The organism is Caenimonas koreensis DSM 17982 (assembly GCF_009646335.1).
GTDB lineage: Bacteria > Pseudomonadota > Gammaproteobacteria > Burkholderiales > Burkholderiaceae_C > Ramlibacter > Ramlibacter koreensis.
This window is the reverse complement of sequence record NZ_WJBU01000013.1, coordinates 114,382-157,595: the sequence shown is the minus strand read 5'-3', so window position 1 is coordinate 157,595 and position 43,214 is coordinate 114,382. Positions and strand designations below refer to the sequence as shown.

The window sequence follows — 43,214 nt, the reverse complement described above, 5'->3', positions numbered from 1 at the left end:
CGAGGCTGCATTCGACGCTGGGGTACGTGAGCCCAATGCAGCATGAGAGAAACTGGTTGGCGGCCCAGGAAAAGAAGTCCGCTTAACAAGCTCGGTTAAGGGATTCGTCAAACAGGGGCAAGGTCAGGCTATGGGGCGGCCCGACGAATTGGATTCGGGTACTGTTGTGAATTCCCGCTACGCTAGTCGTGCTTGCGTCACGCCTTGCGTGCGCCGTGTTTGGTACTACAACCCGTTGCAGCCGTTAGGGCTTGAAGCTTGGTCATTCGAGCTGGACACCGACAGTCGAGTAGTTGAATCAGCTCACTGGGTGTCACCGTAGCGCGAGTTCGCGATTTCTGGACGCTCCATCCCGCCGAGGCAAAACCCAATGTGTGCGGGGACCGGTAGGCCCTAGTCAAACAACCCCGGCTCTCCACCCAGTTGCGCACGCTCAATCTCCAGCATCTTCAACTTGGTGGCAACGCCACCCGCGGCTGAAAATCCCGTCCCACTGTTGCCTGCGCCCAGGATTCGATGGCACGGCACCACGGGTGCAAACGGGTTGTGGCCCAGCGCCTGGCCTACCGCGCGCGCCAGCCCCTTGTCGCCAAGTTGCAAAGCGATGTCGCCATAGGTCAACGTGCGTCCCGGCGCGATGCCGCGGGAAATCTCATACACGCGGCGATTGAATTCGGGCACAGCCGACATATCGAGCGGCAAGTCGCGCAGGTCATCCGCCTCGCCTTCCAGCAGTGCTGCGATGCGCCGCATCGCATCGGCCACCCATGCGGGCGGCGTGGCTTCATGCAAGTGCGCAAACCGGCCAGCCATGCGCGCGCGGCCCTGCGCCTGCGTAGCGCCCGGCAACTGCACGCCCACGATCGCGTCGCCGCGCCAGGCGATGCCGCATTCGCCAATCGGCGTCGAGAAAAATGCGTAGCCCTCGCCCGCAGCCATGCTCAGGCAGCAGCTTCGACCTTGCGCATTACGTAGCCCACTCGCGGGAAGTGCACGTGCACGAGGCCCGCGCGCGGGTCTTCGCGGCGCAGCGTGAAGTGCGTGCGCGTGGCCGCCATCAGCGTGCCTTGCGTTGCCTCTGGCCCGAAGGTTTCTGCGGCCACAGTCACTTCGCTGCCCAGCGCAATGCCATGGTCGTCCTGGAAGGCGCTGTCGATCAGCAGGTTCTGCCCCGCTGGCATCGGCTCGGCTCCATGTGCAATCGTGATGGCGTCTGCTGCGCTGAACTTCTCCATCGCACCATGGCCGATGGCGGCCATGCGGTCCATCCATTCGCTCACGGCGGGCGTTGCAGCAAGGATGTCCGCCATCACCGGCGTCTGCACGCGTGTGTACCAGAGGCTGTGATACGCCGCAAAGTCAGCGATGCACGGCTCGGCCCCGAACAAGAAGTCATGCTCCTCCACCATGTGCGCAATGCGCCGCAGGTACGAGCGATAGGCGGAAGTGGCATCGGCAGGCCGCAGGCGCGTCATGCCACCCGTCATGGCCTTGCGGTCTTCTGCAAAGGCCTTGGCTGCTTCTGGCGGCGCTTTTGCGAACACCTGCGCTGCGCCCTTGGGTTGCAGGTTGTAGGCCATCGCGGCCCAGAAGAGCGTCGTGTCGGCCCACTGCGCGAAGATGCGCGAGACGCCCTTCAAGTGCGGTGGATACAGCGTGGGTTCAGCCCGCACATGTTCGAGCATGTCGCAGATGAGCGCGCTGTCGCAATAGATGTCCGCGCCGACCTGCATGAACGGTGTCTTGCGGTAGCCGCCCGTGAGCGCGATCACATCGGGCTTGGGCATGATCGCCGGGATCACCACTGACTTCCACGCGAGCTGCTTGTAGCCCAGCACCGCACGGATTTTTTCGGAGAAAGGCGAGCTGGGGTAGTGGTGAAGGATGAGGGTGGTCATGGCATGGCCCGTTCAATGATGGTGTCGAAGTCTGTTGCTGCGCCGAGTGTGCCGAATGCATGGCCCCAGTTGCCTGCGATGCGCGAGTCGCAAAACGCAGCGAACAGGGGCGCAGGCGCGCTCTGGAAAAGTAGCGCCGCTTGAACTGCCAGTGCCACGTCTTGCGCGAGCCGCCGCGCGTGCATTTCGCTCGCCATTTCTTCGACGCGCATCGGCAGCGAGGCGATCATGCGGTCCAGCGCGGCATGCGCGCCCTTTGCCGGTGCGAGCTCTGCGGCCAGTGCCGCTGCGACGTCGGCCTTGCGCAAGGCGCGCATCAAGTCCAGCGACATGATGTTGCCTGCGCCTTCCCAGATGGAGTTGAGCGGCATCTCGCGATAGATGCGGGCCATGATGCCTTCGCCGCCCTCCTCGACATAGCCATTGCCGCCAAGGCACTCCATCGCCTCCTGCGCGAAGTGCGAGCCGCGCTTGCAGATCCAGAATTTGGAAATGGGCGTGAGCACCCGCGCCATCACGCGTTCGTGTTCGTCACTGCTGCGGTCGAACGCGCGTGCAAGGCGAATCGACAGCGCCGTCGCTGCTTCCGATTCAAGCGCCAGATCGGCCAGCACATTGCGCATGAGCGGCTGCTCGATCAGCCGCTTGCCGAAAGCCAGACGCTGCGAACAATGATTCAGCGCGATCGACAGCGCCTGCCGCATCAGGCCACTGGTGCCGAGCGCGCAGTCCAGCCGCGTCATCGTGCCCATCTCCAGAATCTGCGGAACGCCTCTGCCCTCGTCGCCGACGAGCCACGCCTGCGCCGAATGAAATTCAACTTCTGAACTTGCATTGGCCTTGTTGCCCAGCTTGTCTTTCAGGCGCTGGATGTGGATGGCGTTGAGCGAGCCGTCTTCCAGCACGCGTGGCAGGAAGAAGCACGTGAGTCCGGCGGGTGCCTGCGCGAGGACCAGGAATGCATCGCACATCGGCGCCGAGAAGAACCACTTGTGGCCCGTGATGCGATAGCGCTTGCCCCACGCGTCTTCGCCATCGGGTACGGCCACGGTCGTGTTCGCGCGCACGTCTGAGCCGCCCTGCTTTTCGGTCATGCCCATGCCCATCGTCACACCGGCCTTGTCGCGCCAGTGCTTGAGTTGGGGGTCATAAGCGCGGCTGGTGAGCCTGGGCCCCCAGTCGTTGTAGATAGCCGCGTTGCCTCGAAGCGCCGGCGTCACCGCGTACGTCATCGAGATCGGGCAAAGGATGGACGGCTCAAGCTCCGTGAACAGCATGAACCCCGCCGCCCGCAGCACATGCGCATTCGCTCCCTCCCCCTCTGGGGGAGGGCTGGGGTGGGGGCTCTTCTCCCCTTCCCTTGCCCAAGGCGTGCCATGCAGGCCCGCCTCCACCGCCGCCCGCATCAACACGTGATAGCTCGGATGAAACTCCACCTCGTCAACGCGCCGGCCGAACCGGTCGTGCGTGTGCAGCTGCGGCGTGTGCACATTGGCCAGCCGCGCGTGGGTCTGCATCTGTGCGCTGCCCAGCGTCGCGCCAAGCGATGACAGCTCAGCGACATCCAGCGCAGGCGCGTTGAATTTCAGTGCGTCGCGCAGGCCCCGGTTGCCGTCGAACAGGTTGTAGCCAGCCAGCGGCTGCGGCTGGTTGACGACCTCATGGGTGGGCGTCACATCGCCTCGCGGGGTTCAGATCAGCTTGACCAGCTGCTTGCCAAAGTTGCGACCCTTGAGCAAACCAAGGAAGGCCTCAGGCGCCGCTTCGATGCCCTGGGCCACCGACTCACGCGGGCGCAGCTTGCCTGTGCCGACGAGCATGCCGAGTTCCGTGAGCGCTTCGGGCCAGACTTCCATGTGCTCGCTGACGATGAAGCCTTCGAGCGTCATGCGGTTGGTCAGCAGCAGTTGCGGGAACGACATGGGCACGGGCTTGCCGTCGTAGCCGGCGATCATTCCGCACAGCGCAATGCGGCCGAACGCGTTCATGCGCGTCATCACGGCGTCCATTACCACGCCGCCCACGTTCTCGAAGTAGCCGCTGATGCCATCGAGGCAAGCGGCTTTCAACGCCTTCGACAGCGCGCCGACATCGCGATGCGCCTTGTAGTCGATGCAGGCGTCAAAGCCGAGATCGTCAGTCACGTACTTGCACTTGTCTTCACCGCCCGCAATGCCGACCACGCGCAGGTCACGAGCCTTGGCGAGTGCGCCGAAAGCGCTGCCCACCGCGCCCGAGGCAGCGCTCACCACCACTGTCTGCCCTGCCTTCGGCTGGATGATCTTCACCAGGCCATACCAGGCCGTGACGCCGGGCATGCCCACGGCGCCCAGGTAGTGCGACAGCGGCACGTGCGTCGTATCGACCTTGCGCAGCGCGCCGACTTGATCGGCATTGACAACGCTGTATTCCTGCCAGCCGCCAAAGCCGACGACCTTGTCGCCCACCTTGTATTTGTCGGACTTGCTCTCGACCACTTCACCGACCGTTCCGCCTTGCATCACCTGGCCCAGCGGCTGCGGTGCGGCGTAGCTCTTGGAGTCATTCATGCGGCCGCGCATGTACGGGTCCAGGCTCATGAAGTGGTGGCGCACCAGCACCTGGCCGTCTTGCAGCGCCGGGGTTTCAGCAGTAACCAGCTTGAAGTTGGATGCGGAAGCTTCGCCTGCGGGGCGGTTGTCGAGATGGATTTGTTTGTTCGTGGGCATGGTCGTCTCTCTTTTCGAAAAAAAATCAGTCGGTTGAAATGACGTTGAGTGGGTTGGCGCTCGACGGGCCCGTGGGCAGCCGCCTGACGTACTTGAAAGTGCCGGTGGCGTGCGCGCACGTGCGCCCTTCGCTGTCAAAAATCGTGGCTTCAGTGAAAGCCATCGTCGCTGTGCGATGAATGAGCCGGCCCTTGCTGGACAGCTTGCCGCGCGACGGTTGCATGAAGGTGGTCTTCATCTCGATCGTGACAACGCCCATGTCTTTTTGCACGCTGCGCGCGGCCACGGCCATCGTCACGTCCATCAGCGTCATCAGCGCGCCGCCGTGCGTGACATGGAACGAATTCAGGTGCTCCGGCTTGGCCGTGTAGTCGATCTGCGACTCGCCGCCTTCGAACTTCATGAGTTCGAAACCGAGGTGGTGAACGAAGGGGATCTCAACGCCGAATTGCATAGTTGGAGTCATGCACCCGTAATCACGCTCACGCCGCCATCCACCGCTATCCACTGCCCCGTGATGTGCTTGCCGGCGTCACTGGCGAACAGCAGCGTCACACCCTTGAGGTCTTCGTCATCGCCCAGACGATTCAGCGGCGCGTGCTTGGCCATCGCTTCGGCACCCAAGGTTTCAAGGACGCCTGCGGTCAGTTTGCTCGGGAAGAAGCCAGGGCAGATCGCGTTGACGGTGATGTTGTGGGCGCCCCATTCGCAGGCGAGCGTTTCGGTCAGGCTCAGCACAGCGCCTTTGGACGTGTTGTACGCCACCATCTGCAGCTCGGGCGGATTGCCCCCCAGGCCCGCAATGGAAGCGATATTGATGATGCGGCCGCTGCGGCGCGCAATCATGCTCTTCTTGCCGATGCGCCTGGCCAGCAGGAAGTAGCCCCGCACGTTGAGGTTCATCACCTTGTCCCAGGCCTCTGTGGGGTAGTCCTCGGCAGGCGCGGCCCATGAGGCGCCGGCGTTGTTCACGAGGATGTCGATGTCGCCCATGCGCGAAAGTGTTTCGTCAACGAGGCGATCAATGTCGGCCTCCTTCGAGCAATCGGCAGCGATCCAGCGGGCATCGATATTGGCGGCCTGCAGGTCGGCAACGGCCTCTTCCAGGTCAGCGGCCTTGCGGGACGACAGCATGATCCTGGCGCCCGCCTCCCCGAGGGCGTGCGCCATCTGCAGGCCCAGGCCACGCGAGCCGCCGGTGACAAGGGCCGTCTTGCCCGTGAGGTCGAAGAGCTGCGAAACGGTGCGCGTCATGTACTGTCCCCTCTTGTTTTCAGAGATGCGGCAGATTGTGCGTCAACGCCGCGCGTCGAGCTTGGACCGCACCCAGATCAGCACCACCCCTGCAACAGCAAGCACTGCGCCCACCGCCACCAGCGTCCAGGCTGTGGAAGGGCTGGCCGACATCGACGCGATGCCGACGATGATTGCAAACAGCCCCGCGTAGATCAGGATCCACGTCCACTTCTCGATGAGTTCGATGGTCTTGTCGCTGGTCATCAGAACGCCTCTTCCGGCATGTCTGCGCAAGTCGCATCGCGCGATGAAACCACGTTCAGCCACGCGCCAATTTTCGGCAGCTCGTAGCGATAGAAAAACCGTGTTGCAGCCAGGCGGCCCACATGCGCAGGCGGCTGCGCCGCACCAGCGGGAATCGACAGCGCAACATCGAGCCACATCCACGCGATCACCATATGGCCGAACGCCTGCATGTACGGCACGGCGTTGGCCAGTGCCTCGCGCGCGTCGCCAGTCGCCCAGGCCGCTTTCGTCGCCGCGCCAACTTGCTGCAGCGCGCCGCCAAGGGCGTTGGCGTATTCGGCGAACTCGGGGCGCTGGATGGCACGCTCGATCGTGCCGTTGATGCGCAAGGCCAGCATGCGCAGCCCCTCACCGCCCGCCATCACCACTTTGCGGCCCAGCAAGTCAGCGGCCTGTATGCCGTGCGTGCCTTCGTGAATCATGTTCAGGCGCTGGTCGCGCCAGTACTGCTCCACCGGAAAGTCGCGCGTGTACCCGTAGCCGCCATGAATCTGGATGGCGAGCGAATTCGCCTCCAGGCACCACTCGCTCGGCCAGCTCTTGGCAATGGGCGTGAGCACTTCGAGCAGCATGCGTGCTTCATTCGCGGCACCGGGCTCGCCGGTGTGTTGCTCATCGACCAGGCGCGCGCAGTACAGCTCCAGCGCCAACGCGCCTTCGCAATACGACTTCTGCGTGAGCAGCATGCGCTTGATGTCGGCATGTTCAATGATGCGCACTTGCGGCTGTGACGCGTCTTTACCCGATGGGCCCACCAGCCTGCCTTGCGGCCGATTTTTGGCGTAGTCGAGCGAAGCGTGATAGCCCGCCATGCCCAGCATCGTCGCGGCCATGCCAACGCCGATGCGCGCCTCGTTCATCATGTGGAACATGCACGACAGGCCTTCGTGCGGCCGGCCAACCAGGTAGCCAATCGCCCCCGCCTGCCCTTGCACAGGAAACTTGCCTTCGCCGAAATTCAGCAGCGTATTGGTCGTGCCGCGCCAGCCGAGCTTGTGGTTCAGGCCGGCAAGCGCCACGTCGTTGCGCACACCGGTGAGCTGGCCCTGGGTGTCCACCAGCTGCTTGGGCACGATGAAGAGCGAGATGCCCCGCGTGCCCGGGATCAGCTTGCCATCGGGCCCCGGAATCTTGGCGAGCACCAGGTGGATGATGTTCTCGGTGAGCTCATGCTCGCCCGCCGAAATCCACATCTTGTTGCCCTTGAGGCGATAGCGCGCACCGAGCGGATCGCTCGCAAAGTCGCCGCCATCCGGCACGGCGCGAGTGACGATATCGGAGAGCGATGAGCCCGCCTGCGGCTCCGACAGGCACATGGTGCCCGACCAGCGCCCGGAAAATTCATTGAGCGCAAAGACGCTTTTTTGCAGCTCGGTGCCGTGCACCATCAGCAAGTTCGCGTTGCCCACGGTGAGCATGCCCGAGCCCATGCTCACGGATGCCATCGCAAAAAAGGTGTGCGCCGCGGACTCGACTGTGTACGGCAGCTGCATGCCGCCGATTTCATAGTCTTGCGCGGCGCTGAGCATGCCCGATGCGGCGAAGGCGTCGTACGCTTCTTTGGAGGCCTTGGGCAGGATGACCTTCTCGCCGTCAAAGCGCGGCTCTTCGATGTCGAGTGTGCGGTTGAATGGCGCGTATTTCTCGCGGGCGATGCGCTCGCACGTGTCGAAGACGGCGTCGAATGTTTCGCGCGAATGATCGGCGAAGCGGCTGCGAGACGTCAGCTCGCCGGCGCGCAGCCAGTCGTACAGAAGAAAGTCGAGCGTGTGGCGAAGACCCATGGCGTGCAGGCGGGCGAGGCGTTGGCTGAAAGAAGGCCAGCATACGCCAGCGCGCCGCGCGCTGCGGTCATGTTCGCGACGGTTTTAGCGTCGGTGGTCGTTGGCCGGATCCATCTTTCGCAGCAGGTCTTCCCGCATCATGACGAAAGTGCGAATCGCTGGATTGGTTGCTTCCACAGCTGGGCGCAGGTGGCTCCTGAATATCGTGCCCGCAAATCTTTGCGAAGCATTGGAGTTGCCTTCAGGAAACTGGCACAAGCCATAGTGAAGAATGCTCAGCGAATTCACCTTGACGAGCTCATCGTCGAGCCGCGAGATGGCATGAATCACCTCGCGCAGTCGCTGCTCGAGCGCGTGCTGGCCCGCGCGGGTTTGGGCGAGGCCATTGCGAAAATCCGTCAGGCATGGCGTCAACAGCCTTTCCAGCGCCGAAGGTGGCGCACAGTCGACGATGCTGCGATAGACGGGCATGGGCTGCTGCAGGGGCTGGCGCAGCTGTGGCTGCGGATCCACACGAGGCGGTGGCGCGCCCGCAAAATCTGGCACAGCAACGACTGCCTGCCGTGCGGCCGGGTGCGGGAAATTCACCTCAAGTGGCGCAGCCCCAGGCGGCGGCTGCGGTGCATCGATGTAGCCCGGTGGCTCAACAGCCGGTTCCATCTCTGCCACATACGCTGGCGCTGGCAGCTCGTCTGGCGACGCAACGGCGGTGACTGTGATGCCATAGCTCTCCAGCAAGGTTCGCCCCAAGGCCGAAATGCCTGCCGGATGGGGATAGACGACGTGGATATGCTTGATATCAGGCTGCGCTGCGATCGCCTGTTTGATCGCCCCTTCAACGCCTATGGCATGAAACGCATCGTGCTCGGGCTGGGTGCGCACCCAATCGGTGACAGCCGTGCAAAGCGCGAAAGCAGCGGTGGGCGAAAGGCGACCTTGGGCATACTGAGGTCGCTGTTGAGGAACGGGCCGGCCTGCCCACTTTCGAAGTGCTTGCATTCAACAAACTCCCTTTAAGTTCTTGAAGTGCCAGCGCACGCGTGGCACGCGCGCCTGACCAGACTTCGTAACTTTAATCGCTGAAGAGTTCCGAATGAGCTGCGGCAGCGGCATCAGCCGCCGCCTGGATACGCTTACAAAACTTCGAACACGCCCGCCGCGCCCATGCCGCCACCAATGCACATGGTGACCAGCACCTTCTTGGCGCCACGGCGCTTGCCTTCGATCAACGCGTGGCCGGTCAGGCGTTGGCCTGACACGCCGTACGGGTGGCCGACTGCAATCGCGCCACCGTTCACGTTCAGCCGGTCAGCCGGGATGCCCAGCTTGTCGCGGCAGTAGATCACCTGCACAGCGAAGGCTTCGTTCAGCTCCCACAGGTCGATGTCATTCACGGTCAGGCCGAGCTTCTTGAGCACCTTCGGCACGGCGTACACCGGGCCAATGCCCATTTCGTCAGGCTCGCAACCGGCCACCGCAAAGCCGAGGAAGCGGCCGATGGGCTTGAGGTTGTGCTTGCTGGCGTATGCCTCGCTCGTGACGACACAAGCGCCGGCACCGTCGGAGAACTGGCTCGCATTGCCCGCAGAAATCACGCCACTCGGCAGCGCCGGCTTGATGCCGCTGATGCCTTCCTTCGTGGTGCCTTCGCGCGTGCCTTCGTCCTTGCTGCAGGTCACTTCCTTCGTGCGCAGGCCCATCACCGGGTCCGCCACACCGGCCTTGACGGTGATCGGCGCGATCTCGGCGTCGAACAGGCCTGCCGCTTGCGCTGCACAGGCCTTTTGCTGGCTCGCCGCACCGTATTCGTCCATGGCATCGCGGCCAATGTTGTAGCGCTTGGCGACTTGCTCGGCTGTCTGCAGCATCGACCAGTAAATCTCGGGCTTGATCTTGTCGAGATCCAGGTCGCGCAGCATGTGCGTGTTCATTTCCTGCTGGACGCAAGAGATACTTTCGACGCCGCCGGCGACATACACATCCGCTTCACCCGCGATCACGCGTTGCGATGCCATGGCAATCGTCTGCAGGCCCGACGAGCAGAAGCGATTGACAGTCATGCCCGACGTGGTGATCGGCAGGCCGGCCATGAGCGCGATCTGGCGTGCGATGTTCGCGCCGGTGGCGCCTTCCGGATTGGCGCAACCCATGATCACGTCTTCGACGTGCGATGGGTCGATGCCCGCGCGCTGCACAGCGTGCTTGACGGCATGGCCGCCCAGCGTGGCGCCGTGCGTCATGTTGAAAGCGCCCTTCCAGCTTTTGGCCAGGGGTGTGCGGGCGGTGGAGACGATGACTGCGTTGCTCATGTTCTTTGTCCTTCGGGTGATCAGTTGAACGTCTTGCCGTCAGCAGCCAGGCGTGCCAGCAGCGGCGCCGGCTCCCAGAACTTCGCGTCGTCGCGCGGGTTCTGCTGGAAGCGCTTCATGGCCTGCACGACATTGAACAGGCCGACTTGGTCGGCGTACAGCATGGGGCCGCCGCGGTGCATCGGGAAGCCGTAGCCGGTGATGTAAACCATATCGATGTCGCTGGCCTTGGAGGCAATGCCCTCCTCAAGGATGTGCGCGGCTTCGTTCACGAGCGCGAACACCAGGCGCTGCACGATCTCTTCATCAGAAATCTTGCGCGGCGTGATGCCGAGTTCCTTGCGGTGATCCTCGATCATCTTCACGACCAGGTCCGAAGGAATCGCATCGCGCTTGCCTTCCTTGTAGTCGTACCAGCCAGCGCCGGTCTTCTGGCCGAAACGGCCGAGCTCGCACAGCTTGTCAGCCGTGCGGCTGTACAGCAGGTTCGGCCGCTCTTCGGCACGGCGCTTGCGAATCGCCCAGCCGATGTCGTTACCAGCCAGGTCACCCATGCGGAACGGGCCCATCGCAAAGCCGAACTTCTCGACAGCGCGATCGACCTGCGCAGGCGTTGCACCTTCGTCGAGCAGGAAACCAGCCTGGCGGCTGTACTGCTCGATCATGCGGTTGCCGATAAAGCCGTCGCACACGCCAGAAACAACGGCGGTCTTCTTGATCTTCTTGCCGACGGTCATCACCGTGGCCATCACGTCCTTGCCGGTCTTGGCGCCGCGCACCACTTCCAGCAGCTTCATCACGTTGGCCGGGCTGAAGAAGTGCAGGCCCACCACGTCTTGCGGACGCTTGGTGAACGATGCGATCTTGTTCACGTCGAGCGTCGATGTGTTCGAAGCGAGGATGGCGCCGGGCTTCATCACTTCGTCGAGCTTCTCGAACACCTTCTGCTTGACGCCCATTTCCTCGAACACGGCCTCGATGGCCAGGTCGGCGTCTTTGAGGTCGTTGTAGTCGAGCGTCGTGCTGAGCAACGCCATGCGCTGCTCGTACTTGTCCTGCTTGAGCTTGCCGCGCTTGACTTGCGATTCGTAGTTTTTGCGGATGATGCCCAGGCCCTTGTCGAGCGCCTCCTGCTTCATCTCCAGAACCTTCACCGGGATGCCGGCGTTCAGGAAGTTCATCGAGATGCCGCCGCCCATCGTGCCCGCGCCGATCACGGCCACAGACTTGATGTCGCGCTGCGGCGTGTCTTCCGGCACATCCGGGATCTTCGATGCGGCGCGCTCGGCCACGAACAAGTGGCGCAGCGCGCGCGACTCGGGCGTGAGCATGAGGTTGGTGAAGATCTCGCGCTCGGCCGTCATGCCTTCGTCGAACTTCATCTTGGTCGCGTTTTCGACCTGGTCCACGCACTTCACGGGCGCGGGGAAATTCTTCGCCATGCCCTTGACCATGTTGCGCGCGAACTGGAAGTACGCGTCGCCTTGCGGGTGCTTGCACGGCAGGTTGCGCACGAGCGGCAACGGGCGCGCATCCGCCACGGAGCGTGCATAGGCGAGTGCTTCTTCGGCGAGCGATTCGGCCGACGACGCCATCTTGTCGAACAGCTTCTGGCCGGGTTGCTGTGCAAGCAATTCGCTCTTCACCGGCTCGCCGCTGACGATCATGTTCAGCGCGGTTTCAACGCCAAGCACGCGCGGCAAGCGCATGGTGCCGCCAGCGCCGGGGATCAGGCCCAGCTTGACTTCGGGCAGCGCGATGCTGGTGCCCGGCGCGCAGATGCGATAGCTGCAGCCCAGGGCAAGTTCAAGGCCGCCACCCATCGCGACGGAATGCATCGCGGCGATGGTGGGCTTGGGCGAGGCTTCGAGCGCGAGGATCACGGAGAGCAGATTGGGCTCGGCAACAGCCTTGGACGTGCCAAATTCCTTGATGTCTGCGCCGCCGGAAAACGCGCGGCCTGCGCCGGTGATGATGATGGACTTGACGGAGTCGTCGGCAATCGCCTTGGCGAGCCCGTCGGTGATGCCCACACGGGTTGAATAACCCAGGCCGTTGACAGGCGGGTTGTTCATCGTGATCACTGCCACGTCGCCGTGAACCTTGTATTCAGCGGTCATGCTGTTGTCCTTGAAAAGAGAGAGGGGAAACTGCGGGGAAAGTACTGGAAGAGGAGCCGAAAAAGAACGGTCGTGCGATTTTTGGATTGTAGGGAAGTTATGTTGCGCCAGGCGGCCCCCTGTCGCAACAGGGACAAGCCGCCCACGCACCTAAACCTCCAGCCACTCCTTGCGGATATACGCATCCGCACGCAGCGTATCGGGCGTGCCTTCAAACACGATGGAGCCATGGCCCATCACAAGGGCGCGGTCCGAGATCGACATTGCGATCGTCAGCTTTTGCTCGATGAGCAGCACCGAGATGCCCTTCTCCTTGAGCTTCTTGAGGTACTCGCCCACCAGCTCGACGATCTTGGGCGCGAGCCCTTCTGTCGGCTCGTCGATGATGATGAGTTCAGGGTCGCCCATCAGCGTGCGGCACAGCGTGAGCATCTGCTGCTCGCCGCCTGACAGAACGCCCGCTTCCGTGTGCTGCCGCTCCTTCAGGCGCGGGAACATCTCGTACATGTCGTCGAACGACCAGCGGCCGCCGCCCTTGGCGCTCTTCTGGCCGAGCATCAGGTTCTGGTGCACGGTGAGTTTGGGGAAGATGTCGCGGTTCTCAGGTACGTAACCCAGGCCCAGGTGGGCGATCTCGTAGGGCTTCATGCCCAGCGTGTGCTTGCCCTTCCAGTCCACGACGCCGGTGCAATCGACCATGCCCATGATGGCCTTGGCCGTGGTCGAGCGGCCCGAGCCATTGCGCCCGAGGAGCGCCACGATCTCGCCCTGCCCCACATTGAAATGCACGCCATGCAGGACGTGGCTCTTGCCGTAAAAGGCGTGGAGGTTTTCAATCTTCAACATCTCAATGCCCCCCGCCTGCAGCTTGCGCTTCGGCCACGTGCGAGCCCAGGTAAGCCTCTTGCACGCGCTGGTTCGCTCGCACCGCTTCAGGCGTGTCATACGCGATCACTTCGCCGTACACCACCACCGCAATCTTGTCGGCCAGGCCGAACACCACGCCCATGTCGTGCTCCACGGTCAGCAGCGTCTTGCCCACCGTCACCTCTTTGATGAGTTCGATGAAGCGCCGCGTCTCGCTCTTGCTCATGCCGGCTGTTGGCTCATCCAGCAGGATCACCGTTGCGCCGCCGGCAATCGTGATGCCGATTTCCAATGCGCGTTGCTCCGCATAGGTGAGGTTCATGGCCAGCACGTCGCGCTTGCGGTCGAGCTTGATCATGTGCATCAGCGCTTCGGCGCGCTCGTTCGCGTCGTCGAGGTCGGCCAGGAATTTCAGGAACGTGTACTTGTAGCCCAGGCTCCAGAGCACCCCGCACCGCAGGTTCTCGAACACCGACAGCTTCGGGAAGATGTTGGTGATCTGGAAGCTACGCGACAAGCCCATGCGGTTGATCTCGAAGGGCTTGAGCCCATCGATGCGGTTGCCGTTGAGCAGCACTTCACCACTGGTGGGCGCGAAGCGGCCGCTGATCAGGTTGAACAGCGTTGACTTGCCCGCACCGTTCGGCCCGATCACGGCGATGCGCTCGCCCGCATTCACTGCAAGGCTCGCGCCGCGAATGATTTCGGTCTTGCCGAAACTCTTGCGCAGGTCTTTGAGTTCGAGGGCGTAAGGATTGCTCATAGGCTTTCCCTCCGCTTCATCTCTTTTTCGATGAACTCCTGGATCTCACCCCACTGCCGCGCGAACTGGCGGCGCGCAACTTCAAACAACCCGATGCCCGTGAGCATCACGAATATGCAGCCGAACCAGCTGTCGAGCCCATGCGCATTCAGGCTGATGCCGATGAACTTCAGCTGCGGCCCGAGCGCCGGATTGAGCTTGAGGTGATAGACCATCTCGATCATGCTGGCCGCGCCGATCAGCACGATGAACGCCGTCACGGCGAGTGCGAGGTAACTCACCCACAGCTCTTTCAAGCGCCCGAACGCTGCAACGCGCAGGTTCATCATGATCAGGCTGGCGATGCCACCGGGCGCGTACATCAGCATGAACAGGAACACCAGGCCCAGGTACAGCAGCCACGCCTTGGTGATCTCAGACAGCAGCACGAACGCCAGCACCATCAGGATGCCGCCGATGATGGGCCCGAAGAAGAAGGTGGCACCGCCCAGGAACGTGAACAACAGGTAAGCGCCCGAGCGATAACCACTCACCACTTCTGACGTCACGATCTCGAAGTTCAGCGCCGCCAACCCGCCCGAAATGCCTGCGAAGAACGCCGCGATGATGAAGGCGATGTAGCGCACCTTGCGCGTGTCGTAGCCGACGAACTCCACGCGCTCGGGGTTGTCGCGCACGGCGTTCAACATGCGGCCCAGCGGTGTGCGCGTGAAGGCGAACATCAGGCCTGTGCAGATGAACGTGTAGATCGCAATCAGGTAGTACAGCTGGATCTGCGGGCCGAAAGTGATGCCGAAGGGCTTGGGCCCCGCCACGCGGTTGCTCGATACGCCACCTTCGCCTCCGAAGAACTCCGGGAACATCAGCGACATCGCAAACACCAGCTCGCCAATACCCAGCGTGATCATCGCGAAAGGCGTTGCCGCCTTCTTTGTGGTGACATAGCCGAACAGGATGGCGAAGAGCATGCCCGCAAGACCGCCGATCACCGGGATCAGGCTCACGGGAATCGGCCACTGGCCTTTGACCACGAGGTTCAGCGCATGGATCGACAGGAACGATCCGAGCCCCGAATACACGGCGTGCCCGAAGCTGAGCATGCCGCCCTGCCCCAGCAGCATGTTGTACGACAGGCAAACGATGATGGCGATACCCATCTGCGTGAGCATGGTTTGCGAGAGACTGCTCGTGAACACAAGCGGCGCTGCGACCAGCACCAGTGCGAACAGTGACCACACAACCCACCGGCCGATGTTGAGCGGCTTGAATCCGTAGTAGGCGGAAGGTGTCATCGGTGAAGCGGATGCGTTCATGTCATCCCTCCCGCGTGCCGAGCAGGCCCTTGGGCCTGAAGATCAGCATCAGCACCAGCAGCAGGAACGGAAGGATGGGCGCGACCTGGCTGACCTTGAGCTTCCACAGCGCGTAGCCAAATGTCTCTGGCGTGATCTGCCAGCCCGCCATGGCGGCAGCGCCCAGAAACGAGCTGTCGATGCCCACCGCGAACGTCTGGACCACGCCGATCAGGATCGACGCGAGGAAAGCGCCGGCCAGCGAGCCCATGCCGCCCACCACCACCACCACGAAGATGACAGGCCCCACGGCGCCAGCCATGCCGGGCTCGGTGACGAACGCGTTGCCGCCGATCACACCGGCCAGGCCCGCAAGTGCAGCGCCGCCACCAAACACCATCATGAACACGCGCGGCACGTTGTGGCCAAGCGCCTCCACCGTTTCAGGATGCGTGAGCGCGGCCTGGATGACCAGGCCAATGCGCGTGCGCGTGAGCAGCAGCCAGATAGCGACAAGCATCAGCAGCGCCACCAGCATCATGAAGCCGCGATACGCCGGAAACTGCGTGCCAAACAGCGTGAAGAGCGGCCCGCTCAATTCAGCAGGCACGCGGTAGTCGACCGAGCTCGTGCCCCAGATCAGCTGCACGACTTCAAGAATGATGAATGACAGGCCGAACGTAATGAGCAGTTCCGCGACGTGGCCGAACTTGTGAACCCGCCGCAAACAGTACTTCTCAAATGCGGCGCCAATCAGGCCAACGGCCAGAGGCGCCAGCAGCAGCGCCGGCCAGAAGCCGACGAGCTGCGTGATCGTGTACGCGAAGAACGCACCGATCATGTAGAAAGACGCGTGCGCAAAATTGAGCACGCCCATCATGCTGAAGATCAGCGTCAGGCCCGAGCTGAGCATGAACAGCAGCAGCCCGTAGCTGATGCCGTTCAGCAGCGATATGGTGAAAAACTCCATGCGCTAACCCGTTCGTTGTGGGGGTAATCCCCGAGGAAAGCCGGTGTAGGCAGAAAAATGGCCGGGGCGCTCGCGCGTGGCCCGGCCGTTGCAGCACCTGGATCAGGCGGGCCGCTTCATCTGGCAGCTGGTGGGCGTGCTGGAAATGTACGGAGCCATTTCCTTGATTGGCACGAAGGTGTAGCCCGTCTTCTCGACGCTGTACTCGCCCTTCTTCGCCTTTTGCCACTTGGTGATGAACATCGACTGCTGCAGCTGGTGGTCAGACGCGCGCATGGTCACTTCACCTGCAAAGCTTTTGACCGCCAGGCCTTCCATGGCCTTCGCGACCTTGGCCGGCTCTGTGGACTTGGCCTTGGCCATCGCGGCGCCCAGCAGGTTGATGCCGTTGTACGTGGCATAGGTGTAGTAGTCGTCGCTGAACTTCTTGAAGAAGTCCGCGCCCATCGCGCCGAGTTCACCCGTGTGGTTGGCGTGACCGTAAGCCACGACATACACCTCGCTGTCGCCGCCGGCGGCCAGCGCCGTGGGCGTGCCCGTGACGCCGGCGTAGTAGGTGTACATCGGCACCTTCAGGCCCGCGTCGTTCAATGCCTTGACCAGCAGCGTCAAGTCCTGGCCCCAGTTGCCGGTGACGATCGCGTCGGCGCCGGACTGCTTGATCTTGGCGACGTAGGGCGAGAAGTCTTTCACCTGGCCGATGGGGTGCAGGTCTTCACCCACGATCTTCACGTCGGGGCGCTTGCGGGCGATACCTTCCTTGAAGTACTTGGCGACTTGCTGGCCGTGCGAATAGTTCTGGCCAATCACGTAAACCTTGGTGACCTTGGGCTGGTCCTTCATGAAGGACGTCAGCGCTTCCATCTTCATGGTGGTGTCAGCGTCAAGACGGAAGTGCCAGTAGTCGCACTTCTCGTTGGTCATTGCGGGATCGACAGCCGCGTAGTTCAGGTAAATGAGTTCCTTGCCGGGGTTGCGCTCGTTGTACTTCGAGACGGCATCCAGAATGGCCAGGCCGGCACCGGAGCCATTGCCCTGGGTGATGTAGCGAAAGCCCTGGTCAGCCGCTGCCTTGAGCGTGTTCAGGCTTTCCTGGGGCGAGCCCTTGTTGTCGAAGCCGACAACTTCGAACTTCACGCCAGCCGGGTTCTTCGCGCCAGAAAGGCGCTCGGCGGCAAACTGCCAGCTCTTGAGCTGGTTTTGCCCCACATTGGCGAACGGGCCCGACAGCGGGTCCATGAAGGCGATGCGAACGGTCTCGCCTTTTTGGGCGAAGGCCGCACCTGCTGCGACAAGGATGGCGGCTGTGGCAACTGCTTTGACTGCAAATTTCATTGATGTCTCCTGATGGTCCGAACAGCGGCAGGGTAGCCTTTTTGTGCGCTGCAACGCTCAGGGAATGCCCGTAACGCCGCACATCATTTATCACGTTGGCGACACGCCGCCGTGGTGCGCGCGGCGCTCGCGCCGCGTCAAGCCGTGGGCAATTTGTAGTCGCGGAGCATGTCGCGCAGGCGCGTCTTGAGCATCTTGCCCGTCGCGCCCAGCGGAATGGCGTCAACAAACACGACGTCGTCCGGCACCTGCCACTTGGCTGTCTTGCCTTCGTAGAACCTGATGAGCTCTTCGCGCGTGACTTCGGCGCCGGGTTTCTTCACGACGGCGACGATCGGCCGCTCGTCCCACTTCGGGTGCTTCATGCCGATGCACGCGGCCATGGCAACAGCCGGGTGAGCCACCGCGATGTTCTCGATGTCGATCGAGCTGATCCATTCGCCGCCGGACTTGATCACGTCCTTGCTGCGGTCGGTGATCTGCATGTAGCCGCCCGAGTCGATCACGGCCACGTCGCCCGTGGGGAACCAGCCGCCCACCAGCGGGTCGCCGCCCTCCCCCTTGAAATATTCGCGCACCACCCACGGGCCTTTGACGTACAGGTCGCCGGGCGTCTTGCCGTCCCAGGGCAGCTCGGCGCCGTCTTCGCCGACGATCTTCATGTCTACACCGAAGATGGCGCGGCCCTGCTTGAGCCGCAGCTTCATCTGCTCTTCGGGCGACTTGGCGAGGTCCTTGTTCTTGAGCGTGCAGAGCGTGCCCAGCGGGCTCATCTCCGTCATGCCCCACGCGTGCAGCACTTCCACGCCGTACTCCTCGCGGAACGAATCGATCATGGCGGGCGGGCAGGCCGAGCCGCCAATCACCGTGCGCTTGAGCGTCGAGAAGCGCAGGCCGGCGGGCTTCATGTGGCCCAGCAACATCTGCCAGACCGTTGGCACGCCTGCGGCGTAAGTGACTTTCTCTGCCTCGATCAATTCATAGATCGACTTGCCGTCCATCGCCGGGCCGGGGAACACCAGCTTGCAGCCCGTGAGCGCCGCCGAATACGGAATGCCCCAGGCGTTGACGTGGAACATCGGCACGACAGGCAGCACCGCGTCGCGCGCGGACAGGCACATCACATCGGGCAGTGCTGCTGCGTAGGCATGCAGCACCGTCGAGCGGTGGCTGTAGAGCGCTGCCTTCGGGTTGCCGGTGGTGCCGCTCGTGTAGCACATGCTCGACGCCGAGTTCTCGTCAAACGACGGCCACTCATAGCTGGTGGACTGCCCGCCGATCCACGCTTCGTAGCTCGTGAGGTGGGGCACGCCCGAGTCTGCGGGCAGCTTGTCTGCGTCGCACAGCGCGATGTAGTGCTTGATGGTCGGGCAGCGCGCGTGCACGGCTTGCACCAGCGGCAGGAACGTGAGGTCAAAGCACAGGACCTGGTCTTCAGCGTGGTTGGCGATCCAGGCGATCTGGTCAGGGTGCAGGCGCGGGTTGATGGTGTGCAGCACCCGGCCCGAGCCGCTGACGCCGAAATAGAGCTCGAGGTGGCGATAACCGTTCCAGGCGAGCGTGGCAACCCGGTCGGAGAACTGCAGCGCCAGCCCATCGAGCGCATTGGCCACCTGGCGCGAGCGCCGGGCGACGTCGCTCCACTGGTAGCGGTGAATGTCGCCTTCAACACGGCGCGAGACGATTTCTCCGTCGCCATGGTGACGGTCGGCGAATTCGATCAACGACGAGATCGACAGCGGTTGGCTTTGCATCAGACCCAGCATGGGCAACTCCTTTGTTTGTCTGGTGGCGGCAACTGGCCGCGTTGGCTATCGTAGTGCGTAGCCAATAGTGCGTAGTGTGTGGCGTGTTGGTGCAAGCGCGCATCAGGTGTTCCCTGCAGTTGACTGAATGACTTGCCAGTGCCGCGCGAATCCAGTGGAATGGGTGCAATGCCGTCTGCCAGCAGCTCCAACATCTGGGTCGCCTCCATGGTGCGCATGTTTGCGTCGCAAGGCATCGAGCCTGACGAGCTGTTCGAGCTTGCCGGCATGGACATCGCGCGGCTCAAGCGTCCGCACGAGCGCTTCACATCGCGCGAGGTCAACCGGCTCTGGCGCGTGGCCGTGCACCGCACGGGCAAGTTCAACCTCGGCCTGGACCGGGCCCTGGCGCGGCGCTATGTGCGCTTTGACATGGCCACGCAGTCGATGTGGAATGGCTCGACCCTGCTCGACTCGCTGGAAGGCTTCGCCAAGTACCTCACGCTGATCAACGACGCGGGCGCGTTTGCGATTTACCCCGGCCACACGCACTGCTGGCTGCAGCTGAGTCACGGCGGCAACCCGCGAGCGCCGCGCCAGCGGGCCGAGTTCGGCCTGCTCGCCCTGTTGCTGCTGTGCCAGAAGGTGGCGCAGGAGCCGATCCGCCCTGTTGCCGTGGAATTCACGGGGGCGGAGCCTGAAGACCTGCATGCGTACCGGATGGCATTCCACTGCCCGCTTCGCTTTGGCCAGCCCTTTGCGCGGCTGTGCATGCCGACGGCGGAGCTCGCCAAACCCGTGATGCACAACACCGACTCCCTGTTCGCCCTGCACGACAAGCTGGTTGAACACCGGCTGGAACGTCTGGCTGACGCGCGCACGAGCTTTCGGGCCAGCGAAGAGATCATCCGGCGCCTGCACCTGGGCGTGCCAACCCGCGCCGACGTTGCACGCAGCGTGGGCGTGCCCGAGGTGGAGCTGGAGAAGCGGCTGCGCGCCGAGGGCCAGTCGTTCGCGCAGTTACTCGACGATGTGCGCCGCGAGCTGGCGCAGCACTACCTGGGGGTTGGCTCGCTGCCGCTGGCGCAGATCACCGGGCTGCTTGGCTGGGAGGCGCCGGCCGACTTCTCGGCGGCGTCCAAGCGGTGGTTTGGTGTGTCGCCGCTGCAGTACCGGCGCCGGCTCGTGGCCGGCTCGTGACCCATTGAAGCAGGGGTCAAGCGGCGCGCGTTCGCAATGTCCCCGCTGGCAGATCACCAGCGAGTTGGCGAGACAATTGCTGCATGATCGATCTAGCGCCTGCCTCCACGTCCGACACACCCGAGCCGCTGTGGCTCAGCAGCTTCGCATCGCTGGGCAGTGCCTTCTTCACCGAACTGCAGCCGACGCACTTGCCCGAGCCTTATCTCGTGGGCGCCAACACCGCGCTTGCCGGCCAGCTGGGGCTGCGGGCGGACTGGCTTCAATCACCTGCGGGCGTCAGCGTGTTCACCGGCAACACCCTGATGCCCGGCATGCGGCCACTTGCCTCGGTGTACAGCGGCCACCAGTTCGGCGTGTGGGCGGGGCAACTGGGCGACGGCCGCGCAATTTTGCTTGGTGAGCTGACGGGCGCTGAGGGGCCCCAGGAGATCCAGCTCAAAGGCAGCGGCCTCACGCCCTACTCCCGCATGGGAGACGGTCGCGCGGTGCTGCGATCCAGCATCCGTGAATTTCTCTGCTCAGAGGCCATGCACGGCCTGGGCATACCGACCACCCGCGCCTTGTGCGTCACGGGCTCAGAGCAACGCGTGCGACGTGAAGAAGTCGAGACCGCCGCGGTGGTCACGCGGGTCGCGCCCAGCTTTGTGCGCTTTGGTCACTTCGAACACTTTTCAGCCAACGGCAAAGAGGCTGAGCTGCGGCAGCTTGCCGATTTCGTGATCGACCGCGACTACCCTGCATGCAGAACCAGCGAGCGCTTTGGCGGCAACGCCTATGCGTGCTTTCTTGAAGCCGTGAGCGAGCGCACCGCAGCGATGGTGGCGCACTGGCAATCAGTGGGCTTTTGCCACGGCGTGATGAACACCGACAACATGAGCATCCTGGGCCTGACCATCGACTACGGTCCGTTCCAGTTTCTCGACGGCTTTGATCCTGGCCACATCTGCAACCACAGCGACGAGCGCGGTCGCTACGCATTCAATCGCCAGCCCAATGTGGCGTACTGGAACCTGTATTGCCTGGGCCAGGCCCTCTTGCCACTGATTGGCGACCAGGATGTGGCAATTGCGGCGCTGGAGTCATACAAGGCCGTATTCCCGCGTGAATTGCAGACCCGCATGCGTGCCAAGCTGGGCCTGGCTGATGAACGCGACGGCGACGTGGCGCTCATCGAAGACATCTTTCGCGTCCTCGCAAAAAGCCGTTGCGACTACACGATCTTCTGGCGTCGCCTTTCCCGCTTTGTAGGGGGCGCACCAGTGGACAGTGTGCGCGATCTGTTCCTCGAGCACACGGACATCGACGCGTGGATCGCGCAGTACCAGCAGCGGCTCGCTGGCAGTGTGCCGCTTGCCGACGCGAGCGCCGCTATGCTGCGCGTGAACCCGAAGTTCGTGCTGCGCAATCACCTCGCAGAAATCGCAATTCGACAGGCAAAATCCAGGGATTTTTCGGAGGTTGAATTGCTGCTGGATCTGTTGAGCTCGCCCTTTGACGAACACCCTTTGCATGAGGACAAGGCCGGCTTTGCGCCCGAGTGGGCCTCACAAATTGAAATCAGTTGTTCATCCTGAGCGCGCCGGCGGATTGCAAGACTCATGATTGAACAGCCGCAAGCCTTCCCATCCCCCACCGAAGACGAGACGCCCCGGCCACTGCGCGAACTCCAGCTGCGCACAGCGCGCGCGCTCATCGCGAAGGAGCTCGGTGCCCAGCAGCTCAGTGCACTTCACAAGCCCAACGCATTCTGGGATTTCATCTCGATAGCGGGCTCGCTCGCGCTCTTCGCGACGTGCGCGATGGTCCTTGCAAGATGGCCGGTGCATGAGCCGCTCTGGTGGCTCTGCCTGATCGTGCAAGGCGACCTCATCCTGGTGATGGCTTTCATCAACCACGATGCTTTCGCGCACCGCAAACTGCTGCCGCGACGGCTTCGCTGGATCGTGTCGTCGCTGATGGTGTGGCCGTCACAGCTGCGAGCCGCGGTCTATGAACGCATGCACGCCACACACCACCGCGCCCTGGGCACCGAGCTCGACAGCGAGGCGTACAAGCAGGACATCGATACGCCGCTGCGACGGTTTCTGTACGCGAGCCCGGCGGCGATCGTCTTCCGGTTCGTCTTTCTGCGCGGGCGCACGGCCTCGGTGAGTTTTGCGCGTGCCGGCGCGCTCCCGCAGGCGTCTGTCGATGCAAGCCGTGAGCGCTGGGAACGCGGCACACGTATCGCCGTTTTCGCGAGCGCGTTGTTGCTGCTCTTTGTGGACTGGCGGATCGTCGTGCTTGGCTATGTGCTGCCGCTCGTGGTGGTGACGCCGGTCTTCAACACGATACGCATCGTGCTTGAACACTTCGACCTCGATCGCAACAACCCGCTGTGGGTGGGCACCTTCTATCGATCAGGGCCTGTGTCGCGCCTTCTGTTCTGGTTCGGCGCGGGTGACTGCCATGTCGTTCATCACTTCTACGCCAATATTCCGTTCTACCGGATTGGTCGCGCAGTCGAATTGATGCGGCCCATCCTTGTGCGCGAAGGTGTGTACGAGCAGCGGTCGCTGTTGCGGCTGATGATGCAGTGGTTCAGTGCTTCGCGCGCGCACTGGTCAGTGCCACCGGCTTGAAATCCAGGGTGACCGTGGTGCCCTTGCCGAGTTCAGAGGCGACCACTATCGTGCCGCCCACGGATTCCATGACGCGCCGGCAGAACACCAGCCCCATTCCGTTGCCGCTCGACTTCGTGGTCAGCGGCTCGCGCGTGAGCCGGCCCAGCACCTCCTGCGGGATTCCGGGGCCTGTATCCACGAATCGCAAGATGTGGCCATGGCCTTCTGCGTTGTTGCCGACGATGATCGTCAGCGTAGCCCCGCTATGGCCGCGCATGGCCTGAAGCGCGTTCTTCGTGAGCGTGCAAAGCACGAGGTACAGCAGGTCACGGCGCCCGCCCAGCTCGAAGTCGGACTGCACCTCGTGCAAGATGAGGCTGTGCTCGTCATCCTCGAACGGGAACTCACCGAGCAGATCCGCAACCAGGCCGGATGCCTTGACCGAATGCGTGGTGGCACCTGGATAGGCATCGCGAGCTGATTGCACGAATGTTGATACCAGCGACTGGCAATACAGGGCACGGCGCTCGGCGCGGGCCAGCGCAGCAAGCACCTCGCCCGGCTGGTCTTCCCTGAACGAGACGATGTTGCCCGCCGATGATCCCTTGTCCGGAATATGGCGGGCAGTAATGGCGGCAACGCTGCCTCTGACCGTGGCCAACGGCGTGTTGAGTTCATGCGCCAGGAATCCGGCCATTTCGCGCAGGGCCGAGGCGCGGCGTTCATTGGCGACACGCTCGGCGCGCTGGCTGACATAGAGCTCCATGGCCTCGCGAAGAACCTCGCGTGTGGAGACGCTGGCCAGGGGTTTTTCAAGAATCCGCATGACGCCACCCTGATTGACTGCGGCGATCGCCACGTCTTTTTCTGCATACGCTGAGACCAGCAGGCGGACGACATGGCGGTGCAGGCGCTGCGCAGCGCGCAGGAGGTTAACGCCATCGCCGCCCGGCATCTGGAAGTCGGTGAGCAAAACGGCGTACTCGTGGTCACCCGCCGAAAGCAGCTGGATCGCCTCAGCGGCGCTTGCTGCAGTGACAACCGTGAATTCACCACCGAAGACGCCAGCAAATATCTTGCGAGTCAGCGCGTCATCATCAACAAAAAGGACCGCAAGGGACTTCTCGGATGCCGTCATTTCGCTCCTGAGGGGTCAGGCGGCGAGGCAGCGTCGTGCGTCTCGGACCACTCGACAAGCGCGCGGTTGGACTGCGCAGTCAATTCCCGGATGCGTTCCGTCCAGGCGATGTCGCGCGGCCATTGGCGCGTATCGAGCATGCCGATATAGAGCTCGCGGCTGTAGCGATAGAGGCCGCTTGCCCCCACTTCGCCCGACATGCCGACGATCGAGTGCAGCTCTCGCGTGGCCTGGTCAAAGTCATTGCGTGCACGGGCACCCAGGAGTTTGACGACCAGCTCGTCGATCAAGGGCCGGTAGTCGTTGACCAGCTCGCTCAGCATGCCGATGCGCAGGTAGTTCTGCAGGCGCCGCTCGTCGAGCAGCGTCTGCGGCTGCACAACGTCGTCCAGGACCTCTTCGACGTGCACGACTTCGTCTTCCATTTGATCGCCTCCGGCCAGGCTGTCCAGGCCCAGCAACGCGGACAACTTTGCGAACAGGATGCCCGGCTCGACGGGCTTGAGAATAAACTCCTCGATGCCGGCGGCGCCACCGGCAGCAAGCACATCCGGCCCGCTATGGCCAGTGATCGCAATGATGGGCACATGGCGCTCACCGAAAACGCCGGCGCGAATGCGGCGAGCGGTCTCGATGCCGTCCATGCCGGGCATCTCGATGTCGAGCAAGATCGCATCGAAGGCGCGCTCGCGCTCAAGAATTTCCAGTGCCTCGCCGCCGCTTGCTGCATCGACGACTTGTGCGCCCTCGTGACGCAGCAATACACCGAGTGCGCTGCGGTTGTACGCATTGTCGTCGGCCACCAGAATGCGCCGGCCCGCCAGCAGGCGCCTTGCTTGCTGGGCGCGCTGTCCACTGATTCGCAGCGCCTCACACATGGCGCGCGCCAGCGTGACGTCATCAACGGGCTTGGACACAAAATCGTCGAAGCCGGCATTGGTTGTCTTGACACGGGCCAGGTGCTCAGGCTCGCTCGTGTGAGCAATCAGGCAGGTGTCGCGGTTCGCACCGGCACCACCCCTGCGAATCAATTCCGCAACCTCGTAGCCATCCATTTGCGGCATGTTCAGGTCCAGCAGAACCAGGTCGAACCGTGCTGCCCGCAACGCCATCAGCGCCTGTGCGCCATCGGCTGCCTCAAACACCACACAGCCCATTGGCACCAGCTTCTGGCGCGTGGCAGTACGAAGCATGGCGTCGTCGTCAACCAGCAGGACGTTGCGCCCGGCAAGCTGGCGCCTGGCATCGGCCAGCGCCTGCTGGCGGCTTGCTTCCAGCTCGGCTTCGCTCACGACCGGGAACGTCATGACGAATTCCGTGAAGCTGGCAAGGACTGACCTGCAGGCGATCTCACCTCCAAATGCCTGTGTCACACGGCGGCAGTAGGCCAGGCCAAGCCCTGTTCCGCCCTTCTTGTCGCGCGTGCCAAACGGCTGGAACAGCTCGCCGACCACAGACTCCGGAATGCCTGGCCCCGTGTCGCGCACGGTGATGGTGCCGCGCTCGACGATGAACCGGACCGTTGCATACGGATAGGCCGGCATGTAGAACAGCGCGTTCTTCAGAAGATTGAACAGCACGAACAGGAATGCTGTCTCGTCCCCACGAAACGTGAAGTCTTGCAGGACCTCGAGGCTGACACGCGCGCGCTGCTGCTCGTTCTCGTAGCCATATTCCTGGATCGCCTTGTCGCAGGCCTCGGATGCCTTGAGGTAATCGAGCGTGGCCGCCTCCTGGCCGCGCGCACTGACCTCGTCCATCGTCATCGCGATCACCTGCAGGCCGCGCTTGACCGCCAATTCACCCTGGGAGACATGCCGGTAGAGTGTGTCGATGCTGCGCGATGCAATGGTCTGGTCATGCATCCGCACGGTGGGTGCAGGAAGGGCAGCGCGAATCTGCTCGAGGCTGTGGCGCACTTGTGAAAGCGGGTTGCGCATTTCATGGGCGATCGAGCCTGCAAGCGACGCATAGGCGTCACGCACGCGCCTGGAGGTGGCGCTTTCCACCGCGATCTTGAAGAGGCTTCCCCCCACGATCACGGTGAGCAAGGTGGGCAGCCTCGCGACATAATCAACCGGCATTTTCGGGTTCGGGTCGGTCAGGACATACCAGCCTATCGCCGTGCCAAAGCCTATTGACAGCATCGCGATCATGTTGCGCCAGTCCGTCATGAGGATCACGAAGAACGCGACCATCAATGTGTTCGCCACACCGACTGTCCCGCCGCCGTTCTTGAGCGCGATGTACATGAAGGTGAACGGCAGCGAGTACACCAGCGTCCAGTACGAGAACATGTGGAAGTACGGCAGCAGCTGCTTTGGCCAGTACTTGCGCAGCATCAGCAGGATGCAGCTGCTGGTCGCAACGACGCGGATCAGCAGGTCGTCGTACACCGGGTCTGCCTTGGTGAAGCGCAGCATGTACAGCAACGGGAACGTGACCGCGCCGAAAATGCCCGCGTACAGGAGCATCAGCGGTTCAAGCTCGTGGTAGTCACGGTGGCGGCGCATCAGGTCGCGCGCAAGGGCTGGCAGGCGCTTCATTGCGACACCTGCGCGCCGGCGAGGCAACGAAGGACGTGGTCAGCGTCCCCGTGGATCAAGGTATATGACTTGTCGGTGCCGGCAAGTTGCACGCCTGCAGCAACCTGGGAAAAACCGAAGCGCCGGTACAGTCGTGCAAGCACATGCGTGCAGGCGGCGTAGAGGTTTTTCACCTTTGCCTGCCGGTGTGCGTATTCAAGGGAGAGGTACAGGCAGCGGCGCAGCGCATCGACGTCGCTGCGACACTCATGGGCCAGGACCAGCCGCCCGACTTCCCATGCATCTTCGGCAACCTGCGCTGTGGCGCCAAGCTGTGCGAACAAGGTGTCTGCGAGCGTGAGTTCATAGCCCATGGGGACGATGCGGATGGTGCCAATTGTCTCGTCGTCGAGGTCGAATGCACCGACAAAGCCGCACTCGTCTCTTTTTTTTCGAGCCGTTCAAACGCCTCGCCGGAGGCGAGGTGCGCAGAAAGGTCGATTTCCTCGCGCAGGTGAAGGATCTGGTGGATTTCGGACGCGGTGCGCAGGTGCCGCAGCTGAACCTGACTGGAAGGCTGTCTGAGCAGCAGCCCCGCGTTTGGAATGGGCGTGGAAACGCTGCGCTGCACGTTGATCGTACTCAATTCATGCTCCCTTTATTCACGACGACTGTTTTAGCCGCCCGTACAAAATTATGATCAACTTTTCGTGCGGCGCACATGGAAATCCCCTGTACCACCCATAGCTTTTTACTTACTGACGCGCCGCGAACACATTCCCCTACGCCGCACAGCCGCCCCACGCAGGTGACAATCCGCACATGAACGACGATTTCCCCATCCGCAAGACCGAGACCGAATGGAAAGAGCTGCTCGCGCAAAAAGGCGCCGAGCCGGGCGCGTTCCAGGTCACACGACACGCCGCCACCGAGCGGCCCTACACCGGCAAATACGAACGTGTGTGGGCCGATGGCAGCTACCACTGCATCTGCTGCGGCAACAAGCTGTTCGATTCATCCACTAAATTCGACGCCGGCTGCGGCTGGCCCAGCTTTTCACTGGCGGTGCCGGGCGCCATCCAGGAAATCGTGGACACGAGCCACGGCATGAGGCGCACCGAAACCGTGTGCGCGCAGTGCGGCGCGCACCTGGGCCACGTATTCAACGACGGCCCGACCGACACTGGCCTGCGCTACTGCATGAACTCCGCCTCGCTGGATTTCCAGCCGGAACCCAAATAAGCGCGATGAAACTGCTTCTCGATTTCTTCCCGATCATCCTGTTCTTTGTTGCGTTCAAGTTTGCGGGCATCTATGCGGCGACGGGCGTGGCCATCGTGGCGACCATCGCGCAGATCGCATGGATACGGCACAGTACCGGCAAAGTCGAGCCGCTGCAGTGGATCAGCCTGGGCGTGATCGTGCTTTTCGGCGGCGCGACGATCCTGCTGCACAACGAGACCTTCATCAAATGGAAGCCGACGGTGCTTTACTGGCTGATGGGCGGCGCCCTGTTGGCGGGCCAGGTCATCTTCAGGAAGAACCTGCTCAAGACCGTGATGGGCTCGCAGCTGGAGCTGCCCGACAACGCCTGGCGCGTCACCAACTGGATGTGGATCGCGTTCTTTGCGGTGATGGGGGTTGTCAACCTGTGGGTGGCGTTCAATTTCGACACCGACACCTGGGTCAACTTCAAGCTCTTCGGCGGCATGGGCCTGATGGTCGTCTTCATCATCGGGCAGGCGTTGTACCTGTCGCGGTACATGAAGAGCGACGAAGCTCCGCCGAACCCCTGAAAGCGCCCTGCCCATGACCACCGGCATCACGGCCGACGCACTTCACGCGCGTCTTGCGGAACTCCTTGAACCCAGCAAGCTCGAAGTGATTGACGAAAGCGCCGCCCACGCTGGCCATGCCGGGGCCGACGCAAGCGGCTCCGGCACCCATTTCCGGGTGCGCATCGCCTCGCAGAAGTTCACCGGTTTGACCCGCGTAGCGCGCCATAGGCTTGTGTATGATGCGCTGCAAGAATTTGTAGAGCGCGGGCTACATGCCCTCGCCATCGACATTCTTTGAATCCACCTTCCTTCCCGATCCCAGTGAGACCCCCAATGAAGCAAGTCATCGTGACCGCCGTCGCGGCCGCCGTCCTGGGCCTTGCCCTGCCCGCGTTCGCGCAAAACATCGCCGTCGTCAACGGCAAGCCGGTACCGAAAGCGCGCCTCGATGCGCTGGCCGCCCAGATCGCCAAGACGGGCCGACAGATCCCGCCCGAAGCGCAGGGCCAGCTGCGTGAAGAGGTCATTTCACGGGAAGTGTTCATGCAGGAAGCGCAACGCCGCGGCCTCGACGCAACGGATGACTACAAGCAGCAGCTCGAACTTGCCCGCCAGGCCATCCTGATTCGCGAACTGTTCGTTGACTTTGCCAAGTCGAACCCGATCAGCGACGCCGACATCACCGCTGAATACAACAAGTTCGTCGCGGCCAACGGCGGCAAGGAATATCGCGCCCGCCACATCCTGGTGGAAGACGAAGCGTCGGCCCGGGCCATCATTGCCCAGCTCAAGCGTGGCGGCAAATTCGAGGACATCGCCAAGGCCAAGTCGCGCGACAAGGCGTCGTCAGTCAACGGTGGCGACCTTGACTGGGCCTCGCCCGCGAACTTCGTGCCCGAGTTCTCCGGCGCGATGGTCAAGCTGGCCAAGGGCCAGGTCAGCGCCGAGCCGGTCAAGTCCGAACATGGCTGGCATGTGATCCGCATTGACGACGTCCGTGAAGCGCAGCTGCCCAAGCTGGAAGAAGTCAAGCCGCAGATCGTGCAGCAGATGCAGCAGCAAAAGCTCGGCCAGTTCCAGGAAGAGCTGCGCGCCAAGGCCCGCGTCGAGTAACCCTCGCGCCAGGCTCGGCGGGCCTGCATCCGCCCCTGCGATCAACGCGGCCCCTGGCCGCGTTTTTCATTTGGCGACCGCCTGCAGCGCCATCATCGCGCCGATCATCACAGGCTGGTGCAGCATGTACCACGACAGGCTCCAGCGGCCCAGCCACGAGAGCGGGCTTGCCACAGCGGGTACGGCGGCATTCACCCAGGACCTGCGCTGACTGAGCAGCCACTGCCCCGCAGCCATTCCCCACCACATCCCGCCCAGCCAGGGGAACACCGGCACATAGTCCTCGGTGACCGGCTTGCGGCTGACCAGCCCGAGCCAGTTCCAGGGTTTGTCATTCAGGAAGTCGAGCATGGGCCACGCTGCATGCGCGGCTTCGGCCAGCGGCTTCATCGATATCGCGATCGCTCCCGCCAGCCACAGCCAGCGCCCCCACCCCGACGTGAGCCGCACGATCACCAGCATCACCGCAATGCCGTGCAGCACGCCGAAGTAGATGTAGCTGCGCGGGAACATCCACACAGAGCCGGCAGTCACGAGCAGTGCGCAACCGGCCACCTGCAACCAGCGCTTCCAGAAGCGCGGCCAGCCCTGCTGCTGCTCATGCGCAATGGCCTGGCCCAGTCCCGCGCAGAACAGGAACAGGCTGACGATGCACGTGCGCTGGAGCGTCCAGAACGGATCGCGGTAGAAATCTGCGTGCAACCAGCCGAAGTGGCTCAGGTCGAACGAAAAGTGGAACACCGTCATCCAGACGATGGCGACGCCGCGCAGGGCATCGATGGAGTCGAATCGCTTCACAGGCATGGACGGCGAGTGTAGGCCCCGCCACAATGGCCTGGCCTACAAAACCGCAGGAGATGTTGATGGAGAGCACCCCCACGCTGCCGCCGCAGGTCACGGCCGCGCTCGACAGGGGCAACCTCGTCGAGGCGATCAAGCTGCTGCGCGCAAGCGGCATGGATGCGCCGGCCATCAAGCAAGGTGTTGACGCCTACATGCGACGCAAAGTGGCGACGCCTGCCTTACGCGACGCCCACGGCTCGCACGCCAAAGCCGTGACCCAGTCGCAGCCCTTCGTGCCGCGCCCCACCGACAACTCGTTCGCCTATACCAACCCGGCCAAGGGCCTGTCGCCGGGGCAGGTGCCGGATTCGAGCCCGGTGTGGTGGTGGCTGGTGGTGCTCGGGATCGCGGCCTTCATTGGCTACCTGATCACTGGATAGGACAAGCCGCTCAGCGGCGTTGCCTAGATCAGCCCACCCACTTCCTCGCGTTGTGCCAGATCTGCATCCACGGGCTGAAAGCGCTCTTGTCGCCATCCGTCCAGCTCATCTGCACATTGCGGAACACGCGTTCCGGGTGCGGCATGAATGCGGTGAAGCGGCCGTCGGCTGTGGTCACGCCCGTGAGGCCGCCAGGGCTGCCGTTCGGGTTGAACGGATACGCTTCGGTGGGCTTGCCATGGTTGTCGGTGAAGCGCAGCGCTTCGATCACTTTCGCCTTGTCGCCGCGATACGCAAAGTTCGCGTAGCCCTCGCCGTGCGCCACCGCAATCGGTGCGCGCAGGCCAGCCATGCCCTTGAAGAAAATGCTGGGTGAATCGAGCACCTCCACCATCGACAGCCGCGCCTCATAGCGCTCACTGCGATTCGTCGTGAAGCGCGGCCACGCCTGCGCGCCCGGGATGATGTCGGCCAGCTCGGCCACCATCTGGCAGCCGTTGCAAACGCCCAGCGCAAACGTGTCGTTGCGGTCGAAGAAGGCCTTGAACTGGTCGGCCAGCATTGCGTTGAACATGATGCTGCGCGCCCAGCCAATGCCCGCGCCCAGTGTGTCGCCGTAGCTGAAGCCGCCGCACGCGACGAAGCCCTGGAAGTCGGCGAGCCTGGCCCGGCCCGTTTGCAGGTCGGTCATGTGGACGTCGTAGGCGTCGAAGCCCGCTTGCGTGAAGGTGTACGCCATCTCGACGTGCGAGTTGACGCCCTGCTCGCGCAGGATGGCGACTTTGGGGCGGGACAGATTGAGGGACGGGGGGGTCGAGGGAGAGCCCCCACCCCACCCCTCCCCCAGGGGGGGAGGGAGGAAGACATGGAGGCCGGGGTCTAGCGGATCGCCGGCGGCGGCATGCTCCGAGTCTGCGCCGGCGGGGTTGTCACGCTGCTGGCAGATCTTCCAGCTCACGCTGTCCCACACCTGGTGCAGGTCCGACAGGGTTGCCGAGAACACGATCTTCGTGTCGCGCCAGACTTGCACTTCACCCTTGCCGACGTTGATTTCCGACGATGCCGGGCGCGTCTTGCCCACGAAGTGGCTGTGCTTGGACAGGCCGTGCTCGCGCAGCACCTGCATCACCTCATTGCGAACGGCAGTCGGCACCTGGATCACCACGCCGAGCTCTTCATTGAAGAGCGCCTTGAGCGTCAGCTCTTCGCGGCGCGCGCTGACCTGGCCGGCCCAGTTCTTGGCGTCGCCGACATCGGCACGGCTATCGGTGATGCCGTCGCCTTCAGTGACCAGCATGTCCACATTGAGCGAGACGCCCACATGGCCCGCAAAGGCCATCTCGCAGGCGGCGGCGAACAGCCCGCCGTCGCTGCGGTCGTGATACGCGAGCAGCTTGCCCTGCGCACGCAATGCGTTGATGGCGTTGACGAGGTTGATCAGGTCCTGTGCGTCGTCGAGGTCCGGCACGTCGTTGCCGACCTGGTCCAGCAGCAGCGCCAGAATGCTGCCCGCCATGCGATGCCGGCCCTTGCCCAGATCGATGAGAACGAGTGTGGTGTCTTGCGTGGCCTCGAGTTGCGGCGTGAGCGTGCCGCGCACGTCTTGCAGCGTTGCAAAAGCCGACACGATCAGGCTGACCGGTGAGGTGACCTTCTTGTTCTGCGCACCGTCGGACCATTGTGTGCGCATCGACAGGCTGTCTTTGCCAACCGGAATCGAGATGCCCAGCGCCGGGCACAGTTCCATGCCTACGGCTCGCACGGTTTCGTACAGCGCGGCGTCTTCGCCCGCTTCGCCGCAAGCCGCCATCCAGTTGGCGGACAGCTTCACGCGCGAGAGCTCGATGGGCGCGGCAAGCAGGTTCGTGATCGCCTCAGCCACTGCCATGCGGCCCGATGCGGGTGCGTTGATGGCAGCGAGCGGCGTGCGTTCGCCCATGCTCATCGCCTCGCCGGCAAAGCCTGCGTAGTCGGCCAGCGTCACGGCGCAATCGGCCACAGGCACTTGCCGCGGCCCGACCATCTGGTCGCGGTGCGACAGGCCGCCCACGGTGCGGTCGCCAATGGTGATGAGGAAGCGTTTGGATGCCACCGTGGGGTGGCCCAGCACCTTGATCGCAGCGTCCTGCAGGTTCACGCCCGTGAGATCGACGGGCTTGAACTGGCGCGCGACGGTTTTCACGTCTCGGTGCATGCGCGGCGGTTTGCCGAGCAAGACGTTCATGGGCATGTTGACGGGGTGGGAGTCACCCTCACCCCTGCCTTCTGCCGCGTGCGTGGAAGGAAACAAGTCCACAGCGCCAACGACGAGATCACGCTCTTCGGTGGCAACGCCAACCACTGAGAACGGGCAGCGCTCGCGCTCACAAAAGCCCTTGAACTGCGCGAGCGACTGCGGCGCAATCGCCATCACGTAGCGCTCCTGGCTCTCGTTGCACCAGATCTCCTTCGGCGCGAGCCCGGATTCTTCGAGCGGAATCTGCCGCAAGTCGAACCGCGCGCCACGGCCGGCGTCATTCGACAGCTCAGGGAACGCATTCGACAGCCCGCCTGCGCCCACATCGTGAATCGCCAGGATGGGGTTGTTGTCGCCCTCGGCCCAGCAATGATTGATGACCTCTTGCGCGCGCCGCTCGATCTCGGGGTTGCCGCGCTGCACCGAGTCGAAATCAAGCTCTGCCGCATTGGCACCCGTCGCCATCGAACTTGCCGCACCGCCGCCCATGCCGATGCGCATGCCCGGCCCGCCGAGCTGGATCAGCAGCGTGCCTGCCGGGAATTCGATCTTCTTCGTCAGGCGCGAGTCGATCACGCCGAGGCCGCCCGCAATCATGATGGGCTTGTGATAGCCGCGAGCGACATCACCCGTCTGCTGCTCGTATTCGCGGAAGTAGCCGAGCAAGTTGGGCCGGCCGAATTCATTGTTGAAGGCAGCGCCGCCAAGCGGGCCCTCCGTCATGATCTGCAAGGGGCTGGCAATGTGTTCCGGCTTGCCGCCAGGCTGGTCGGACCATCCGCCCCAGAGCTTTGACACGGTGAAGCCCGTCAACCCCGCCTTGGGCTTGGAGCCGCGGCCCGTCGCGCCCTCGTCACGAATCTCGCCACCCGCGCCAGTGGATGCGCCGGGGAATGGGGAGATCGCTGTCGGGTGGTTGTGCGTCTCGACCTTCATCAGCACGTGATGCAGCGCATCCTGCTTGCGATAGAGCTGTCCCTGCGCCGCGCCCGCCACAAAGTGCTCGACACGCGAGCCTTCCATGATCGACGCGTTGTCGGAGTAAGCGACGATCGTGTGCTGCGGGCTGAGCTTGTGCGTGTTGCGGATCATGCCGAACATGCTGCTGTCCTGCGGCACGCCGTCGATCGTGAACGACGCATTGAAAATCTTGTGGCGGCAATGCTCGCTGTTGGCCTGCGCGAACATCATCAGCTCGACGTCGGTCGGGTTGCGCCCGAGGCCCTTGAATGCATCGACGAGGTAGTCGATCTCGTCATCGGCCAGCGCCAGGCCGAACTTCGTATTGGCTTCTTCGAGTGCCGCGCGGCCGCCCTGCAGCACATCCACATGCTCCATCGGCGCGGCGTCCAGCTCGGTGAAGAGCCCGCGAGCCTGCGCTCGATCGAACATCACGCTTTCGGTCATTCGGTCATGCAGCAGCGCGGCGACGGCTTGCAGCTGCTCCTGCGAAAGCGTGGGTGCTCGGCCAAGCAGGTTGGCCTTGGTCACGACGCGGAACTCGGTGATCCGTTCGATACGTTTGATGGCAATCGCGCAGTTGTGCGCGATGTCCGTCGCCTTCGACGCCCAGGGCGACACGGTGCCGAAGCGCGGGGTGACGACGATCAGCGCGCCGTTGGCCGCGGCTGTGTACGGGTCGCCGTAGGTCAGCAATGCTGCCAGGCGCGCTTGTTCGGACGCATCGGGCGCATGGTCACTGGCCACGAGGTGAACGAGGCGTGCGTTCACCGAAGCGATGCGCTCGTCGATGGCTTGCAGCCGGGGAAGGAGTTGCTGGACTCTGAAATCGCTGAGGGCGACGCCGCCCTCGAACTCGGAGATATGCAGGGTCACTGTGAGGCCTGTGTTTGCGGAAATCCGGATGCGCGCGCCGCTGACTGGGACGCACGCTTGAAATGAGCCTGAATTCTAACTGCGCACGACGTGCGCTATCCGCACACCGCCTGCGCGAACTGCCCACTCGCCTGCGCGAACTCCCCACCGCCTGCGGCTCGGGCCGCGCTCTGGGATAATCCGCCGATGACGATCACGTACAAGGACGAAGCTGGCATCCAGGGCATGCGCACCGCAGGGCGCCTGGCCGCGGAAGTGCTGGACTTCCTCACGCCGCACATCAAGCCCGGCATCACCACCAAGGAAATCGACCGCCTCGCCGCCGAGTGCATGCAAAAGCAGGGCACCACGTCCGCGACGCTGGGCTATCAGCCCGCCGGCTATCCGCCCTACCCCGCCTCGCTTTGCACATCGGTCAACCACGTGGTGTGCCACGGCATACCGAACGACAAGCCGCTCAAGAAGGGCGACATCGTCAATGTGGACGTGACGGTGATCAAGGATGGCTGGTTTGGCGATACAAGCCGCATGTTCATGGTGGGCGAAGTGTCCATTGCGGCCAAGCGCCTCGTGAATATCACGTATGACGCGATGTGGCACGGCATCAAGCACGTCAAGCCGGGTATCCATCTGGGCGACATTGGTTTCGCCATCCAGAAATTCGCCGAGAGCAACGGCTTTTCCGTCGTGCGCGAATTCTGCGGTCACGGCATTGGCCGCACCTTCCATGAAGAGCCGCAAGTGCTGCACTACGGCCGGCCCGGCACGCTCGAAGTGCTCAAGCCCGGCATGACATTCACGATCGAGCCGATGATCAACGCAGGCCGGCGCGACGTGAAGGAACTCGGCAACGACGGCTGGACCATCGTTACCAAGGATCACTCGCTGTCCGCGCAATGGGAGCACACCGTGCTCGTCACCGAAACCGGCTACGAGGTGATGACGCTGTCGGCTGGCAGCCCGCCGCCACCGCCCTTCGTCAACGCATGAGCGTTGCGCAGCTCAAGCCGGCGCGCGCCGTGCCCGACCTGCAACAGATCCGCGACGACTACCGCGCCCGCAAGGCTGCGCTGCTGAGCACCATGCGCAGCCAGGGCGCGTCGACGCGCGGCATCCGCACGCTGCTGCAGCGCTTGGCGCGTGAAGCCGATGTGACGCTCAAAACCCTGTGGGATGCAGCCAACCTGCCCGCTGACTTTGCGTTGATGGGCGTGGGCGGCTTTGGCCGCGGCGAGCTCTTTCCGCATTCCGATGTTGATGTGGTTGTGCTCGCGCCCGATGGGCAGGCACTCGACGCGCAGCCCGAACTCAAGCAACGCGTGGAGACCTTCATCGGCAACTGCTGGGACGCAGGCCTGGAAATAGGCTCCAGCGTACGCACCGTGGCAGAGTGCGTCGCGCTGGCCGCGACCGACATCACCATCCAGACGGCGCTCGTCGAGTCGCGCCTGATCACGGGCAGCGCCAAGATCTGTGCCGAATTCCAGAAGAAATTCCGCGCCAGCATCGACCCCAAGGCGTTCTTTGTTGCCAAGACGCTGGAGATGCGCCAGCGCCACACCAAGTTCGACAACACGCCCTACTCGCTGGAGCCCAACTGCAAAGAGTCGCCCGGCGGCCTGCGCGACCTGCAGGTGATCCTGTGGGTCGCCAAGGCTGCAGGCCTGGGCAAGAGCTGGGACGACCTGGCGCGCAAAGGCCTGGCGACACCCTTCGAAGCGCGCCAGATCAAGCGCAACGAGGCACTGCTGAACCTCATCCGCGCGCGCCTGCATGTGCTGGCCGACCGCCGCGAAGACCGCCTGGTGTTCGACCTGCAGACGGCCGTGGCGGAGTCATTCGGCTACAAGACCGAAGTTGATGCGCAGTCGGGCCGCATCGTCGGGCGCGCGAGCGAAGCGCTCATGAAGCGCTTTTACTGGGCCGCCAAGGCCGTGACGCAGCTCAACCAGATCCTGCTGCTGAACATCGAAGAGCGGCTGAACCCGAACACGCATGCGCCGCAGCGCATCGACGACCGCTTCTTCAACAAAGCCGGGATGATCGAAGTCGCCAGCGACGACCTGTACACCAAAGACCCGCACGCGATCCTGCAGACCTTCCTGCTCTACCAGACGACCGTCGGCGTCAAGGGCTTGTCGGCCCGCACGCTGCGCGCGCTGTACAACGCGCGCGGCGTGATGAACAGCCAGTTCCGCAACGACCCCGTCAATCACGCGACGTTCCACGCGATGGTGATGCAGCCTGAAGGCATCACGCACGCGCTGCGCCTGATGAACCAGACATCCGTGCTCGGCCGCTACCTGTGGGTGTTCCGCCGCATCGTGGGGCAGATGCAGCACGACCTGTTCCATGTGTACACGGTGGACCAGCACATCCTGATGGTGCTGCGAAACATGCGGCGCTTCTTCACGCCCGAACACGCGCACGAATATCCGTTCTGCTCGCAGCTCGCCGCTGGCTGGGACAAGCCGTATGTGCTGTACATCGGCGCGCTGTTCCACGACATTGCCAAGGGCCGCGGCGGTGACCATTCAGTGCTCGGCGCCGTGGATGTGCGCCACTTCTGTAAACAGCACGATATTGAGGCGGAAGACTGCAAGCTGATCGAGTTCCTCGTTCGCGAGCACTTGTCGATGAGCCGCATCGCGCAGAAGGAAGACCTGAGCAATCCCGATGTGATCGCAGCATTTGCCAAGCGCGTGGGCAACGAGCGCTACCTGACGGCGCTGTACCTGCTCACCGTGGCCGATATTCGCGGCACCAGCCCCAAAGTGTGGAATGCCTGGAAGGGCAAGCTGCTTGAAGACCTGTACCGCTACACGTTGCGCGTGCTGGGCGGACGCGCACCTGACCCTGATGCAGAGATCGAAGCGCGCAAGCGCGAGGCGCTGGTGCAGCTGCAGCTGTACGCCCTGCCGTTTGAAGGCCACAAGAAGCTGTGGGACTCGCTCGATGTGGGCTACTTCATGCGGCACGACGCGAGCGACATCGTGTGGCACACGCGGCATCTCGCGCGCTACGCGGGCACAGCCAAGGCGATTGTTCGCGCGCGCCAGTCCGTCGTGGGCGAAGGCCTGCAGATCCTCGTCTACACACCCGACCAGCCCGACCTGTTTGCGCGCATCTGCGGCTACTTCGACCAGGCGGGTTTCAGCATTCTTGACGCGAAGATCCACACCGCCAACAACGGCTACGCGCTGGACACCTTCCAGGTCGTGAGCTCGATGCTGCCCGAGCACAACCGCGAACTGGTGTCGATGGTCGAGTCAGAACTGCAGCTCACCATCGAAAAAGCCGGGCCGCTGCCCACCCCCAGCCGTGGCCGTGTGTCGCGCCGCGTGAAGAGCTTTCCGATCGCGCCGCGCATCCAGCTCGCGCCCGACGAAAAAGCGCAGCGCTGGCTGCTCACGATTTCGGCGAGCGACCGCGTCGGGCTGCTCTATTCGGTGGCGCGCGTGCTGGCCAACCACAACATCAACCTGCAACTGGCCAAGGTGTCCACGCTGGGCGAACGGGTAGAAGACACGTTCCTCATCGACGGGCCGGAGCTGCAGCAGAACAAGCAGCAGATTGAAATCGAGACGGAGTTGCTGCAGGCGTTGGGGGCTTGACGCGCTGGGGCGCGACCTGCGCTTGCCGCGGAGTCAGCCGAACAAATCGCGCTTGTACGTGTGCAGCCGCCCCTTGTAGGGCTCGTCCGCCGGCAAGGCAAAGATACGGCGCTGGCTGTGCGAGTACCCCAGCACACCCATCTTCTTGCTGAAGCTCGCCTGGTTGCCCCGGTCCGGGTCGGCAATCACCACCTCCACAGCGGCAGCGGAGTGCCTGTCGATGAATTGCGAGAGCGCCTCGGGCTGGCCACGGTCATACAGCAAGTCGCTGCCGATGATCACGTCGAAGGTGCCCAGCTTTGGATTGGGCTGCGACCAGTTGGCCAGCTCGTACTTCATCGCGGGCAGGTGATTCAGCAACAGGTTCTGCGCGAGAAAATCTTCCGCCAGCGGATGGCAGTCGCTTGCCGTGATATCGCCTCCGCGGCGGTGCACGATCAGGCTGGCGAGCGCGAGGCCGCAGCCCATCTCCAGCACACGCCGGCCTTGCAGTTCAAACGTGAGCATCGCATGCGCCAGCACGCGGCCCGAAGGCCATAGCAGCCCGAACAGCGGCCATTGCGCAGACGAAATCCCCTGCAACGCAGCAAGGCCGTCTGGATCGTCGAACTGTGATCTGTCGAGCAGTGAACGCATCGCGACGTCGGCGCCCGAGCCGCTCACGGTCTCGAACTTGACCTGGTACCCCGGCTCGGCAGACATGCAACGCTTCCTGCGTGCATCACGCTGTGGGGACCAGTGGGCCGCATCGGGCCCGGTGGTGCAGTCTACGCGGTCCTTCACACCGCACTTGAATGGACTCATCCTCTGACGTAGTATTACATTCGTAATTACTTAAGGGCTGTGAGCTATGTACACCTTGAAATTGACACAGGTCGGAAATTCAGTGGGCGCGGTGTTTCCCAAAGACTTGCTTGCCAAGCTCGATCTGACGAAGGGCGATGAGTTGTACCTGACAGACGCGCCTGACGGCTTACGCATCACCAAGCACAACCCGGAGTTCGAACATCAGATGAGCGTTGCGCGCGAAGTCATGAAGCGGCGTCGCGCGGTGTTGCGCGAATTGGCAAAGTGAGCCGCTGGGTATGGCTGCGAGAAGATGTCGTCGCTGCCGTGCATGAGGTACAACTTGCCGAACATGGCGGCGGCGCCGGCATCCGTGACGCGGGCCTGTTGCAATCTGCGCTAGCTCGACCAGAGAACCTCGCTGCGTACGGCACGCCGGATGCGGCCGATCTTGCCGCTGCCTACGGCTATGGCCTGTCTCGCAATCACCCATTCATTGATGGAAACAAGCGAACAGGCTACGTTGCTGCCGAGCTCTTTCTCGAGCTGAACGGGTTCTCGCTCACTGCAGACGACGCCGATGCGGCAGTCACGATGCTGGCAGTATCGGCTGGCGAGATCAGCGAAGCGGAATTTGCGGAATGGTTGCGGGAGAACAGCGTTGAACTAAAGGCGTGACCGCGAAGGATCGTTAGTCATCGTCGCCCGCGTCCAACCCCGGAAACAACACCTCAGTGAACCCGAACTGCGTGAAGTCGCGCACGCGCATCGGGTAGAGCTTGCCGATGAGGTGATCGCACTCGTGCTGCACGACGCGTGCATGAAAACCATCGACCGTGCGCTCGATCGGGTCACCGTATTGATCGAACCCGGTGTAGTGAATCTTCGACCAGCGCGGCACCACGCCGCGCAGCCCCGGCACCGACAGGCAGCCTTCCCAGCCGTCTTCCTCTTCAGACCCGACGGGCGTGATCACCGGGTTGAGCAGCACCGTGCGCGGCACGATGGGCGCATCCGGATAGCGCGGGTTGACGGTGTCCGTGCCGAAGATGACGAGCTGCAAATCAACGCCGATCTGCGGCGCGGCGAGCCCAGCGCCGTTCACTGCACGCATCGTGTCGAACATGTCGGACACGAGCAGGTGAATCTTGTCGGAGTCGAAGTCTTGTTCGGGCACAGGGGGTGCAACGCGCAGCAAGCGCGAGTCGCCCATCTTGAGAATGTCGCGGACTGTCATTTCACTTTCCTGGCTGAGTGAACAGCTTTCCAGGCGCTTGCGGCTTTGCGCATGAGACTCGCATGAAGCACACCGATTTTTGGATTTTCGCCGAACGGACGATGCGCAGGCGGCTTGAACCACGTGTCGTCGAAGTCCAGCTCAACGGCATCCTGCAGGCAAAACTTCGTATCCGCCTGAAGCCCGGCGAGCCGAAACGCGCCTACATCTGCCTTGCCAACCACAAACTCGCCAGCGTGCAGCGACGTGAGTTTCTTGCTCGTGCCATAGGCGACGAGTACGCGCAAGCGCCCAGACACCACTTCGCGAACTTCCAGCACAAGTGCCGGTCGCGGCTTGGGCCCCGGAGCAAGGCCGGGCAATTGAGGAAAGTGGCACCACACGATGTCGCCCGCCAAGGGCTCTTGCCACCAGACTCGCACGCGCGTCAAAACAGGCTGGACTTGAGTTTGCCCTGCCCGGCAGCGCCGGCCGCCTTGCGAATGGCGCCAAGTTGCTTTTGCGTCAGCGGCCCATCGTCGAGTTCGTATTTCGGCAGCACTTCATCGGCTAGTTTGCGTAGCGCGTAATGAAGCACTTCAGTTTCGCGCTCATACCCCAACTGGGCAGCAAGCTGCGTCAGTGTTGCGCGGCTCACGCCGTTGGCTGAATCGGCATCGCGAAACCGCATGAGCAGAGCGGCGCCCTTGGTCGCAGGTGCGGGTTTTGCTGCCGACTTGGATGATGTTGCGCGACGGCCGGATGACTGGTGCATGGCCAGATGCTACCACGGTGATATCAATTCGATATCAACTTGAAATCAGTCAAGCCGCTACTGCCGCACCACCCTTCGGCCGCCGCATTAACGCATACACCGCCGGCACGATGAACAGCGACAGCAGCGGCGCCGTGATCATGCCGCCCAGCATCGGCGCGGCGATGCGGCTCATGACTTCAGAGCCCGTGCCACTGCCCCACACGATAGGCACCAGGCCAGCCAGGATCACGGCGACCGTCATCGCCTTGGGCCGCACGCGCAGCACAGCGCCCTCGCGGATGGCGTCGTCCACCACGGTTTTCGTGGTCGCGATGCCGCCAGCCAGATGGTCATGCAACGCATGCTTGAGATACAGCAGCATCACCACACCGAACTCAGCCGCCACGCCGGCAAGCGCGATGAAGCCCACGCCCGTCGCAACCGACAAGTGGTAGCCCATCAGGTACAAAAACCACACGCCACCCGTCAATGCAAACGGCAGCGTTGCCATGATGAGCACGGCCTCGTCGAGCCGGCCGAACGTGAGGTACAGCAGCACGAAGATGATGAGCAAGGTGGCAGGCACCACGACCTTCAGCCTTGCGTTGGCGCGCTCCATGTATTCGAACTGGCCCGAGTAAGCGATGCTCATCCCGGGGTCGAGCTTGACCTGCGCGGCAACTGCACGGCGCAGGTCTTCGGCGACGGACGCCAGGTCCCTGTCCCGCACATCCACATACACCCAGCCGGAGGGCCGCGCGTTCTCACTCTTGAGCATCGGCGGGCCATCGCTGATCGCCACCTTGGCCACCGTGCCCAGCGTGATCTGCTGGCCGGTCGCCGTGAGAATCGGCAACTCGGCGAGCCGCTGCGGCGTGTCGCGCCACTCACGCGGATAGCGCAGGTTGATCGGGAAGCGCGCCAGACCTTCGATCGTTTCGCTCACGTTTTCGCCGCCGATCGCGCCTGCCACCAGTGCCTGCACGTCGGCGATGTTCAGCCCATAGCGCGCAGCAGCCACGCGGTCGATCTGCACATCGACATAACGCCCGCCCGTCAATCGCTCGGCCAGCGCCGACGACACGCCGGGCACTTGCCTGGCCACTTGCTCCACGGCCGCTGCAATGCGGTCAATCGCGGCAAGACTGCTGCCGCTGACCTTCACGCCAATGGGGCTCTTGATGCCGGTGGCCAGCATGTCGATGCGGTTGCGAATGGGTGGCACCCAGATGTTGGACAGGCCCGGCACTTTCACTGCGCTATCCAGCTCTGCGACCAGCTTCTCGGGCGTCATGCCGGCTCGCCATTGGTCACGCGGTTTGAGTTGAATAGTGGTCTCGAACATCTCAAGCGGTGCAGGGTCCGTGGCTGTTTCCGCGCGCCCTGCCTTGCCAAACACACGCTGCACTTCGGGCACGGTCTTGATCATGCGATTGGTGCGTTGCAGCAGTTCAGACGCCTTCTGCGCAGACATGCCCGGCAGTGCAGATGGCATGTACAGCAAGTCGCCCTCATCGAGCGGCGGCAGGAATTCCCCGCCCAGTCGCATCAGCGGCCACGCCGTGGTCGCCAACAGGATCACGGCGACAACGAGTGTGGCCTTGGGCCGCCGGAGCACGGCTTCAAGGGCGGGCTGGTAGGCCGCAATCAACGCCCGCGTGATCGGGTTTCTTCGCTCGTCGGGAATGCGCCCGCGTATCCAGTAGCCCATCAATACCGGGATGAGCGTGACGGACAACCCCGCAGCAGCGGCCATCGCGTAGGTCTTGGTGAATGCCAGTGGGCCGAACAGGCGCCCTTCTTGTGCCTGCAGCGTGAACACTGGAATGAAAGACAAGGTGATGATCAGCAGC

General features: G+C 63.2%; 40 protein-coding genes (1 of these 40 running past the window's edge). 13 read left to right on the top strand and 27 right to left on the bottom strand.

Annotated features, from left to right (window positions below):
- Positions 1-393 precede the first annotated feature (393 nt).
- The 17 genes from GHT07_RS14785 to GHT07_RS14705 form a co-directional block, all read right to left on the bottom strand.
- Positions 394-939, bottom strand: coding sequence for a methylated-DNA--[protein]-cysteine S-methyltransferase (locus GHT07_RS14785; protein WP_153585867.1), 546 nt, complete (start codon positions 937-939; stop codon positions 394-396).
- A gap of 2 nt (positions 940-941) precedes the next feature.
- Positions 942-1,898, bottom strand: a complete 957-nt coding sequence (locus GHT07_RS14780) for a glutathione S-transferase family protein (protein WP_153585866.1) — start codon at positions 1,896-1,898, stop codon at positions 942-944.
- The gene (locus GHT07_RS14775; RefSeq protein WP_323740951.1) at positions 1,895-3,574 is read right to left on the bottom strand and encodes an isovaleryl-CoA dehydrogenase; all 1,680 of its coding nucleotides are present in this window, start codon (positions 3,572-3,574) and stop codon (positions 1,895-1,897) included. Before GHT07_RS14775 ends, GHT07_RS14780 begins: the two co-directional genes overlap by 4 nt.
- A 15-nt stretch (positions 3,575-3,589) precedes the next feature.
- Positions 3,590-4,606 carry an NADP-dependent oxidoreductase gene (locus GHT07_RS14770; protein WP_153585865.1) on the bottom strand — a complete coding sequence of 339 codons (1,017 nt, stop codon included), beginning with the start codon at positions 4,604-4,606 and terminating at the stop codon, positions 3,590-3,592.
- A gap of 25 nt (positions 4,607-4,631) precedes the next feature.
- Positions 4,632-5,060, bottom strand: a complete 429-nt coding sequence (locus tag GHT07_RS14765) for a PaaI family thioesterase (protein WP_153585864.1) — start codon at positions 5,058-5,060, stop codon at positions 4,632-4,634.
- A gap of 8 nt (positions 5,061-5,068) precedes the next feature.
- On the bottom strand, positions 5,069-5,860 hold the full coding sequence (locus GHT07_RS14760) for an SDR family oxidoreductase (RefSeq protein WP_153585863.1): 792 nt from the start codon (positions 5,858-5,860) through the stop codon (positions 5,069-5,071).
- A gap of 42 nt (positions 5,861-5,902) precedes the next feature.
- On the bottom strand, positions 5,903-6,106 hold the full coding sequence (locus tag GHT07_RS14755) for a hypothetical protein (RefSeq protein ID WP_153585862.1): 204 nt from the start codon (positions 6,104-6,106) through the stop codon (positions 5,903-5,905).
- Positions 6,106-7,932: an acyl-CoA dehydrogenase gene (locus tag GHT07_RS14750; RefSeq protein ID WP_153585861.1), complete on the bottom strand. Its 1,827-nt coding sequence runs from the start codon at positions 7,930-7,932 to the stop codon at positions 6,106-6,108. The genes GHT07_RS14755 and GHT07_RS14750 overlap by 1 nt, the downstream gene beginning before the upstream one ends.
- An 84-nt stretch (positions 7,933-8,016) precedes the next feature.
- Positions 8,017-8,931 carry a hypothetical protein gene (locus GHT07_RS14745; protein WP_153585860.1) on the bottom strand — a complete coding sequence of 305 codons (915 nt, stop codon included), beginning with the start codon at positions 8,929-8,931 and terminating at the stop codon, positions 8,017-8,019.
- A gap of 134 nt (positions 8,932-9,065) precedes the next feature.
- A complete protein-coding gene (locus tag GHT07_RS14740; protein WP_153585859.1) occupies positions 9,066-10,241 on the bottom strand; it encodes an acetyl-CoA C-acyltransferase in 1,176 nt (391 codons plus the stop codon).
- Between the two features lie 20 nt (positions 10,242-10,261).
- Positions 10,262-12,361, bottom strand: coding sequence for a 3-hydroxyacyl-CoA dehydrogenase NAD-binding domain-containing protein (locus GHT07_RS14735; protein WP_153585858.1), 2,100 nt, complete (start codon positions 12,359-12,361; stop codon positions 10,262-10,264).
- A 150-nt stretch (positions 12,362-12,511) separates the two neighbouring features.
- Positions 12,512-13,207, bottom strand: a complete 696-nt coding sequence (locus tag GHT07_RS14730; protein ID WP_153585857.1) for an ABC transporter ATP-binding protein — start codon at positions 13,205-13,207, stop codon at positions 12,512-12,514.
- A 1-nt stretch (position 13,208) separates the two neighbouring features.
- Positions 13,209-13,991, bottom strand: coding sequence for an ABC transporter ATP-binding protein (locus tag GHT07_RS14725; RefSeq protein WP_153585856.1), 783 nt, complete (start codon positions 13,989-13,991; stop codon positions 13,209-13,211).
- Positions 13,988-15,304, bottom strand: a complete 1,317-nt coding sequence (locus GHT07_RS14720) for a branched-chain amino acid ABC transporter permease (RefSeq protein ID WP_153585855.1) — start codon at positions 15,302-15,304, stop codon at positions 13,988-13,990. The genes GHT07_RS14725 and GHT07_RS14720 overlap by 4 nt, the downstream gene beginning before the upstream one ends.
- 1 nt (position 15,305) lies before the next feature.
- Positions 15,306-16,253: a branched-chain amino acid ABC transporter permease gene (locus tag GHT07_RS14715; RefSeq protein ID WP_153585854.1), complete on the bottom strand. Its 948-nt coding sequence runs from the start codon at positions 16,251-16,253 to the stop codon at positions 15,306-15,308.
- 102 nt (positions 16,254-16,355) lie between these two features.
- A complete protein-coding gene (locus GHT07_RS14710; protein ID WP_153585853.1) occupies positions 16,356-17,588 on the bottom strand; it encodes a branched-chain amino acid ABC transporter substrate-binding protein in 1,233 nt (410 codons plus the stop codon).
- A gap of 137 nt (positions 17,589-17,725) precedes the next feature.
- Positions 17,726-19,354 carry a 3-(methylthio)propionyl-CoA ligase gene (locus tag GHT07_RS14705; RefSeq protein ID WP_153585852.1) on the bottom strand — a complete coding sequence of 543 codons (1,629 nt, stop codon included), beginning with the start codon at positions 19,352-19,354 and terminating at the stop codon, positions 17,726-17,728.
- A 168-nt stretch (positions 19,355-19,522) separates the two neighbouring features.
- On the opposite strand from GHT07_RS14705, the gene GHT07_RS14700 reads away from it, so the two are divergent.
- From GHT07_RS14700 to GHT07_RS14690, 3 genes are all read left to right on the top strand, one after another.
- A complete protein-coding gene (locus GHT07_RS14700) occupies positions 19,523-20,533 on the top strand; it encodes an AraC family transcriptional regulator (protein WP_194792947.1) in 1,011 nt (336 codons plus the stop codon).
- Between the two features lie 83 nt (positions 20,534-20,616).
- A complete protein-coding gene (locus GHT07_RS14695; RefSeq protein ID WP_153585850.1) occupies positions 20,617-22,110 on the top strand; it encodes a protein adenylyltransferase SelO in 1,494 nt (497 codons plus the stop codon).
- A 24-nt stretch (positions 22,111-22,134) separates the two neighbouring features.
- Positions 22,135-23,157, top strand: coding sequence for a fatty acid desaturase (locus tag GHT07_RS14690; protein WP_153585849.1), 1,023 nt, complete (start codon positions 22,135-22,137; stop codon positions 23,155-23,157).
- Here GHT07_RS14690 and GHT07_RS14685 read toward each other — a convergent pair.
- The 3 genes from GHT07_RS14685 to GHT07_RS14675 are packed head-to-tail and all read right to left on the bottom strand — an operon-like array spanning position 23,117 to position 27,176.
- Complete coding sequence (locus GHT07_RS14685; RefSeq protein WP_153585848.1) at positions 23,117-24,277, bottom strand: hybrid sensor histidine kinase/response regulator; 1,161 nt, start codon at positions 24,275-24,277, stop codon at positions 23,117-23,119. The two genes, GHT07_RS14690 and GHT07_RS14685, sit on opposite strands and share 41 nt — an antisense overlap.
- Positions 24,274-26,823 carry an ATP-binding response regulator gene (locus GHT07_RS14680; RefSeq protein ID WP_153585847.1) on the bottom strand — a complete coding sequence of 850 codons (2,550 nt, stop codon included), beginning with the start codon at positions 26,821-26,823 and terminating at the stop codon, positions 24,274-24,276. The genes GHT07_RS14685 and GHT07_RS14680 overlap by 4 nt, the downstream gene beginning before the upstream one ends.
- Positions 26,820-27,176: an N-acyl amino acid synthase FeeM domain-containing protein gene (locus GHT07_RS14675; RefSeq protein ID WP_153585846.1), complete on the bottom strand. Its 357-nt coding sequence runs from the start codon at positions 27,174-27,176 to the stop codon at positions 26,820-26,822. The genes GHT07_RS14680 and GHT07_RS14675 overlap by 4 nt, the downstream gene beginning before the upstream one ends.
- Before the next feature lie 44 nt (positions 27,177-27,220).
- On the opposite strand from GHT07_RS14675, the gene GHT07_RS14670 reads away from it, so the two are divergent.
- From GHT07_RS14670 to GHT07_RS14650, 5 genes are all read left to right on the top strand, one after another.
- A complete protein-coding gene (locus GHT07_RS14670) occupies positions 27,221-27,502 on the top strand; it encodes a hypothetical protein (protein ID WP_153585845.1) in 282 nt (93 codons plus the stop codon).
- 122 nt (positions 27,503-27,624) lie between these two features.
- Positions 27,625-28,044 carry a peptide-methionine (R)-S-oxide reductase MsrB gene (gene msrB / locus GHT07_RS14665; protein WP_153585844.1) on the top strand — a complete coding sequence of 140 codons (420 nt, stop codon included), beginning with the start codon at positions 27,625-27,627 and terminating at the stop codon, positions 28,042-28,044.
- A 5-nt stretch (positions 28,045-28,049) separates the two neighbouring features.
- Positions 28,050-28,598 carry a septation protein A gene (locus GHT07_RS14660; protein ID WP_153585843.1) on the top strand — a complete coding sequence of 183 codons (549 nt, stop codon included), beginning with the start codon at positions 28,050-28,052 and terminating at the stop codon, positions 28,596-28,598.
- Positions 28,599-28,611: 13 nt separating this feature from the next.
- Entirely contained in the window at positions 28,612-28,878 is a 267-nt protein-coding gene (locus GHT07_RS14655) for a BolA family protein (RefSeq protein ID WP_153585842.1), read from the top strand.
- A 35-nt stretch (positions 28,879-28,913) separates the two neighbouring features.
- Positions 28,914-29,693, top strand: a complete 780-nt coding sequence (locus GHT07_RS14650) for a peptidylprolyl isomerase (protein WP_153585841.1) — start codon at positions 28,914-28,916, stop codon at positions 29,691-29,693.
- Between the two features lie 66 nt (positions 29,694-29,759).
- On the opposite strand, the gene GHT07_RS14645 is transcribed toward GHT07_RS14650, so the two are convergent.
- Positions 29,760-30,497 carry a DUF1624 domain-containing protein gene (locus tag GHT07_RS14645; protein ID WP_153585840.1) on the bottom strand — a complete coding sequence of 246 codons (738 nt, stop codon included), beginning with the start codon at positions 30,495-30,497 and terminating at the stop codon, positions 29,760-29,762.
- 59 nt (positions 30,498-30,556) lie between these two features.
- Between GHT07_RS14645 and GHT07_RS14640 the strand changes: the two genes are divergently transcribed.
- Complete coding sequence (locus tag GHT07_RS14640) at positions 30,557-30,916, top strand: hypothetical protein (RefSeq protein ID WP_153585839.1); 360 nt, start codon at positions 30,557-30,559, stop codon at positions 30,914-30,916.
- A 28-nt stretch (positions 30,917-30,944) separates the two neighbouring features.
- Here the strand turns inward: GHT07_RS14640 and purL are convergent, their stop codons facing one another.
- Entirely contained in the window at positions 30,945-34,988 is a 4,044-nt protein-coding gene (gene purL / locus GHT07_RS14635) for a phosphoribosylformylglycinamidine synthase (RefSeq protein ID WP_323740950.1), read from the bottom strand.
- A 186-nt stretch (positions 34,989-35,174) separates the two neighbouring features.
- On the opposite strand from purL, the gene map reads away from it, so the two are divergent.
- Positions 35,175-35,978, top strand: a complete 804-nt coding sequence (gene map, locus GHT07_RS14630) for a type I methionyl aminopeptidase (protein ID WP_153585838.1) — start codon at positions 35,175-35,177, stop codon at positions 35,976-35,978.
- Complete coding sequence (locus tag GHT07_RS14625; RefSeq protein WP_153585837.1) at positions 35,975-38,602, top strand: [protein-PII] uridylyltransferase; 2,628 nt, start codon at positions 35,975-35,977, stop codon at positions 38,600-38,602. Before map ends, GHT07_RS14625 begins: the two co-directional genes overlap by 4 nt.
- Before the next feature lie 33 nt (positions 38,603-38,635).
- Here the strand turns inward: GHT07_RS14625 and GHT07_RS14620 are convergent, their stop codons facing one another.
- Positions 38,636-39,304 (bottom strand): class I SAM-dependent methyltransferase, encoded by a 669-nt coding sequence (locus GHT07_RS14620; protein ID WP_153585836.1) that lies wholly within the window; start codon positions 39,302-39,304, stop codon positions 38,636-38,638.
- A gap of 163 nt (positions 39,305-39,467) precedes the next feature.
- Between GHT07_RS14620 and GHT07_RS14615 the strand changes: the two genes are divergently transcribed.
- Positions 39,468-39,677 carry an AbrB/MazE/SpoVT family DNA-binding domain-containing protein gene (locus tag GHT07_RS14615; RefSeq protein WP_407646641.1) on the top strand — a complete coding sequence of 70 codons (210 nt, stop codon included), beginning with the start codon at positions 39,468-39,470 and terminating at the stop codon, positions 39,675-39,677.
- Positions 39,674-40,066 (top strand): type II toxin-antitoxin system death-on-curing family toxin, encoded by a 393-nt coding sequence (locus tag GHT07_RS14610; protein WP_323740949.1) that lies wholly within the window; start codon positions 39,674-39,676, stop codon positions 40,064-40,066. The genes GHT07_RS14615 and GHT07_RS14610 overlap by 4 nt, the downstream gene beginning before the upstream one ends.
- 13 nt (positions 40,067-40,079) lie before the next feature.
- Here the strand turns inward: GHT07_RS14610 and def are convergent, their stop codons facing one another.
- The 4 genes in view from def to GHT07_RS14590 are tightly spaced (at most 49 nt apart) and all read right to left on the bottom strand, a layout consistent with a single transcriptional unit that may run on beyond the window.
- Positions 40,080-40,625, bottom strand: coding sequence for a peptide deformylase (gene def, locus GHT07_RS14605; RefSeq protein ID WP_153585834.1), 546 nt, complete (start codon positions 40,623-40,625; stop codon positions 40,080-40,082).
- Positions 40,622-41,023, bottom strand: a complete 402-nt coding sequence (locus GHT07_RS14600; protein WP_153585833.1) for a hypothetical protein — start codon at positions 41,021-41,023, stop codon at positions 40,622-40,624. Before GHT07_RS14600 ends, def begins: the two co-directional genes overlap by 4 nt.
- Positions 41,024-41,052: 29 nt before the next feature.
- Positions 41,053-41,379: a hypothetical protein gene (locus tag GHT07_RS14595; RefSeq protein WP_228488357.1), complete on the bottom strand. Its 327-nt coding sequence runs from the start codon at positions 41,377-41,379 to the stop codon at positions 41,053-41,055.
- Between the two features lie 49 nt (positions 41,380-41,428).
- On the bottom strand, positions 41,429-43,214 hold the 3' portion of the coding sequence (locus GHT07_RS14590) for an efflux RND transporter permease subunit (RefSeq protein ID WP_153585832.1). The gene runs 1,355 nt beyond the window's last position; only the last 1,786 of its 3,141 coding nucleotides appear in the window; its start codon lies off the right edge, out of view; the stop codon is at positions 41,429-41,431.

Excerpts from the sequence above, each read along its gene's own strand:
- GHT07_RS14785 (WP_153585867.1), bottom strand. The coding sequence starts at position 939 with ATGGCTGCGGGCGAGGGCTACGCATTTTTCTCGACGCCGATTGGCGAA.
- GHT07_RS14780 (WP_153585866.1), bottom strand. The coding sequence starts at position 1,898 with ATGACCACCCTCATCCTTCACCACTACCCCAGCTCGCCTTTCTCCGAA.
- GHT07_RS14770 (WP_153585865.1), bottom strand. The coding sequence starts at position 4,606 with ATGCCCACGAACAAACAAATCCATCTCGACAACCGCCCCGCAGGCGAA.
- GHT07_RS14765 (WP_153585864.1), bottom strand. The coding sequence starts at position 5,060 with ATGCAATTCGGCGTTGAGATCCCCTTCGTTCACCACCTCGGTTTCGAA.
- GHT07_RS14760 (WP_153585863.1), bottom strand. The coding sequence starts at position 5,860 with ATGACGCGCACCGTTTCGCAGCTCTTCGACCTCACGGGCAAGACGGCC.
- GHT07_RS14755 (WP_153585862.1), bottom strand. The coding sequence starts at position 6,106 with ATGACCAGCGACAAGACCATCGAACTCATCGAGAAGTGGACGTGGATC.
- GHT07_RS14750 (WP_153585861.1), bottom strand. The coding sequence starts at position 7,932 with ATGGGTCTTCGCCACACGCTCGACTTTCTTCTGTACGACTGGCTGCGC.
- GHT07_RS14745 (WP_153585860.1), bottom strand. The coding sequence starts at position 8,931 with ATGCAAGCACTTCGAAAGTGGGCAGGCCGGCCCGTTCCTCAACAGCGA.
- GHT07_RS14740 (WP_153585859.1), bottom strand. The coding sequence starts at position 10,241 with ATGAGCAACGCAGTCATCGTCTCCACCGCCCGCACACCCCTGGCCAAA.
- GHT07_RS14735 (WP_153585858.1), bottom strand. The coding sequence starts at position 12,361 with ATGACCGCTGAATACAAGGTTCACGGCGACGTGGCAGTGATCACGATG.
- GHT07_RS14730 (WP_153585857.1), bottom strand. The coding sequence starts at position 13,207 with ATGTTGAAGATTGAAAACCTCCACGCCTTTTACGGCAAGAGCCACGTC.
- GHT07_RS14725 (WP_153585856.1), bottom strand. The coding sequence starts at position 13,991 with ATGAGCAATCCTTACGCCCTCGAACTCAAAGACCTGCGCAAGAGTTTC.
- GHT07_RS14720 (WP_153585855.1), bottom strand. The coding sequence starts at position 15,304 with ATGAACGCATCCGCTTCACCGATGACACCTTCCGCCTACTACGGATTC.
- GHT07_RS14715 (WP_153585854.1), bottom strand. The coding sequence starts at position 16,253 with ATGGAGTTTTTCACCATATCGCTGCTGAACGGCATCAGCTACGGGCTG.
- GHT07_RS14710 (WP_153585853.1), bottom strand. The coding sequence starts at position 17,588 with ATGAAATTTGCAGTCAAAGCAGTTGCCACAGCCGCCATCCTTGTCGCA.
- GHT07_RS14705 (WP_153585852.1), bottom strand. The coding sequence starts at position 19,354 with ATGCTGGGTCTGATGCAAAGCCAACCGCTGTCGATCTCGTCGTTGATC.
- GHT07_RS14700 (WP_194792947.1), top strand. The coding sequence starts at position 19,523 with ATGCCGTCTGCCAGCAGCTCCAACATCTGGGTCGCCTCCATGGTGCGC.
- GHT07_RS14695 (WP_153585850.1), top strand. The coding sequence starts at position 20,617 with ATGATCGATCTAGCGCCTGCCTCCACGTCCGACACACCCGAGCCGCTG.
- GHT07_RS14690 (WP_153585849.1), top strand. The coding sequence starts at position 22,135 with ATGATTGAACAGCCGCAAGCCTTCCCATCCCCCACCGAAGACGAGACG.
- GHT07_RS14685 (WP_153585848.1), bottom strand. The coding sequence starts at position 24,277 with ATGACGGCATCCGAGAAGTCCCTTGCGGTCCTTTTTGTTGATGATGAC.
- GHT07_RS14680 (WP_153585847.1), bottom strand. The coding sequence starts at position 26,823 with ATGAAGCGCCTGCCAGCCCTTGCGCGCGACCTGATGCGCCGCCACCGT.
- GHT07_RS14675 (WP_153585846.1), bottom strand. The coding sequence starts at position 27,176 with ATGGGCTATGAACTCACGCTCGCAGACACCTTGTTCGCACAGCTTGGC.
- GHT07_RS14670 (WP_153585845.1), top strand. The coding sequence starts at position 27,221 with ATGCACCGACAAAGCCGCACTCGTCTCTTTTTTTTCGAGCCGTTCAAA.
- msrB (WP_153585844.1), top strand. The coding sequence starts at position 27,625 with ATGAACGACGATTTCCCCATCCGCAAGACCGAGACCGAATGGAAAGAG.
- GHT07_RS14660 (WP_153585843.1), top strand. The coding sequence starts at position 28,050 with ATGAAACTGCTTCTCGATTTCTTCCCGATCATCCTGTTCTTTGTTGCG.
- GHT07_RS14655 (WP_153585842.1), top strand. The coding sequence starts at position 28,612 with ATGACCACCGGCATCACGGCCGACGCACTTCACGCGCGTCTTGCGGAA.
- GHT07_RS14650 (WP_153585841.1), top strand. The coding sequence starts at position 28,914 with ATGAAGCAAGTCATCGTGACCGCCGTCGCGGCCGCCGTCCTGGGCCTT.
- GHT07_RS14645 (WP_153585840.1), bottom strand. The coding sequence starts at position 30,497 with ATGCCTGTGAAGCGATTCGACTCCATCGATGCCCTGCGCGGCGTCGCC.
- GHT07_RS14640 (WP_153585839.1), top strand. The coding sequence starts at position 30,557 with ATGGAGAGCACCCCCACGCTGCCGCCGCAGGTCACGGCCGCGCTCGAC.
- map (WP_153585838.1), top strand. The coding sequence starts at position 35,175 with ATGACGATCACGTACAAGGACGAAGCTGGCATCCAGGGCATGCGCACC.
- GHT07_RS14625 (WP_153585837.1), top strand. The coding sequence starts at position 35,975 with ATGAGCGTTGCGCAGCTCAAGCCGGCGCGCGCCGTGCCCGACCTGCAA.
- GHT07_RS14620 (WP_153585836.1), bottom strand. The coding sequence starts at position 39,304 with ATGTCTGCCGAGCCGGGGTACCAGGTCAAGTTCGAGACCGTGAGCGGC.
- def (WP_153585834.1), bottom strand. The coding sequence starts at position 40,625 with ATGACAGTCCGCGACATTCTCAAGATGGGCGACTCGCGCTTGCTGCGC.
- GHT07_RS14595 (WP_228488357.1), bottom strand. The coding sequence starts at position 41,379 with ATGCACCAGTCATCCGGCCGTCGCGCAACATCATCCAAGTCGGCAGCA.